Origin of the sequence: Pseudomonas sp. BJa3 (genome assembly GCF_026343815.1) — a bacterium.
Classification (GTDB): Bacteria; Pseudomonadota; Gammaproteobacteria; order Pseudomonadales; family Pseudomonadaceae; genus Aquipseudomonas; species Aquipseudomonas soli.
On record NZ_JAOXMC010000005.1, the window covers coordinates 1 to 54,390 of the forward strand.

57 protein-coding genes and 4 tRNA genes (1 of these 61 only partly in view) are annotated in these 54,390 nt (G+C 62.1%); 38 read left to right on the top strand and 23 right to left on the bottom strand.

Annotation, left to right across the window (positions count from 1 at the left end):
• Positions 1–221: 221 nt before the first annotated feature.
• Genes OH705_RS06800 through OH705_RS06810 form a run of 3 tightly spaced genes read left to right on the top strand, consistent with a single transcriptional unit; the run spans position 222 to position 3,784 of the window.
• Positions 222–881, top strand: a complete 660-nt coding sequence (locus tag OH705_RS06800) for a paraquat-inducible protein A (RefSeq protein ID WP_046854155.1) — start codon at positions 222–224, stop codon at positions 879–881.
• Positions 868–1,491 carry a paraquat-inducible protein A gene (locus OH705_RS06805; protein WP_023629756.1) on the top strand — a complete coding sequence of 208 codons (624 nt, stop codon included), beginning with the start codon at positions 868–870 and terminating at the stop codon, positions 1,489–1,491. Before OH705_RS06800 ends, OH705_RS06805 begins: the two co-directional genes overlap by 14 nt.
• Complete coding sequence (locus tag OH705_RS06810) at positions 1,484–3,784, top strand: PqiB family protein (protein WP_031314796.1); 2,301 nt, start codon at positions 1,484–1,486, stop codon at positions 3,782–3,784. Before OH705_RS06805 ends, OH705_RS06810 begins: the two co-directional genes overlap by 8 nt.
• A gap of 199 nt (positions 3,785–3,983) precedes the next feature.
• Here OH705_RS06810 and rpsT read toward each other — a convergent pair whose 3' ends face one another.
• Complete coding sequence (gene rpsT / locus OH705_RS06815) at positions 3,984–4,262, bottom strand: 30S ribosomal protein S20 (RefSeq protein ID WP_023533220.1); 279 nt, start codon at positions 4,260–4,262, stop codon at positions 3,984–3,986.
• A 249-nt stretch (positions 4,263–4,511) separates the two neighbouring features.
• On the opposite strand from rpsT, the gene murJ reads away from it, so the two are divergent.
• The 6 genes from murJ (at position 4,512) to ispH (ending at position 11,847) form a co-directional block, all read left to right on the top strand.
• Complete coding sequence (gene murJ, locus OH705_RS06820; protein ID WP_104444892.1) at positions 4,512–6,050, top strand: murein biosynthesis integral membrane protein MurJ; 1,539 nt, start codon at positions 4,512–4,514, stop codon at positions 6,048–6,050.
• Positions 6,051–6,168: 118 nt separating this feature from the next.
• On the top strand, positions 6,169–7,119 hold the full coding sequence (gene ribF / locus OH705_RS06825) for a bifunctional riboflavin kinase/FAD synthetase (RefSeq protein ID WP_094011774.1): 951 nt from the start codon (positions 6,169–6,171) through the stop codon (positions 7,117–7,119).
• Entirely contained in the window at positions 7,116–9,947 is a 2,832-nt protein-coding gene (ileS, locus tag OH705_RS06830; protein WP_267301546.1) for an isoleucine--tRNA ligase, read from the top strand. Before ribF ends, ileS begins: the two co-directional genes overlap by 4 nt.
• Positions 9,940–10,455 carry a signal peptidase II gene (lspA, locus tag OH705_RS06835; protein WP_023629752.1) on the top strand — a complete coding sequence of 172 codons (516 nt, stop codon included), beginning with the start codon at positions 9,940–9,942 and terminating at the stop codon, positions 10,453–10,455. Before ileS ends, lspA begins: the two co-directional genes overlap by 8 nt.
• Positions 10,448–10,885 carry an FKBP-type peptidyl-prolyl cis-trans isomerase gene (locus OH705_RS06840; protein WP_023629753.1) on the top strand — a complete coding sequence of 146 codons (438 nt, stop codon included), beginning with the start codon at positions 10,448–10,450 and terminating at the stop codon, positions 10,883–10,885. Before lspA ends, OH705_RS06840 begins: the two co-directional genes overlap by 8 nt.
• A 14-nt stretch (positions 10,886–10,899) precedes the next feature.
• On the top strand, positions 10,900–11,847 hold the full coding sequence (ispH, locus tag OH705_RS06845; RefSeq protein ID WP_038706818.1) for a 4-hydroxy-3-methylbut-2-enyl diphosphate reductase: 948 nt from the start codon (positions 10,900–10,902) through the stop codon (positions 11,845–11,847).
• Between the two features lies 1 nt (position 11,848).
• Here the strand turns inward: ispH and OH705_RS06850 are convergent, their stop codons facing one another.
• On the bottom strand, positions 11,849–12,295 hold the full coding sequence (locus OH705_RS06850) for a GspH/FimT family protein (RefSeq protein ID WP_236661048.1): 447 nt from the start codon (positions 12,293–12,295) through the stop codon (positions 11,849–11,851).
• Positions 12,296–12,436: 141 nt separating this feature from the next.
• On the opposite strand from OH705_RS06850, the gene pilV reads away from it, so the two are divergent.
• The 5 genes from pilV to thiO are packed head-to-tail and all read left to right on the top strand — an operon-like array spanning position 12,437 to position 15,446.
• Complete coding sequence (pilV, locus tag OH705_RS06855) at positions 12,437–12,796, top strand: type IV pilus modification protein PilV (RefSeq protein ID WP_158659579.1); 360 nt, start codon at positions 12,437–12,439, stop codon at positions 12,794–12,796.
• Entirely contained in the window at positions 12,793–13,428 is a 636-nt protein-coding gene (locus OH705_RS06860; RefSeq protein WP_104444894.1) for a PilW family protein, read from the top strand. Before pilV ends, OH705_RS06860 begins: the two co-directional genes overlap by 4 nt.
• A complete protein-coding gene (locus OH705_RS06865) occupies positions 13,425–13,895 on the top strand; it encodes a hypothetical protein (protein WP_267301550.1) in 471 nt (156 codons plus the stop codon). Before OH705_RS06860 ends, OH705_RS06865 begins: the two co-directional genes overlap by 4 nt.
• A gap of 1 nt (position 13,896) precedes the next feature.
• Positions 13,897–14,295 (top strand): type IV pilin protein, encoded by a 399-nt coding sequence (locus tag OH705_RS06870; protein WP_160290904.1) that lies wholly within the window; start codon positions 13,897–13,899, stop codon positions 14,293–14,295.
• Between the two features lie 53 nt (positions 14,296–14,348).
• A complete protein-coding gene (gene thiO, locus OH705_RS06875) occupies positions 14,349–15,446 on the top strand; it encodes a glycine oxidase ThiO (RefSeq protein WP_267301551.1) in 1,098 nt (365 codons plus the stop codon).
• Positions 15,447–15,506: 60 nt separating this feature from the next.
• Here thiO and OH705_RS06880 read toward each other — a convergent pair whose 3' ends face one another.
• A complete protein-coding gene (locus tag OH705_RS06880) occupies positions 15,507–15,737 on the bottom strand; it encodes a PP0621 family protein (protein WP_023632576.1) in 231 nt (76 codons plus the stop codon).
• Between the two features lie 94 nt (positions 15,738–15,831).
• Positions 15,832–16,851, bottom strand: coding sequence for an outer membrane protein assembly factor BamD (locus tag OH705_RS06885; protein ID WP_023632577.1), 1,020 nt, complete (start codon positions 16,849–16,851; stop codon positions 15,832–15,834).
• A gap of 148 nt (positions 16,852–16,999) precedes the next feature.
• Here OH705_RS06885 and rluD point away from each other — a divergent pair, with 148 nt between their 5' ends.
• The 7 genes from rluD (at position 17,000) to OH705_RS06920 (ending at position 22,777) form a co-directional block, all read left to right on the top strand.
• A complete protein-coding gene (gene rluD, locus OH705_RS06890) occupies positions 17,000–17,962 on the top strand; it encodes a 23S rRNA pseudouridine(1911/1915/1917) synthase RluD (RefSeq protein ID WP_038706814.1) in 963 nt (320 codons plus the stop codon).
• The gene (gene pgeF / locus OH705_RS06895) at positions 17,959–18,699 is read left to right on the top strand and encodes a peptidoglycan editing factor PgeF (protein WP_104444896.1); all 741 of its coding nucleotides are present in this window, start codon (positions 17,959–17,961) and stop codon (positions 18,697–18,699) included. The genes rluD and pgeF overlap by 4 nt, the downstream gene beginning before the upstream one ends.
• Before the next feature lie 267 nt (positions 18,700–18,966).
• Positions 18,967–21,531, top strand: coding sequence for an ATP-dependent chaperone ClpB (clpB, locus tag OH705_RS06900; RefSeq protein ID WP_023631670.1), 2,565 nt, complete (start codon positions 18,967–18,969; stop codon positions 21,529–21,531).
• Between the two features lie 368 nt (positions 21,532–21,899).
• A tRNA-Asn gene (locus OH705_RS06905) sits at positions 21,900–21,975 on the top strand.
• Positions 21,976–21,979: 4 nt separating this feature from the next.
• A tRNA-Pro gene (locus OH705_RS06910) sits at positions 21,980–22,056 on the top strand.
• Between the two features lie 6 nt (positions 22,057–22,062).
• Positions 22,063–22,138: transfer RNA gene (locus tag OH705_RS06915), tRNA-Lys, on the top strand.
• A 102-nt stretch (positions 22,139–22,240) separates the two neighbouring features.
• Positions 22,241–22,777 carry a dihydrofolate reductase family protein gene (locus OH705_RS06920; RefSeq protein WP_263160130.1) on the top strand — a complete coding sequence of 179 codons (537 nt, stop codon included), beginning with the start codon at positions 22,241–22,243 and terminating at the stop codon, positions 22,775–22,777.
• A 124-nt stretch (positions 22,778–22,901) separates the two neighbouring features.
• Here OH705_RS06920 and OH705_RS06925 read toward each other — a convergent pair whose 3' ends face one another.
• From OH705_RS06925 to OH705_RS06940, 4 genes are all read right to left on the bottom strand, one after another.
• Complete coding sequence (locus OH705_RS06925; RefSeq protein ID WP_038706812.1) at positions 22,902–24,197, bottom strand: NAD(P)/FAD-dependent oxidoreductase; 1,296 nt, start codon at positions 24,195–24,197, stop codon at positions 22,902–22,904.
• An 84-nt stretch (positions 24,198–24,281) separates the two neighbouring features.
• On the bottom strand, positions 24,282–24,455 hold the full coding sequence (locus OH705_RS06930; protein ID WP_023631877.1) for a DUF3094 family protein: 174 nt from the start codon (positions 24,453–24,455) through the stop codon (positions 24,282–24,284).
• Between the two features lie 132 nt (positions 24,456–24,587).
• Positions 24,588–25,217: a DUF1780 domain-containing protein gene (locus OH705_RS06935; RefSeq protein ID WP_038706811.1), complete on the bottom strand. Its 630-nt coding sequence runs from the start codon at positions 25,215–25,217 to the stop codon at positions 24,588–24,590.
• Between the two features lie 55 nt (positions 25,218–25,272).
• Entirely contained in the window at positions 25,273–25,704 is a 432-nt protein-coding gene (locus OH705_RS06940) for a hypothetical protein (protein WP_038706810.1), read from the bottom strand.
• A gap of 86 nt (positions 25,705–25,790) precedes the next feature.
• Here OH705_RS06940 and OH705_RS06945 point away from each other — a divergent pair, with 86 nt between their 5' ends.
• Entirely contained in the window at positions 25,791–26,498 is a 708-nt protein-coding gene (locus OH705_RS06945; protein ID WP_023632865.1) for an energy-coupling factor ABC transporter permease, read from the top strand.
• Between the two features lie 57 nt (positions 26,499–26,555).
• On the opposite strand, the gene yacG is transcribed toward OH705_RS06945, so the two are convergent.
• Genes yacG through OH705_RS06965 form a run of 4 tightly spaced genes read right to left on the bottom strand, consistent with a single transcriptional unit; the run spans position 26,556 to position 29,453 of the window.
• Positions 26,556–26,756 (bottom strand): DNA gyrase inhibitor YacG, encoded by a 201-nt coding sequence (gene yacG / locus OH705_RS06950; RefSeq protein ID WP_046854173.1) that lies wholly within the window; start codon positions 26,754–26,756, stop codon positions 26,556–26,558.
• A complete protein-coding gene (coaE, locus tag OH705_RS06955) occupies positions 26,753–27,376 on the bottom strand; it encodes a dephospho-CoA kinase (protein ID WP_038706809.1) in 624 nt (207 codons plus the stop codon). The genes yacG and coaE overlap by 4 nt, the downstream gene beginning before the upstream one ends.
• Positions 27,376–28,242, bottom strand: a complete 867-nt coding sequence (locus OH705_RS06960; RefSeq protein WP_094011762.1) for a prepilin peptidase — start codon at positions 28,240–28,242, stop codon at positions 27,376–27,378. Before OH705_RS06960 ends, coaE begins: the two co-directional genes overlap by 1 nt.
• A gap of 2 nt (positions 28,243–28,244) precedes the next feature.
• A complete protein-coding gene (locus OH705_RS06965) occupies positions 28,245–29,453 on the bottom strand; it encodes a type II secretion system F family protein (protein ID WP_267301558.1) in 1,209 nt (402 codons plus the stop codon).
• 226 nt (positions 29,454–29,679) lie between these two features.
• Here OH705_RS06965 and OH705_RS06970 point away from each other — a divergent pair, with 226 nt between their 5' ends.
• The 5 genes from OH705_RS06970 to OH705_RS06990 all read left to right on the top strand — a co-directional run bounded on the left by OH705_RS06970 (position 29,680) and on the right by OH705_RS06990 (position 33,858).
• Positions 29,680–30,090, top strand: a complete 411-nt coding sequence (locus OH705_RS06970) for a pilin (protein WP_102682141.1) — start codon at positions 29,680–29,682, stop codon at positions 30,088–30,090.
• Between the two features lie 58 nt (positions 30,091–30,148).
• Positions 30,149–30,224, top strand: a tRNA-Thr gene (locus tag OH705_RS06975).
• A gap of 161 nt (positions 30,225–30,385) precedes the next feature.
• A complete protein-coding gene (locus tag OH705_RS06980) occupies positions 30,386–31,708 on the top strand; it encodes a tyrosine-type recombinase/integrase (protein WP_267301563.1) in 1,323 nt (440 codons plus the stop codon).
• 897 nt (positions 31,709–32,605) lie between these two features.
• Positions 32,606–33,586 carry an integrase domain-containing protein gene (locus tag OH705_RS06985; protein ID WP_267301565.1) on the top strand — a complete coding sequence of 327 codons (981 nt, stop codon included), beginning with the start codon at positions 32,606–32,608 and terminating at the stop codon, positions 33,584–33,586.
• The gene (locus OH705_RS06990) at positions 33,583–33,858 is read left to right on the top strand and encodes a hypothetical protein (protein ID WP_027918241.1); all 276 of its coding nucleotides are present in this window, start codon (positions 33,583–33,585) and stop codon (positions 33,856–33,858) included. Before OH705_RS06985 ends, OH705_RS06990 begins: the two co-directional genes overlap by 4 nt.
• A gap of 214 nt (positions 33,859–34,072) precedes the next feature.
• Here OH705_RS06990 and OH705_RS06995 read toward each other — a convergent pair whose 3' ends face one another.
• Positions 34,073–34,696, bottom strand: coding sequence for a hypothetical protein (locus OH705_RS06995; protein ID WP_267301568.1), 624 nt, complete (start codon positions 34,694–34,696; stop codon positions 34,073–34,075).
• Positions 34,697–35,081: 385 nt separating this feature from the next.
• Positions 35,082–35,228, bottom strand: coding sequence for a hypothetical protein (locus OH705_RS07000; protein ID WP_177326693.1), 147 nt, complete (start codon positions 35,226–35,228; stop codon positions 35,082–35,084).
• 372 nt (positions 35,229–35,600) lie between these two features.
• Between OH705_RS07000 and OH705_RS07005 the strand changes: the two genes are divergently transcribed.
• Positions 35,601–36,512 (top strand): helix-turn-helix transcriptional regulator, encoded by a 912-nt coding sequence (locus OH705_RS07005; RefSeq protein ID WP_033696103.1) that lies wholly within the window; start codon positions 35,601–35,603, stop codon positions 36,510–36,512.
• Positions 36,513–36,621: 109 nt separating this feature from the next.
• Here OH705_RS07005 and OH705_RS07010 read toward each other — a convergent pair whose 3' ends face one another.
• Positions 36,622–37,752 (bottom strand): hypothetical protein, encoded by a 1,131-nt coding sequence (locus tag OH705_RS07010; protein ID WP_267301574.1) that lies wholly within the window; start codon positions 37,750–37,752, stop codon positions 36,622–36,624.
• Between the two features lie 540 nt (positions 37,753–38,292).
• Between OH705_RS07010 and OH705_RS07015 the strand changes: the two genes are divergently transcribed.
• Both OH705_RS07015 and OH705_RS07020 read left to right on the top strand, forming a co-directional pair.
• Positions 38,293–38,787, top strand: a complete 495-nt coding sequence (locus tag OH705_RS07015) for a DUF1543 domain-containing protein (RefSeq protein WP_081784269.1) — start codon at positions 38,293–38,295, stop codon at positions 38,785–38,787.
• Between the two features lie 1,059 nt (positions 38,788–39,846).
• Entirely contained in the window at positions 39,847–40,077 is a 231-nt protein-coding gene (locus OH705_RS07020) for a hypothetical protein (protein WP_267301577.1), read from the top strand.
• Between the two features lie 144 nt (positions 40,078–40,221).
• Here OH705_RS07020 and OH705_RS07025 read toward each other — a convergent pair whose 3' ends face one another.
• The gene (locus OH705_RS07025) at positions 40,222–40,818 is read right to left on the bottom strand and encodes a hypothetical protein (protein WP_323873486.1); all 597 of its coding nucleotides are present in this window, start codon (positions 40,816–40,818) and stop codon (positions 40,222–40,224) included.
• A 212-nt stretch (positions 40,819–41,030) separates the two neighbouring features.
• Here OH705_RS07025 and OH705_RS07030 point away from each other — a divergent pair, with 212 nt between their 5' ends.
• The 5 genes from OH705_RS07030 (at position 41,031) to OH705_RS07050 (ending at position 45,117) form a co-directional block, all read left to right on the top strand.
• Positions 41,031–42,098 carry a helix-turn-helix domain-containing protein gene (locus OH705_RS07030; RefSeq protein WP_267301579.1) on the top strand — a complete coding sequence of 356 codons (1,068 nt, stop codon included), beginning with the start codon at positions 41,031–41,033 and terminating at the stop codon, positions 42,096–42,098.
• Positions 42,079–42,564: a PIN domain-containing protein gene (locus OH705_RS07035; RefSeq protein ID WP_267301580.1), complete on the top strand. Its 486-nt coding sequence runs from the start codon at positions 42,079–42,081 to the stop codon at positions 42,562–42,564. Before OH705_RS07030 ends, OH705_RS07035 begins: the two co-directional genes overlap by 20 nt.
• A 332-nt stretch (positions 42,565–42,896) precedes the next feature.
• A complete protein-coding gene (locus OH705_RS07040) occupies positions 42,897–43,709 on the top strand; it encodes an alpha/beta fold hydrolase (protein ID WP_267301581.1) in 813 nt (270 codons plus the stop codon).
• Positions 43,702–44,910, top strand: a complete 1,209-nt coding sequence (locus tag OH705_RS07045) for a PAS domain-containing sensor histidine kinase (RefSeq protein ID WP_052062227.1) — start codon at positions 43,702–43,704, stop codon at positions 44,908–44,910. The genes OH705_RS07040 and OH705_RS07045 overlap by 8 nt, the downstream gene beginning before the upstream one ends.
• A gap of 54 nt (positions 44,911–44,964) precedes the next feature.
• Positions 44,965–45,117, top strand: a complete 153-nt coding sequence (locus tag OH705_RS07050) for a hypothetical protein (protein WP_158659585.1) — start codon at positions 44,965–44,967, stop codon at positions 45,115–45,117.
• A gap of 26 nt (positions 45,118–45,143) precedes the next feature.
• Here OH705_RS07050 and OH705_RS07055 read toward each other — a convergent pair whose 3' ends face one another.
• The 4 genes from OH705_RS07055 to OH705_RS07070 form a co-directional block, all read right to left on the bottom strand.
• Positions 45,144–45,425 (bottom strand): Phd-YefM, encoded by a 282-nt coding sequence (locus tag OH705_RS07055; RefSeq protein ID WP_023629497.1) that lies wholly within the window; start codon positions 45,423–45,425, stop codon positions 45,144–45,146.
• 235 nt (positions 45,426–45,660) lie between these two features.
• Positions 45,661–45,951 (bottom strand): type II toxin-antitoxin system RelE family toxin, encoded by a 291-nt coding sequence (locus OH705_RS07060; protein ID WP_023629498.1) that lies wholly within the window; start codon positions 45,949–45,951, stop codon positions 45,661–45,663.
• On the bottom strand, positions 45,941–46,180 hold the full coding sequence (locus tag OH705_RS07065) for a type II toxin-antitoxin system RelB/DinJ family antitoxin (RefSeq protein ID WP_023629499.1): 240 nt from the start codon (positions 46,178–46,180) through the stop codon (positions 45,941–45,943). The genes OH705_RS07060 and OH705_RS07065 overlap by 11 nt, the downstream gene beginning before the upstream one ends.
• Before the next feature lie 91 nt (positions 46,181–46,271).
• The gene (locus OH705_RS07070; RefSeq protein WP_267301585.1) at positions 46,272–47,759 is read right to left on the bottom strand and encodes a methylenetetrahydrofolate reductase C-terminal domain-containing protein; all 1,488 of its coding nucleotides are present in this window, start codon (positions 47,757–47,759) and stop codon (positions 46,272–46,274) included.
• 238 nt (positions 47,760–47,997) lie between these two features.
• Here OH705_RS07070 and metE point away from each other — a divergent pair, with 238 nt between their 5' ends.
• Together metE and OH705_RS07080 are read left to right on the top strand one after the other, a co-directional pair.
• The gene (metE, locus tag OH705_RS07075; RefSeq protein WP_267301587.1) at positions 47,998–50,301 is read left to right on the top strand and encodes a 5-methyltetrahydropteroyltriglutamate--homocysteine S-methyltransferase; all 2,304 of its coding nucleotides are present in this window, start codon (positions 47,998–48,000) and stop codon (positions 50,299–50,301) included.
• A gap of 64 nt (positions 50,302–50,365) precedes the next feature.
• Positions 50,366–50,884 (top strand): histidine phosphatase family protein, encoded by a 519-nt coding sequence (locus tag OH705_RS07080; protein WP_267301588.1) that lies wholly within the window; start codon positions 50,366–50,368, stop codon positions 50,882–50,884.
• On the opposite strand, the gene OH705_RS07085 is transcribed toward OH705_RS07080, so the two are convergent.
• Positions 50,881–51,837 carry an arsenic resistance protein gene (locus OH705_RS07085; protein ID WP_267301590.1) on the bottom strand — a complete coding sequence of 319 codons (957 nt, stop codon included), beginning with the start codon at positions 51,835–51,837 and terminating at the stop codon, positions 50,881–50,883. The genes OH705_RS07080 and OH705_RS07085 overlap by 4 nt on opposite strands.
• A gap of 76 nt (positions 51,838–51,913) precedes the next feature.
• Here OH705_RS07085 and OH705_RS07090 point away from each other — a divergent pair, with 76 nt between their 5' ends.
• Positions 51,914–52,621 carry an SDR family NAD(P)-dependent oxidoreductase gene (locus tag OH705_RS07090; RefSeq protein WP_094011748.1) on the top strand — a complete coding sequence of 236 codons (708 nt, stop codon included), beginning with the start codon at positions 51,914–51,916 and terminating at the stop codon, positions 52,619–52,621.
• Between the two features lie 67 nt (positions 52,622–52,688).
• Here OH705_RS07090 and OH705_RS07095 read toward each other — a convergent pair whose 3' ends face one another.
• Together OH705_RS07095 and OH705_RS07100 are read right to left on the bottom strand one after the other, a co-directional pair.
• Positions 52,689–53,576, bottom strand: coding sequence for a hypothetical protein (locus OH705_RS07095; RefSeq protein WP_267301592.1), 888 nt, complete (start codon positions 53,574–53,576; stop codon positions 52,689–52,691).
• A gap of 445 nt (positions 53,577–54,021) precedes the next feature.
• Positions 54,022–54,390: the 3' end of an acetyl-CoA C-acetyltransferase gene (locus OH705_RS07100; RefSeq protein ID WP_267301593.1), read on the bottom strand. 810 nt of this gene lie beyond the right edge of the window; the window shows 369 of its 1,179 coding nt (coding positions 811–1,179); its start codon lies beyond the right edge, outside the window; its stop codon occupies positions 54,022–54,024.

Consider the following 54,390-nt stretch of genomic DNA (forward strand, 5'->3'; position numbering starts at 1 on the left):
GGTCATCGTCAAGATTCATTTCGCAAAACCCCTATCTGCGCGAGCAGGTAGGGGTTTTGTCTTTGTGCCCGGAAAACGCTACGGGTGCCGACTTGCCGGCGATGCGCCCTGCTCACGGAAAATGTGACTCGAACACCGATACAGTTCCTCATACTGGCCACCTCCCACAATTCGAGTCGGAACACTAGAATAGAGCCGACGTCTCCATTCAGAACCCCTTTATGCCTAACCCTGTAGAACCCGAAGCGCTCGCGCAGCTGCCGCTGGATGAGCTGGTGGCCTGCCATGAGTGCGACCTGCTGATGCGCAAAGTCTCGTTGCAGACTGATGAAAAGGCGCAATGCCCACGTTGTGGCTACGAGCTGTACGCCCATCGCCACAACCTGGTCAACCGTAGCCTGGCCCTCGTCCTGACCGCCCTGTTGCTGTATGTGCCGGCCAACTTCCTGCCCATCATGCAATTGCACCTGCTCGGCCAGACCTCCGACGACACGGTCTGGAGTGGTGTGCTTGGGCTATACAATTCAGGGATGCGTGGCATCGCCGTGGTGGTGTTCCTGTGCAGCATGGCCATTCCCCTGCTCAAGCTGCTGTGCCAGCTGGCGGTGTTGCTGAGCATCCGTCTCGACTTCGGCCGCAGCTATGGCCTGCTGATCTATCGTATCTACCACCACCTGCGTGAGTGGGGGATGCTCGAGGTCTACTTCATGGGCGTGCTGGTGGCCATCGTCAAGCTGGTCGATCTGGCCGAGCTGAGCATTGGCCTGGGTCTGTTCTGCTTCATCAGCCTGCTGCTGGTGCAGGTCTGGCTCGAAGTGGTGATGTCACCGCACCAGATTTGGGTGGCCTTGTCGGGGGAGGACGTCCATGCGGGCGATTGATGCAGGCATCCTGGTATGCAATGAATGTCATGAGCTTAATCGTCAGGAGCCCGGCAGCACCTCGCAGAGCTGCACCCGCTGCGGGGCAGTGGTACATGCCCGGCGGCCCAACAGCATCGTGCGTACCTGGGCGCTGCTGATTACCTCGATGATCCTCTATATCCCGGCCAACGTGCTGCCGATCATGACCGTCAGCGCTCTTGGCCAAGGCAGCCCGGACACCATCATGTCCGGCGTGATCACCCTGATGAAGCACGGCATGTTGCCGATCGCCGCGGTGGTGTTCATTGCCAGCATCCTGGTGCCCACCTTCAAGCTGGTGGGGATCGCCCTGCTGCTCTATTCGGTACAGCGCCACCAGCCGCTGTCGGCGCGGCAGCGCATCCTGATGTATCGCTTCATTGAATTCATCGGCCGCTGGTCGATGCTGGACATCTTCGTCATTGCCATTCTCGTGGCCGTGGTGAATTTCGGCCGCATCGCCAGTGTCGAAGCCAACCTGGGCGCCGTCGCCTTCGCCTCCGTGGTGATCCTGACGATGCTCGCCGCTTTAACTTTCGATCCCCGACTGATCTGGGACAACACGGAGTCGGATGACGACCATGAGTGACTTGCCTACGGCTAAAACCCGCCCAGCTTCGAACTGGTCGGCCATCTGGATCCTGCCGCTGATTGCCTTGGCAATCGGAGGCTGGCTGGCATGGCAAGCCTATAAGGATGCTGGCATCGAGATCCAGGTGCGCTTCGAAAGTGGCGAGGGCATCGTCGCCAACAAGACCGAGGTTATCTATAAAGGCATGTCGGTGGGCAAGGTGGTTGCCCTGGTGCTGGATGACAAGGGGGACAACCGTGGTGTCATCGCCACCATCGAGATGCGCAAGGAGGCAGGCCCGCACCTGAACAAGGGCACGCGCTTCTGGCTGGTCAAGCCGAGCGTCAGCCTGGCAGGCATCTCGGGCCTGGAGACGCTGGTTTCGGGCAACTATATCGCCGTCGACCCTGGAGACGGAGAGCCGACCAAGCGCTTCACCGCGCTCAAGGAAGCGCCGCCACTGTCCGATGCCGAGCCTGGCTTGCACCTGACCCTCAAGGCCGAGCGGCTGGGCTCGCTCAACCGCGACAGCCCGATCTTCTACAAGCAGATCCAGGTCGGTCGGGTGAAGAGCTATCGCCTGTCCGAGGATCAGGGCACGGTGGAGATCAAGGTGTTCATCGCGCCAGCCTATGCCAGCCTGGTGCGCAAGCACACACGTTTCTGGAATGCCAGCGGGGTCAGCATCGATGCCGACCTGTCCGGGGTGAAGGTACGCACTGAATCGCTGTCGAGCATCGTGGCCGGGGGTATCGCCTTTGCAACGCCGGAGAACCGCAAGGACAGCCCGCCCACCGATCCAAGCCTGCCGTTCCGCTTGTACGAGGACTTCGACGCGGCTCAGGCCGGTATCCGCGTCAAGGTCAAGCTCAGTGATTTCGAAGGCTTGCAGAAGGGGCGCACGCCAGTGTTGTACAAGGGCATCCAGGTGGGCACGCTCAAGGATCTCAAGGTCGAAAGTGACCTGGCCAGCGCAACGGCCGAGCTGACCCTGGACCCGCTGGCCGAGGACTATCTGGTTGAAGGCACACAGTTCTGGGTAGTCAAGCCGTCGATCTCGCTTGCCGGTATCACTGGCCTCGAGGCGTTGGTGAAGGGTAACTACATCGCGGTCCGCCCGGGCGAGCCAGGCGCCAAGCCCCTGCGCGAGTTCGAAGCGCGTCCCAAGGCGCCGCCACTGGACCTGAAGGCGCCCGGCCTGCACATGGTGCTGTTCGCCGATACCCTGGGCTCGCTGGAAGTGGGTAGCCCGGTGATGTACCGCCAGGTGCGCGTGGGCAGCGTGCAGAGCTACCAGTTCGCTCGCAACAGCAAGCGCATCCTGATCGGTGTGCACATCGAGAAGGAATACGCCAACCTGGTCAACGGTTCCACGCGCTTCTGGAATGCCAGCGGCATCACCTTGACCGGGGGGCTGTCGGGGATCCAGGTCAAGAGTGAGTCGCTGCAGACGCTCATGGCCGGGGGCATCGCTTTCGATACGCCGAAGCCGGATGTACCGCTCAAGCGTCGCATCCCGCGTTTCCGCCTGCATGAAAGCCAGGACGCGGCCAACCGGGCCGGGACCCTGATTACCATTCGCGTGGACCGCGCCGATGGCCTGAAGCCGGGCACGCCGATCCGTTTCCGCGGCCTGGATGTGGGCAGTGTCGAGAGCGTCGACCTGACCGGCGACCTGCAGGCGGTCCTGCTCCGTGCGCGGATTACCCAGGCGGCCGAGCGTATCGCCCGCACCGGTACGCAGTTCTGGGTGGTCAAGCCTGCATTGGGCCTGGTGCGTACCGAGAATCTCGACACGCTGATTGGCGGTCAGTACCTGGAGGTGCTGCCGGCGCTCAAGGATAAAGGGCCGCAGCGTGACTTCATCGCCCTGAGCGATGCCCCCGAGGTGAAGGGTGAGGAGGTCGGCCTGCCGTTGACCTTGAGCGCGGCGCGCCGTGGTTCGATCAAGCCAGGCGTGCCGGTCACCTACCGGGAGATTGCAGTGGGCAAGGTCACCGGCTTCGAGCTGGGCCAGACCGCCGACCGGGTGCTTATCCACATCCTTATCGAGCCTCGCTATGCCGGGCTGGTGCGTGGCGGCAGCCGTTTCTGGAACAGCAGTGGGTTTGGTTTCGACTGGGGCTTGTTCAAGGGGGCCACGGTGCGCACCGAGTCGTTGGAAACCTTGATCGACGGTGGGATTGCCTTTGCCACGCCCGATGGCGAACAGATGGGTAATCCTGCGCGACCGCAGCAGACCTTCGCGCTGTTCGACAAGCCGGAGGATGAATGGATGCAGTGGGCGCCGAAGATCCAGATCGGCAAGTAATGATGGGGGGCCGCTATGCGGCCCTTTCGCCGGCGAGCCGGCTCTCACGCCGACCGCGTTGGCCTCAGGATATTCTGTGGCAGCCGGCTTGCCGGTTGACTCGAAGACACCGGTGCTAATGCAGCCTTGGCGAGTAACGAGAAAATCACAGGCATAAAAAAACCGACCCTAGGGTCGGTTTTTTCGACAAGAACGTCGCTTAGGCAGCTGCAGCTTCTTTCAGTGCCTTGATGTGGCCATTCAGACGGCCTTTGTGGCGAGCAGCTTTGTTCTTGTGGATGATACCCTTGTCGGCCATACGGTCGATTACAGGTACAGCCAGAACGTAAGCGGCTTGCGCTTTTTCGGCGTCTTTTGCGTCGATGGCCTTGACTACATTCTTGATGTAGGTACGGACCATGGAACGCAGGCTGGCGTTGTGGCTGCGACGCTTCTCAGCCTGTTTTGCACGTTTCTTGGCGGAAGGTGAGTTGGCCACCGTCGAGCTCCTCGAAAGACTTTAGGTAAATAGCAAACAAAATAGGCCGCGAATCATGCCGATGAGTCGATCGGATGTCAAGGCCACCTGCAAGGTTCCGCCGAGTGGTGAGCCAACAGGAGGGAAATATTCCTTTCTGTCGCACGACCTGTAAACTCGGGAATTTTTGGCTCCCCTGCGAAGGCGCGGGAGTATCGCACATTCGGACGCTGTCTGCAGCGTCCTCTGCCCCTGGCGTGAAACTTTTCGATGAACCTGCTCAAATCCCTGGCTGCGGTCAGCTCCATCACCATGATTTCCCGGGTGCTCGGCTTCGTGCGCGATACCATCCTGGCGAGGGTGTTCGGCGCCGGCATCGCCACCGACGCCTTCTTCATCGCCTTCAAGCTGCCCAACCTGCTGCGGCGGATATTCGCCGAAGGCGCGTTCTCCCAGGCCTTCGTGCCGATCCTCGCCGAGTACAAGACCCAGCAGGGCGAGGAGGCCACCCGCACCTTTGTCGCCTATGTCAGTGGCCTGCTTACCCTGATCCTGGCATTGGTCACCACCATCGGCATCCTCGCCGCGCCCTGGGTGGTCTGGGCGACGGCACCGGGTTTCGTCGACAGCGCAGAGAAGTACGAGCTGACCACTTCGCTGCTGCGGGTGACCTTTCCTTATATATTGTTGATCTCGCTGTCGTCGCTGGTCGGCGCGATCCTCAACACCTGGAATCGCTTCAGCGTGCCGGCGTTCACCCCCACGCTGCTCAACGTGGCGATGATCGCCTTCGCCGTGCTGCTCACGCCCTACTTCGACCCGCCGATCATGGCCCTGGCCTGGGGCGTGCTGGCCGGTGGCCTGGCGCAACTGCTTTACCAGCTGCCGGCGCTGAAGAAGATCGGCATGCTCGTGCTGCCGCGCCTGAGCTTGCGCGATACCGGTGTGTGGCGCGTGCTCAAGCAGATGCTGCCGGCCATCCTCGGGGTGTCGGTGAGCCAGATCTCGTTGATCATCAACACTATCTTCGCTTCCTTCCTGGTGGCCGGCTCGGTGTCCTGGATGTACTACGCCGACCGCCTCATGGAACTGCCCTCCGGCGTGCTCGGCGTGGCCCTGGGCACCATCCTGCTGCCGACCTTGGCCAAGACCTACGCCAACCAGGACCGTGAGGAGTATTCGCGGATCCTCGACTGGGGCCTGCGCCTGTGCTTCCTGCTGGTGCTGCCCTGCACCCTGGCCCTGGGCATCCTCGCCGAACCGCTGACCGTAGCGCTGTTCCAGTACGGCAAGTTCAGTGCCTTTGACGCGGCGATGACCCAGCGCGCGCTGGTCGCGTATTCGGTGGGTTTGATGGCGATCATCCTGGTCAAGGTGCTGGCACCTGGCTTCTATGCGCAGCAGAATATCCGCACACCGGTGAAGATCGCGGTGTTCACCCTGGTCTGCACCCAGTTGCTCAACCTGGCCCTGGTCGGCCCGCTGGCCCATGCCGGGCTGGCCCTGGCGATCAGCCTGGGCGCTTGCCTGAACGCCGGGCTGCTGTACTGGAAGCTGCGCAGCCAGCAACTGTTCCAGCCGCAACCGGGCTGGACGATGTTCCTGCTCAAGCTGGTGCTGGCGGTGGCGTTGATGTCGGGCGTGCTGTTGCTGGGCATGCACTACATGCCGGCCTGGGAGCAGGGCAACATGCTCGAGCGCTTCGTGCGCCTGGGCGCCCTGATCGTCGCCGGCGTGGTGACCTATTTTGGCTGCCTGTACCTGTGTGGTTTCCGCCCACGGCACTTCGCCCGCAAGGCGTTGCACTGAGGCGCGAAAAGGGTCAGGCGTCGGTTTTTCGCATTCCACACTCCAGGGTGGCGCTGCTGCCTGTCACCAGCGCCCGGGTGTGGTTATAATCGGCCACTTTATGAGCAAGAAGCGCGTTATGCAGCTGGTTCGAGGTCTTCACAACCTGCGCCCCGAGCACCGGGGCTGTGTCGCCACCATTGGCAACTTCGACGGGGTCCACCGCGGCCACCAGGCGATCCTCGCACGCCTGCGCGAACGTGGCCAGGCACTCGGCCTGCCCACCTGCGTGGTGATCTTCGAGCCACAGCCTCGCGAATATTTCGCCCCGGATACCGCGCCGGCCCGCCTGGCGCGCCTGCGTGACAAGGTCGAGTTGCTGGCCGCAGAGGGCATCGATCGGGTGCTGTGCCTGTCGTTCAATCAGCGCCTGAGCCAGCTCAGCGCCGAGCAGTTCGTCAAGGCAGTGCTGGTCGATGGCCTGGGTGTGCGCCACCTCGAAGTGGGCGATGACTTCCGTTTCGGCTGCGACCGCGCCGGTGATTTCGCTTTCCTCACCGAAGCCGGCAAACGCCATGGCTTCAGCGTCGAGGCGGCCAACACCGTCATCCAGGATGGCCTGCGGGTCAGCAGCACCGAAGTGCGCAAGGCCCTGGCCGAGGGCAACTTCGAGCTGGCCGAACACCTGCTGGGCCGTCCGTACCGCATTACCGGCCGCGTGCTGCATGGCCAGAAGCTGGCCCGCCAGCTCGGCACACCTACCGCCAACATCCAGCTCAAGCGCCGTCGCGTGCCGCTGTCCGGGGTCTACCTGGCCAGCATCGAGATCGACGGCCAGCAGTGGCCGGGTGTCGGCAATATCGGAGTACGCCCCACCGTCGCCGGTGACGGGCGTCCTCACCTGGAGATTCATCTCCTGGACTACGCCGGTGACCTCTATGGCCGGCGCCTGACGGTGGAATTCCACCACAAGCTGCGTGAAGAGCAGCGTTTCGCCTCCCTGGAGGCGCTGAAGTCGGCGATCGACGCGGACATCGCCGCCGCACGTGCCCACTGGCACGCTCAACCGCTAACGAAGAGCCTGAAATGACCGACTACAAAGCCACGCTTAACCTTCCGGACACCGCCTTCCCCATGAAGGCCGGCCTGCCTCAGCGCGAACCGCAGATCCTGCAGCGCTGGGACAGCATTGGCCTGTACCAGAAGCTGCGCGAAATTGGCAAGGATCGTCCGAAGTTCGTCCTGCACGACGGCCCGCCCTATGCCAACGGCAAGATCCATATCGGTCATGCGCTGAACAAGATTCTCAAGGACATGATTGTCCGTTCGAAGACCCTGTCGGGTTTCGACGCCCCGTATGTACCGGGCTGGGACTGCCACGGCCTGCCGATCGAGCACAAGGTCGAAGTCACCCACGGCAAGCACCTGACCGCCGACCGCACCCGTGAGCTGTGCCGCGAGTACGCCGCCGATCAGATCGAGGGGCAGAAGACCGAGTTCATCCGCCTGGGCGTGCTGGGTGATTGGGACAACCCGTACAAGACCATGAACTTCGCCAACGAGGCCGGCGAGATCCGCGCCCTGGCCGAGATGGTCAAGCAAGGCTTCGTGTTCAAGGGCCTGAAGCCGGTGAACTGGTGCTTCGATTGCGGTTCGGCCCTGGCCGAAGCCGAAGTCGAGTACGCCGACAAGAAATCCCAGACCATCGACGTCGCCTTCCCGGTCGCCGACGAGGCCAAGCTGGCCGCTGCCTTCGGCCTGGCCGCGCTGGCCAAGCCCGCCGCCATCGTGATCTGGACCACCACCCCGTGGACCATCCCGGCCAACCAGGCGCTGAACATCCACCCGGACTTCACCTACACCCTGGTCGATACCGGCGAGCGCCTGCTGGTACTGGCCGAGGAGCTGGTCGAGTCGTGCCTGAAGCGCTATGCGCTGGAAGGTTCGGTCATCGCCACCGCCCCGGGTTCGGCCCTCGAGCTGATCAACTTCCGTCACCCGTTCTACGATCGCCTGTCGCCGATCTACCTGGCCGAATACGTCGAGCTGGGCGCCGGTACAGGCGTGGTGCATTCCTCGCCCGCCTACGGTGAAGACGACTTCGTTACCTGCAAGCGCTACGGCATGGTCAACGACGACATTCTCACCCCGGTGCAGAGCAACGGTGTGTACGTCGAGTCGCTGCCGTTCTTCGGCGGCCAGTTCATCTGGAAGGCCAACCCGGCCATCGTCGACAAACTCAGCGAAGTCGGCGCGCTGATGCACACCGAAACCATCAGCCACAGCTACATGCACTGCTGGCGCCACAAGACCCCGCTGATCTATCGCGCCACCGCGCAGTGGTTCGTCGGCATGGACAAGCAGCCCACCAGCGGCGACAACCTGCGCGAGCGCTCGCTCAAGGCCATCGAAGAGACCAAGTTCGTTCCGGCCTGGGGCCAGGCGCGCCTGCACTCGATGATCGCCAACCGCCCGGACTGGTGCATCTCGCGTCAGCGCAACTGGGGCGTGCCGATCCCGTTTTTCCTGGACAAGCAGACCGGCGAATTGCACCCACGTACCGTCGAGCTGATGGAGGAAGTGGCCAAGCGCGTCGAACAGCAGGGCATCGAAGCCTGGTTCAAGCTGGATGCCGCTGAGCTGCTGGGCGATGAAGCCGGCCAGTACGACAAGATTTCCGATACCCTCGACGTCTGGTTCGACTCGGGTACCACCCATTGGCACGTGCTGCGTGGTTCCCACGATATCGGCCACGCCACCGGCCCGCGCGCCGACCTGTACCTGGAAGGTTCCGACCAGCACCGCGGCTGGTTCCACTCTTCCTTGCTGACCGGCTGCGCCATCGACGGCCACGCGCCTTACCGCGAGCTGCTGACCCACGGCTTCACCGTGGACGAGAACGGCCGCAAGATGTCCAAGTCGCTGGGCAACACCATCGAGCCGGAAAAGGTCAACAACACCCTGGGTGCCGACATCCTGCGCCTGTGGGTGTCCGCCACCGACTACTCGGGCGAGATGGCCGTCTCCGAGCAGATCCTGCAGCGCAGCGCCGATGCCTACCGCCGCATCCGCAACACCGCGCGCTTCCTGCTTTCCAACCTGTCCGGCTTCGATCCGGCCCGCGACCTGTTGCCGGCCGAGGACATGCTGGCCCTGGACCGTTGGGCGGTCGACCGCACCCTGCTGCTGCAGCGCGAGCTGGAAGAGCACTACGGCGAGTACCGTTTCTGGAACGTCTACTCGAAGATCCACAACTTCTGCGTGCAGGAGCTCGGTGGCTTCTACCTTGACATCATCAAGGATCGCCAGTACACCACCGGCGTGAACAGTGTCGCCCGCCGCTCCTGCCAGACCGCGCTGTACCACATCAGCGAGGCGCTGGTGCGCTGGATCGCGCCGATCCTGGCGTTCACCGCCGACGAGATCTGGCAGTACCTGCCGGGCGAGCGCAACGAGTCGGTGATGCTCAACACCTGGTACCAGGGCCTGACGGAGCTGCCGGCCGACGCCGAGCTGGACCGTGCCTACTGGGACCGTGTGATGGCGGTCAAGGCCGCAGTCAACAAGGAGCTGGAGAACCAGCGTACCGCCAAGGTCATCGGCGGCAACCTGCAGGCCGAGGTCACCCTGTTCGCCGAAGAGGGCCTGACCGCCGACCTGAACAAGCTCGGCGATGAGCTGCGCTTCGTGCTGATCACCTCTGCCGCCAGCGTGGTGCCGTTCGTCCAGGCTCCGGCCGATGCCGTGACAACCGAGGTCGAAGGGCTCAAGCTGAAGGTCGTCAAGTCTGGCCATGTCAAGTGCGGCCGTTGCTGGCACTTCCGCGCCGATGTGGGCAGCCATCCGGAGCATCCGGAAATCTGTGGCCGTTGCGTCGATAACCTGAGCGGTTCCGGTGAGGTGCGCCACTATGCCTAACGCTTCCGCGGGGCGCTTTGGGCGCCTTGCCTGGCTCTGGCTGAGCCTGGTGGTGCTGGTCCTCGACCAGGCCACCAAGGTCTACTTCGAGGGCGCGCTGAGCCTGTACCAGCAGATCGTGGTCATCCCCGACTACTTCAGCTGGACCCTGGCCTACAACACCGGCGCGGCGTTCAGCTTCCTGGCCGACAGCTCCGGCTGGCAGCGCTGGCTGTTCGCGCTGATCGCCGTGGTGGTCAGCGCCGTGCTGGTGGTCTGGCTCAAGCGCCTGGGGCGCAACGAGACCTGGCTGGCCGTGGCCCTGGCGCTGGTGCTGGGCGGTGCATTGGGCAACCTGTACGACCGCGTGGTGCTTGGCCATGTGGTCGATTTCATCCTGGTGCACTGGCAGAACCGCCACTACTTCCCGGCCTTCAACCTGGCCGACAGCGCCATTACCGTGGGCGCGGTGATGCTGGCGCTGGATATGTTCAAGAGCAAGAAGTCCGAGGAAGCCGTCCATGACTGAGACCCGTATCGGCCAGAACACCGAAGTCACCCTGCACTTCGCGCTGCACCTGGAAAACGGCGACACCGTCGACAGCACTTTCGACAAGGCCCCGGCCACGTTCAAGGTGGGTGACGGCAACCTGCTGCCGGGCTTCGAAAACGCTCTGTTCGGCTTCAAGGCCGGTGACCAGCGCAAGCTGAGCATCGCCCCGGAGAACGCCTTCGGCCAGCACAACCCGCAGAACGTACAGGTGATGCCGCGCTCGCAGTTCGAAGGCATGGAGCTGTCCGAAGGGCTGCTGGTGATCTTCAACGATGCCGCCAACACCGAGCTGCCGGGTGTGGTCAAAGCGTTCGACGACAACCAGGTGACCATCGATTTCAACCATCCACTGGCTGGCAAGACCCTGAACTTCGAGGTGCAGATCCTCGACGTGAAGGCCGTGTGAGCCTGGAGCCGAGCATGCAAATCAAACTCGCCAACCCGCGCGGCTTCTGCGCCGGGGTCGACCGTGCGATCGAGATCGTCAACCGCGCTCTGGAAGTCTTCGGCCCGCCGATCTACGTGCGCCACGAAGTGGTGCACAACAAGTTCGTGGTCGAAGACTTGCGTAACCGTGGCGCGGTGTTCGTCGAAGAGCTGGACCAGGTGCCGGACGACGTCATCGTCATCTTCAGCGCCCATGGCGTTTCCCAGGCCGTGCGCCAGGAAGCCGCCGGCCGTGGCCTGAAAGTGTTCGACGCCACCTGCCCGCTGGTGACCAAGGTGCATATCGAGGTGGCCAAGTACAGCCGTGATGGCCGTGAGACCATTCTCATCGGCCACGAAGGGCACCCGGAAGTCGAAGGCACCATGGGTCAGTACGACGCCAGCAACGGCGGCGCCATCTACCTCGTCGAGGACGAGGACGATGTTGCCCAGCTGCAGGTGAATGACCCTGACCACCTGGCCTTCGTCACCCAGACCACCCTGTCGATGGACGACACCAGCCGGGTGATCGACGCCCTGCGCGCGCGCTTCCCGAACATTGGCGGCCCGCGCAAGGACGACATCTGCTACGCCACGCAAAACCGCCAGGACGCCGTCAAGCAACTGGCCGACGAGTGTGACGTGGTACTGGTGGTCGGCAGCCCCAACAGCTCCAACTCCAACCGCCTGCGCGAGTTGGCCGAGCGCATGAGCACGCCGGCCTACCTGATCGACGGTGCCGAGGACCTGCAACGCAGCTGGTTCGATGGTGCCGAGCGTATCGGTATCACCGCCGGTGCCTCGGCGCCCGAGGTGCTGGTGCGTGGCGTGATCGAGCAGCTCAAGGCCTGGGGCGCCACCGGCGCCGAAGAGCTCGACGGCCGCGAAGAGAACATCACCTTCTCGATGCCCAAGGAACTGCGGGTTCGCTCGCTGATCTGACTCAGTCACCTGCACAGCGGCGGCCCTCGTCGCTGCGCAGGCTGACCCGGCCACTGGGGCTCAGCACCACCTGATGCTGGCTGCCAGGCCCGCTGCGCTGGCAGATGTCCAGCGTGATACCGACAAAGCCTTCCCCTATCGGTGCGCCACGCTTGCTGAAGCGCACCTCCCGCGCAGAACTGGCCACTACCTTTACGGGCTTGGCCAGGCGATGTTCGCGCAACACCTGGCCGTCGTGTTCCTGCGACACACGCCAACCCTTGCCCCAGTCACCTTGCAGTGGATGAACCGTCAGCGCCAGCTGTTGCAGCGCGGCCTGGTTGCGCGCAGCGCGCAGTGCCTGCGCCAGTTCCCGGGCTGCGGCGGCCAGTTGCAGGGTTTCGCCGAGCCTGGCGTAGGCCGTTATCCCCAGGTGTGTCAGCAGGCTGCCAATTGTCAGTGCGCACATCATTTGTAGCAGTGTTACGCCTTGTTGCCTCACCGTGCATTCCTCCCTGGAAGTGCTTCGCTGTAGCTTCCGGCCTGGCCGCGCGAGGCGCCAGTCAGGCGGTTCGGGCAGACGGCGAGGAAAGATCCCAGGAGGGTGGCGATGTGGGCGAAGGAAGGTGGGATGACGCTGCTGGAGGTGCTGCTGGCGATGACGGTGCTGGCGCTTGGGGTGTTCGCCGCGGCGGCCTTGCAGGTGCGTGGCATGCAGGCGGCCGAGAGCGCCCTGCGTGACGGTCAGGCGTTGCAGCTGGCCCAGGGCATGTTCGAGCGGGTGAGGGCCAGCGGCACGCTCGAAGCGGGGGAGGAGAGTGCCTGGCGCTCGCGGGTCACCCAGGTGCTTGGCACCTCGGCGCAGGGGCTGATCAGGCGCCACGCCGGCATGCTGGAGCTGCAGGTGAGCTGGCCGGCCCAGGCTGAAGGGCGCCCGCCCTTGCAGTTGCAGGGCAGGGTGCTGCCATGAAACGCGGGCAAGCAGGCGCCGGGCTGGTCGAGGTGTTGCTGGCCGTGGCCCTGGGGGCGTTGTTGCTGGTGACGGCGAGCCAGTTGTTCGGCCAGGCCTATCAGGCCTGGCGGCTACAAGGCGCGGCGGCGAGGCTGCAGGATGATGCGCGCCTGGTCCTGCAGCGCCTGGCCGAGGACATCCGCATGGCGGGCATGTTTGGCTGCCTGCGCCTGGAAGCGGCGGACTTCACCGATCCGCAGGCTGCGCTAGCGTTCGCCAGGCCGATCGAGGCCAACGCTGACAGCCTCACGCTGGTAGGCGCCGAGCTGCCGGGATTGCTCGGCGCGCCGGACTGGACCGTGCTCACCGACTGTCGCAGTTGGGCGCAGGTCCTGCGTGGCCAGCATGTGCCTGGCGATGCCCTGCTGGCCTTGCCGGTGCGCCGGGTTACCTACCGCGTACGCAATGGCAGCCTGATGTTCACCAGCAACGCCCAGCATGCCAGCCTGGTCGACAATGTCCGGGCCCTGCGGGTGCGTCATGGCGACGGTCGCGTCGATATCGAGTTGCTCATGCAGGACCGCGAGCATCGGCTGGAGCAGCGCCATGCCGTGAGCGTGGCCGTGCGCAATCCAGGGGATGACGCATGAGCCGCCAGCGTGGCGTGGTGCTGTTGCTGGCCCTGAGCCTCAGCCTGCTGCTTGGCCTGCTGACCGCGCTGGGCATGCGCGAAGCCTTGCTGCAGGCGCGGCAGGTCGGCGAACAATGGCGCAGGGCGCAGGCTTTCGAACAGGCCGAAGCCAGCCTGGTGGAAGGCGCCGAGTTGCTGCCAGGTGGCTTGCCTGCGCTGTGCCTTGACTGCCTGCCACCCGCACTGCCGACAGCCTCACCTGCCGCGCCGTGGCGAACCACCGACAGTGGCTATGTCCTGCTCCAGCATCTGGGGCAGACACGCCGTGCCGTCGGCCTGCCGCCGGAGCAGCGGGTCAACCTCGTGCGGATCACGGCGCTGAGCCGCCAGGTGCGCGGCCGGCAGTTCCTGGAAGCGGTGTATGCCGTGGACGGGCAGGGCAATATCGGACGCATCAGCTGGCGCCAACGCCTGGAGGAGAGCTGACATGCAGCGGGGTCTTGGTCTGATCGAATTATTGATTGTCGTGGCGCTGATCGGCATGCTGGCAGCCATTGCCTACCCCAGTTACAGCGACCAGCTACGCCGTGCCGCGCGCAGCGAGGTGGTCGGGCTGCTGCAGGACGCGGCGTTGCGCCTGGAACAGCATCGCGCGCATGTCGGCGGCTATGCCGACAGCGAGCAACTTGTCACGGTATTGCCGGCTGGCAGCCGCTACTACCGCCTGCAGGCGCAGCGCGACGAAGACGCTTTCACACTGCTTGCGCGCCGTGTGACGGAGACGTTCATGGCCGACGACCGCTGTGGCGACTTCCGCCTCGATCACGCTGGCGTGCGTGACAATCCGGGCGGCAGCGCAGACGAGCAGGCGTGCTGGGGAAGCTGAAGATCAAAAGGTGCCCGCGCACCGTGGAATTACTTCAGGTGTTGGATCGAACGATGAGCAAGCAAGTAGTGATTGTCGGCGGTGGCGTCATCGGCCTGCTGACGGCGTTGAACCTGGCGGCGGATGTCGACCGGGTGGTGGTGTGCGACCAGGGCGAGGTAGGGCGTGAGTCGTCCTGGGCCGGTGGCGGCATCGTCTCGCCGTTGTACCCCTGGCGCTATAGCCCGGCGGTAACGGCGCTGGCGCATTGGTCGCAGGATTTCTATCCACAGCTGGGCGAGCGTCTGTTCGCCAGCACCGGCATCGACCCGCAGGTGCACACCACCGGGCTGTACTGGCTGGACCTGGACGACGAAGCCGAGGCCCTGGCCTGGGCGGCCCGTGAGCAGCGGCCGCTCAGCGCCGTGGATATCTCGGCTGCCTACGACGCGGTGCCAGTGCTCGGGCCAGGCTACCGCCATGCCATCTACATGGCGGGCGTGGCCAACGTACGCAACCCGCGCCTGGTGAAGTCGCTCAAGGCCGCGCTGCTGGCGCTGCCCAACGTCACCCTGCGCGAGCATTGCCAGATCAGCGGTTTCGTCCATGAAGGCGGGCGTGTCGCCGGGGTGCACACCGAGCAGGGCGTGCTGGCTGCCGACGAGGTGGTGCTCAGTGCCGGTGCCTGGAGCGGCGATCTGCTGCAGACATTGGGCCTGAGGCTGCCGGTGGAGCCGGTGAAAGGGCAGATGATCCTGTTCAAGTGCGCCGAGGACTTCCTGCCGAGCATGGTCCTGGCCAAGGGACGCTACGCGATCCCGCGCCGCGACGGGCATATCCTGGTCGGCAGCACCCTGGAGCATGCCGGCTACGACAAGACCCCGACCGGTGATGCGCTCGAGAGTCTGAAGGCTTCGGCGGTGGAACTGCTGCCGGCGCTGGCGGATGCCGAGGTTGTAGGGCACTGGGCTGGCCTGCGCCCTGGGTCGCCGGAAGGCATCCCTTACATTGGTGCAGTGCCGGGGCATGCGGGGTTGTGGCTGAACTGCGGCCATTACCGCAACGGGCTGGTGCTGGCGCCGGCGTCTTGCCAGCTGTTCAGCGACCTTCTGCTGGGGCGTGCGCCGATCATCGATCCGGCGCCGTATGCGCCTGAGGGGCGTCTGGGCTGAGACACAACAGTGATGACGAGCGGGCGTGGGAGTGGGGCAAGCCCGCTCCCACAACGCAACTCAGCGCTGTTGCCCCGGCCCTTGCTCCAGATGCTGCTGGCTGCAATACCACTCCTTGCCCAGCTGCAACGCCCGGTCATTGGGCAGGTGCACGCCGCAATGGGCACAGCGCACCATCTGCAGCGGGTCCTGCAGGCGCGGTTCGGCAGGTGATTGCTGACTGGTCTTGAACTTGCGCCACAGCCAGAACGCGGCGGCGATCAGGGCGATCCAGAAAAGTAGGCGAACCATGGTGTCCAGCTTGTCGAATTAAGAAGGCGACAGTCTAGGACGCGGCCAATAAAAAAGGGAGGCCTCGGGCCTCCCTTTCTGCGCATGCGACGTATCAGTCGAACAGACCGAAAGTCATGTAGCTGAACCAGCTGCGGTCCTTGTCGGCTTCCTTCGGACCTTCCGGCAGGATCGGGTCGCCGTTCTCGTCCTTGGGGAGCAGCTCTTCGGGCATCTCGGAGCGGGCGTCCTGGAACTGCTTGACCACGTCCTGGTTGGCGCGGGTTTCGCCCGGCGGCAGTGGGGCCTTGGTTTCGATCAGGCCCAGAGTGGCCTTGGACAGCCACGAGCGGTTGCCGTTTTCGTCGACTTTGGTGACGAACTGGCCATCGACCAGGCTCGGGTGGTCCGGGTAGTTGAGCTTGAGGGTCTCGAGGCTGGTGGCGGCCAGCTCGTCCAGGTGCATGCGCTGGTACGACTCGACCATCACCGCCAGGCCGTCACCCACCGATGGGGTTTCCTGGAAGTTCTCCACCACGTAGCGGCCACGGTTGGCGGCGGCTACATAGGCCTCGCGGCTCAGGTAGTAGTTGGCCACGTGGATTTCGTAGGAGGCCAGCAGGTTGCGCAGGTAGATCATGCGCTGCTTGGCGTCCGGGGCGTAGCGGCTGTTGGGGAAGCGGCTGGTCAGCTGGGCGAACTCGTTGTACGAGTCGCGGGCGGCGCCCGGGTCACGCTTGGTCATGTCCAGCGGCAGGAAGCGCGCCAGCAGGCCGCGGTCCTGGTCGAACGAGGTCAGGCCCTTGAGGTAATAGGCGTAGTCGACGTTCGGGTGCTGCGGGTGCAGGCGGATGAAACGCTCGGCAGCCGACTTGGCGGCCTCGGGCTCGGAGTTCTTGTAGTTGGCGTAGATCAGCTCGAGCTGGGCCTGGTCGGCGTAGCGGCCGAACGGGTAGCGCGACTCCAGGGCCTTGAGCTTGTTCACGGCGCTGGTATAGCTGGAGTTGTCCAGGTCGGCCTGCGCCTGCTGGTACAGTTCGGCCTCGCTGAGGTTCTCGTCAATGACTTCCTTGTTCGAGGAACAGGCAGCGGTGAGCCCGAGGATGGCGATCAGCAGCAGGTGTTTCACTTGCATGGCGGCTTGCGTCCCTTTGACGGCCGCTGTCTTGGGCGGTGCCGTCCTGTTATGATGAGCGCCCCCGGCAAACCCCGGGGCAAAAGAAGCCGTATTTAACCACAAGCGCGCAGCCGAAACCAAAGGCTGAACGCCCGTCGATTCGAGCATGTCCGAGATCATTCAACTTAGCGCAGAGGTCCCGTCCGAACTGGGCGGCCAACGCCTCGACCAGGTCGCCGCCCAATTGTTCGCCGAGTACTCGCGTTCGCGCCTGTCCTCGTGGATCAAAGATGGCCGCCTGACCGTCGATGGCGCGGTGCTGCGGCCGCGCGACACCGTCCACACCGGCTCCATCCTGGCTCTCGAGGCCGAGCAGGAGGCCCAGGGCGAATGGGTGGCTCAGGACATCGAGCTGGACATCGTCTATGAAGATGACCAGATCCTGGTGATCAACAAGCCGGCCGGGCTGGTGGTCCACCCGGCGGCGGGCCACCCCGACGGCACCCTGCTCAATGCCCTGCTGCACCATGTGCCAGACATCATCAACGTACCGCGCGCCGGTATCGTGCACCGTCTGGACAAGGACACCACGGGCCTGATGGTGGTGGCCAAGACCCTGCAGGCGCAGACCAACCTGGTCGACCAACTGCAGAAGCGCTCGGTCAGCCGCATCTACGAGTGCATCGTGGTCGGCGTGGTGATCGCCGGCGGCAAGATCGACGCCCCGATCGGCCGCCACGGCGGCGAGCGCCAGCGCATGGCGGTCACCGACGGCGGCAAGCCGGCGGTCAGCCACTACCGCGTGCTCAAGCGCTTCCGCTCGCACACCCATGTGCGGGTCAAGCTGGAAACCGGCCGCACCCACCAGATCCGCGTGCACATGGCGCATGTCGGTTATCCGCTGGTCGGCGACCAGACCTACGGCGTGCGCTTCCGCATTCCGCCGGCTGCCAGCGTGGCCATGGTCGAGGCGGTGAAGAACTTCCCGCGCCAGGCCCTGCACGCCCGCTTCCTGGCCCTGGATCACCCGACCACCGGTGAGCGCATGGAATGGGCCTCGCCGCTGCCGGACGACTTCCTCTGGCTGCTGTCGCTGCTCAACGACGACCGCGAGAGTTTTATCGGATGAGTGGCCTGACGCAGGCGCTGATCATTCCCGACTGGCCGGCCCCGGCCTCGGTCCGCGCCTGTGTCACCACCCGCCAGGGCGGCGTCAGCCTGCCGCCCTATGAATCCTTCAATCTTGGCGACCATGTGGGCGATGACCCCGCTGCGGTTGCCGAGAACCGTCGTCGCCTCAGCGAAGAATTCGCCATCCAGCCCGCCTGGCTCAAGCAGGTGCACGGCCTGGTGGTGGCCGATGCCGACCCCGCCGTGGTCGCCGAGGCCGATGCCAGCTGGACCGACCAGCCGGGCATCGCCTGCACCGTGATGACCGCCGATTGCCTGCCCGCCCTGTTCTGCGACCGCGCCGGTACCCGCGTGGCCGCCGCCCATGCCGGCTGGCGCGGGCTGGCCGGTGGCGTGCTGGAAGCCACCCTTGATCGCCTGGCCCTGCCACCCGAAGAAGTGCTGGTATGGCTGGGCCCGGCCATCGGGCCGCAGGCGTTCGAGGTGGGCATGGAAGTGCGCGATGCCTTTACCGCCGTGCATCCCGAGGCGGCCGCGGCGTTCGTCGACGGCGAGCGGCCGGGCAAGCTGATGGCCGATATCTACCAGCTGGCGCGGATTCGCCTGGCGGCGCGTGGAGTGACTGCTGTTTATGGTGGTGGCTTCTGCACGGTCAGCGACCCGCGGTTCTTCTCCTATCGCCGCACCCCGCAGGGTGGGCGCTTCGCTTCGCTGGTGTGGCTCAGCCCTCGCTAAGCCTGGGGCCGCTTCGCGGCCCTATCGCTGGCAAGCCAGCTCCCACATGCCAAAGTCTGTACTGCCCCTGTGGGAGCCGGCTTGCCGGCGATTGGGCTGCGCAGCAGCCCCGGCAATATCAATCCCATCACCACCCTGCTGACTTCCGTCAACCCCGCTACGCTTGAATCTTCCAGAATCACCCTTATCTATTGGTCATCTCAGGCAGGTTCATCATTACAGGTGCTGTCCATCGCTCCGCCTGCCCTTTAAAGGAAGGTATCCCCCATGCGAATAGACCGACTGACCAGCAAGCTGCAACTCGCGTTATCCGACTCCCAATCCCTGGCCGTGGGCATGGACCACCCGGCCATCGAGCCCCTGCACCTGCTGCAGGCGCTGATCGACCAGCAGGGCGGCTCGATCAAGCCGCTGCTGATGCAGGTCGGCTTCGACGTCAACAGCCTGCGCAAGGCGCTGACCAAAGAGCTCGACCAGCTGCCGAAAATCCAGAACCCCACCGGCGACGTGAACATGTCCCAGGACCTGGCGCGCCTGCTCAACCAGGCCGACCGCCTGGCCCAGCAGAAGGGCGACCAGTTCATCTCCAGCGAGCTGGTGCTGCTTGCCGCCATGGACGAGAACAGCAAGGTCGGCAAGCTGCTGCTCGGCCAGGGCGTGAGCAAGAAGGCCCTGGAAAACGCAATCAACAACCTGCGCGGCGGCGCGGCGGTGAACGACGCCAACGCCGAGGAATCGCGCCAGGCCCTGGACAAGTACACCGTCGACCTCACCAAGCGTGCCGAGGAAGGCAAGCTCGACCCGGTGATCGGCCGTGACGACGAGATCCGCCGCACCATTCAGGTGCTGCAACGCCGCACCAAGAACAACCCGGTGCTGATCGGCGAGCCCGGCGTCGGCAAGACCGCCATCGCCGAAGGCCTGGCCCAGCGCATCATCAACGGTGAAGTGCCCGACGGCCTCAAGGGCAAGCGCCTGCTGGCGCTGGACATGGGCGCGCTGATTGCCGGCGCCAAGTACCGCGGCGAGTTCGAAGAGCGCCTCAAAGGCCTGCTCAACGAACTGAGCAAGCAGGAAGGCCAGATCATCCTGTTCATCGATGAGCTGCATACCATGGTCGGCGCCGGTAAAGGCGAGGGCGCCATGGACGCCGGCAACATGCTCAAGCCGGCCCTGGCCCGTGGCGAACTGCACTGCGTCGGCGCCACCACGCTCAACGAGTACCGCCAGTTCATCGAGAAGGATGCCGCGCTGGAGCGCCGCTTCCAGAAGGTGTTGGTCGAGGAGCCGAGCGAGGAAGACACCATCGCCATCCTGCGCGGCCTGAAAGAGCGCTATGAAGTGCACCACAAGGTGGCCATCACCGACGGCGCGATCATTGCCGCGGCCAAGCTCAGCCACCGCTACATCACCGACCGCCAGCTGCCGGACAAGGCCATCGACCTGATCGACGAAGCCGCGAGCCGCATCCGCATGGAGATCGACTCCAAGCCGGAGGTGCTCGACCGCCTCGACCGTCGTCTGATCCAGCTGAAGGTGGAATCCCAGGCGCTGAAGAAGGAAGAAGACGAAGCGGCGAAGAAGCGCCTGGAGAAACTGACCGAAGAAATCGAGCGCCTGGAGCGCGAGTACTCCGACCTCGAAGAGATCTGGGCCTCGGAAAAGGCCGAGGTGCAAGGTTCGGCGCAGATCCAGCAAAAGATCGAGCAGGCCCGCCAGGAGCTGGAAGCCGCGCGCCGCAAGGGCGACCTCAGCCGCATGGCCGAGCTGCAGTACGGGGTGATCCCGGACCTGGAGCGCAGCCTGCAGATGGTCGACCAGCACGGCAAGACCGACAACCAGCTGCTGCGCAACAAGGTCACCGAGGAAGAGATTGCCGAAGTGGTGTCCAAGTGGACCGGCATCCCGGTGGCGAAGATGCTCGAAGGCGAGCGTGAGAAGCTGCTGAAGATGGAAAGCCTGCTGCACGAACGGGTGATCGGCCAGGACGAGGCGGTGACCGCCGTGGCCAACGCCGTGCGCCGTTCCCGCGCTGGGCTGTCCGACCCGAACCGCCCAAGTGGCTCGTTCCTGTTCCTCGGGCCCACCGGGGTGGGCAAGACCGAACTGTGCAAGGCGCTGGCCGAGTTCCTCTTCGACACCGAAGAGGCCATGGTGCGCATCGATATGTCCGAGTTCATGGAGAAACATTCCGTGGCGCGTCTGATCGGTGCCCCGCCAGGGTATGTGGGCTATGAAGAGGGCGGTTACCTGACCGAGGCCGTGCGTCGCAAGCCGTACTCGGTGGTGCTGCTCGACGAGGTGGAGAAAGCCCACCCTGATGTGTTCAACGTGCTGCTGCAGGTGCTGGAAGATGGCCGCCTGACCGACAGCCACGGCCGCACCGTGGACTTCCGCAACACCGTGATCGTGATGACCTCCAACCTGGGCTCGGCGCAGATCCAGGAACTGGCCGGTGACCGCGAGGCACAGCGTGCGGCGGTGATGGACGCGGTGGGCGCGCACTTCCGTCCGGAGTTCATCAACCGCATCGACGAAGTAGTGGTATTCGAACCCCTGGGCCGCGAGCAGATCGCCGGTATCACCGAGATTCAGCTTGGCCGCCTGCGTGGTCGCCTGGCCGAGCGCGAGCTGTCGCTGAGCCTGAGCCCGGAGGCCTTGGACAAGCTGATCGCCGTCGGTTACGACCCGGTGTACGGCGCACGGCCATTGAAGCGTGCGATCCAGCGCTGGATCGAGAACCCGCTGGCGCAGTTGATCCTGGCGGGCGAGTTCCTGCCGGGTGCGGCGATCACCGCGAAGGTCGAGGGCGACGAGATCGTCTTTGGCTGACCTGCAGTAAACGAAGAGCCCCGCGTAAGCGGGGCTTTTTTATGTGTGCTGTCCGGCTTTATCGCGGGGCAAACCCCTGATTTTCCGGCTTCCTAGCTAACTTGCTGAAAATTTTGAAAAAAGTGCTTGCACAAAAATCAGAGTGCCCCTAATATTCGCCCCGCTGTCAGGCACTGAGCAGATCGCCAGCAACACCGACGATCTGAAAATAACTTACAAATCAGTAAGTTGAACGAAAAAAAGTGGTTGACAAGCAAAACGAAGAATGTAGAATAGCCGGCCTCAGCAGCGACAACGCGAAAGCGGATAGCCAAAGAGATCGAAGCTAACACAGGCTTCGAAGCAGTAAAGATGTACCGAAGTTCAGTTCCGCGATAGCTCAGTCGGTAGAGCAAATGACTGTTAATCATTGGGTCCCTGGTTCGAGTCCAGGTCGCGGAGCCAATCTCGGGGTGTAGCGCAGTCCGGTAGCGCGCCTGCTTTGGGAGCAGGATGTCAGGAGTTCGAATCCCCTCACCCCGACCATTTTCAGGGTCGTTAGCTCAGTTGGTAGAGCAGTTGGCTTTTAACCAATTGGTCGTAGGTTCGAATCCTACACGACCCACCATGTAAAGAGGGCATCTCGAAAGAGATGCCCTTTTTCTTTGTCCGAGATTTATATCCCCGCCCTTTGCTACCCTGTGGCCTTTGCCCGCAGGAGTGCCCGCGCATGCCACTCAAAGCCAGTGTTTTCATCGCCACCAGCTTGGATGGCTACATCGCCCGTGAAGATGGCGGCCTCGATTGGTTGTTAGGGGCCACCCAGTCTGCTGACGACCATGGCTACGCCGGTTTCATGGCCGGCGTCGATACCTTGGTAATGGGGCGTGGCACCTTCGACAAGGTCATGACCTTTGGCGAGTGGCCGTATCCGGATGCGCGAGTGGTGGTGGTCAGCAGCACCCTCAAAGCACTGCCCCAGGGCGTATCAGAGCGCGTCGAGTTGCACCCGGGGCCGATCCCGGCTTTGCTCGAACACCTTCAGGCCACGGGCGCAAAGAGCCTTTACCTGGATGGCGGCAAGCTGATTCAGGGGTTCTTGCGTGAGGGGTTGGTGGACGAGCTGACCATCACCCGCATCCCCGTGCTGCTGGGGCAGGGGATACCGTTGTTCGGCGAGTTGGCGAAGGATGTGCTGTTGCAGCACATGAGAACGACCAGTTACGAGAGTGGGTTCGTGCAGAGTACGTATCGCGTGGTCAGATAAATCGCGTCAAGGTCATCGCTGGCAAGCCAGCTCCCACAGGAGCGCGCATCCTTGTGGGAGCTGGCTTGTCGTGGCGACGAACCGCAGCGAAAGGGCTGCAAAGCAGCCCTAGGATCTTGAAGCCTCAGTGCAGCTTCAGGCGCGGCTCGGTGCCCCGGCCAATCTTGCTGCCCAGCATCAGCATCAAGGTGCGGAAGGTCCCGTACAGCGCCATCTGGTGCATCCGGTACAGCGACACATAGAACATCCGCGCCAGCCAGCCCTCCAGCTTGACGCTGCCCATCAGGTTGCCCATCAGGTTACCCACCGCCGAGAAGCGCGACAGCGATACCAGCGAGCCATAGTCCTTGTACTCGTAGGTCGGCAGCGCCTTGTTCTCCAGGCGCAGCTTGAGGCTCTTGGCCAGCAGCGAGGCCTGCTGGTGCGCGGCCTGGGCCCGTGGCGGCACGTTGCGGTCGGTGCCAGGCTGCGGGCAGGCGGCGCAGTCGCCGAATGCGAAGATGTTGTCGTCCAGGGTGGTCTGCAAGGTCGGGCGCACCACCAGCTGGTTGATGCGGTTAGTCTCCAGGCCGTCGATGTCCTTGAGGAAGCCCGGCGCGCGAATGCCCGCCGCCCAGACCTTGAGGCTGGCCTGGATCACTTCGCCCGAGGCAGTCTTCAGGCCATCGGCGGTCACTTCGCTGACCGCGGCGTTGGTCATCACCGTCACCCCGAGTTTTTCCAGGGTCTTGTGCACCGGCACGCTGATGCGCTCCGGCAGCGCCGGCAATACCCGTGGGCCGGCTTCGATGATGGTGATGTGCATGTCTTTGGGCTGGATCTTGTCCAGGCCATAGGCCGCCAGCTCATGGGCGGCGTTGTGCAGCTCGGCCGCCAGCTCCACGCCGGTGGCACCGGCGCCGACGATGGCCACGCTGATCTGCTCGCTGGCCACATCTCCGGCGTGCGCACGCAGATAGTGGTTGAGCAGTTGCTGGTGGAAGCGCTCGGCCTGCTTGCGGCTGTCGAGGAACAGGCAGTGCTGCGCCGCCCCTAGGGTGCCGAAGTCGTTGGTGTTGCTGCCCACGGCGATCACCAGGGTGTCGTAGCCGATGGTGCGCGCAGGCAGCAGCTCACGGCCCTCGTCGTCGAGGGTCGCGGCCAATTGAATCATCTTGTTTTCGCGGTCCAGGCCGCTCATGCGTCCCATCTGGAAGTTGAAGTGGTTCCACTTGGCCTGGGCCACGTAGTTCAGTTCGTCTTCCGAGGAGTTCAGCGAGCCGGCCGCCACTTCGTGCAGCAGTGGCTTCCAGATGTGCGTCAGGTTGGCATCAACCAGGGTGATCTCGGCCTGTTTGCGCTTGCCCAGGCTTTTACCCAGGCGGGTCGCCAGTTCCAGGCCGCCGGCGCCGCCGCCGACAATCACGATGCGATGAGTCATGGGGATATCTCACAAGTTTTACGGAATTCGTGGACACAAGGTCCGGCCGCATCCGGCATGAGGGGCGGGCGAGCGCAAGGCAGCTCATAGCACCAGTCCACTCAGCAGGCGGCTCAACAGGCCCAGACCGATGGTCACGGCCACCACCAGCAGCAGGAGCAGCCACGGCCGGAAGGGCCGGCGCTCGACTTGATGCTGGGGGGCGCTCAGATACTCATCGACGCGACGCTGATCTTCAGGATTCAGGCGGCTGGTCATGGTGGGCCTCGTCAGATAGACGTTCGTGACTGCGTGTACGCCACAGCGTTCACGCAAACGCATGGGTCGAATGATAATGCTTTCTATCCCTGGCGCCGAGTGTACGTGATCGCAAAGACACCCGGCACTGGATCAAAGACTGATGCCTACGTCGAACACGATGCTGCGCCCCAGGTTGCCGCGCAGGAAATCCGGCGCGTCCGGGTGGGCGAACAGCACCCGGGCGAAGGTCGGCCCCACCAGCGACAACGACCGCCAGCCCTGGCGCAGGTACTCGGTGGGCGGCGGGAAATGGCTGTTGAGGTCGAGCACCTCGCGCTTGAGGCTGGCGAAGGCGATGATGTCCAGCTCGCTCAGGTCCAGCCCGCGCTCGCGGTAATTGTGCGACTTCTTGCGCAGGGTCGGCGCCAGGCGCGCCAGCAGCTCCTGGGCACTGATGCGCCGGGGCCGTTGCTCGCGGCGCACCAGCTGGGCCAGAGAGAAGGCGCTGCGCCGCCGTTGCAGCTCCTCGCGCCATTCGTCGTTGAGCCGGCGGCCCTCGTCGAGCACGAAGAACACCTCGAACGCCGCGTCGCGGAACAGCACGTCCGGCGGCTCTTGCCCGGCCGGCGTGAAGTCCTCGCTGCGGTAGGGGATGTTCAGCCCTTGCAGCAGGCGCTGGCAGACCCAACGCTCGCGCTCCCATTTGCGGGCATTGGACAGGAACGCATTGGCTTGCTCGGCCTGGATGGTAAGCAGGCGGAGGTAGTCTGAGTCATCCATGGGGACAAGCTTAGTCGCTAATTGATGACGGTAAGATGCTGTTTGTGCGTAGGAATCAGCCCAGCACCAGCCATTGCTGCACCACCCCCAGCAGATGCAGCAGCCCGCCGCCCAGGCAAATGGCCGAACTGACCGCGATAAACCGCCGGCTGCGCCCGGTGCCGGCCAGCACCAGCGGCCCCAGCAGGCCGCGCGCCAGGTACACCAGGGTGATCAGGCAGATCACCGGCAACAACAAGGGCAATGGGCGCATCAACCCAGCCGCCGACAAGGCATAAGCCGACCAGACGAGCAGCACCGCCGCGATCGCCGCAGTAACCAAGGCGGGGTAGGCGCGCCCTTGCTCCGCCGCCCTGGCCATGCGCTCGCCGGCGCCGAACAAGCGGTACCAGCGCGGGCCAATGGCGATCACCGCCAGGTGCAGCACGCCGGCGATGGCGCTGAACGCCGCGCCGAGCAGCAGCGGCAGGTTAAGTCCTTCAGGCATGGCGGATGCGTCCTGCATCGAAAGGAGGTGCCAGCCTATAGCAACAGGCTGAAAGGGAGAATGGGTGTAGACTCAGGCTTGTCCACATGGCCGACAGGGATATTGTTCAGGTGATCAGTGCACAAGTCTTGTCCAGCACCAGCCTTACCCTTGGCTGGATAGGTTACGTGCCCCTGCTGATCTGGGCCGCCAGCCGCACCCGCTGGGTCGAGCTGTTCACCGACACCCGCCGCCAGCACCTGCTGTTCGGCACGGTGTTCTGCCTGTTCATACTCTGGCTGGTGCGCCGCGACTTCGATACCGGGGTGTCGTACCACTTCATCGGCATGACCGCCGTCACCTTGCTGCTGGACTGGCCATTGGCCGTGCTCGGCGGCTTTCTCGCCCAGCTCGGCCTGTTGCTGATGGGCCGGCAGGACCTTGCCGCCATCGGCGTCAACGGCCTGCTGATCGTCGGCCTGCCGGTGCTGGTCACCGAGGTGTGCGCGATCCTGGTCGAGCGCGCCCAGCCGCGTAACCTGTTCGTCTACATCTTCTGTTGCGGGTTCTTCCCGGCGGCGTTGACGGTGTTGCTGTGCCTGATGGCAGGGCTGGGGTTGCTGTGGATGGACGAGCGTTTCGCCATGCCGGAATGGCTCAGCGACTTCGTTGGCTACCTATGGCTGATGATGTTCCCCGAGGCATTTATCAACGGCACGGTGATCAGTGCGCTTGTGGTGTTCTGCCCGGAGTGGCTGGAGACCTTCAACCGCAGCCGCTATCTGCAGGCCCCGTGGAAGGATGAAGAGAAGTGATGTGAATGGCACCGGCTTTGCCGGTGATCGCGGGGCATCCACACCACCGAACCCTGCTTAGTGCCGCGGCTCCAGATCCCCCGAATACAATTCGTCCTCGGACTCCTCCGCCCCGGCGATCTTGTGCTCCTCGGCCGCCCAGGCGCCCAGGTCGATCAACTTGCAGCGGTCCGAGCAGAACGGCCGGAACGGGCTCTGCTCGCCCCATTCCACGGGCGCCCCGCAGGTCGGGCAATCAACGGTCATCGGCTGGCTCATGGCTGGCCTCCTCGTAAAGTCAGGTAAAAGTGGTGCAGGCGGTCGATCTCGTCGTGCAGCGATTGCAGGTCACGATCGTTGACCACCACGTCATCGGCATGGCGCAGGCGCTCTTCCCGGGCCAGCTGGGCCTTGAGAATCGCCTGCACCTGTTCCGCGCTGGTGTTGTCGCGGGCCAAGGTGCGTTGCACCTGCAACTCGGTCGGCGCGTCGATCACCAGGATGCGCTGGGTCTTCTGGTGCTGCCCCGACTCGATCAACAGCGGCGAAACGTACACCGCATAGGGCGTCTCGGCCTTGGCCAGGTAGCTGAAGATCTCCTGGCCGATCAGCGGGTGCAGCAGTTGTTCCAGCCATTGCCGTTGGCTCGGGTCGGCGAAGATCAGCTGGCGCAGGGCGCCACGGTCGAGCTGGCCGTCCGCCTGCAGCACGCCTGCGCCAAAGCGCTCGACGATGCTGGCCAGGGCAGGGCGCCCCGGCTCGACGACCCAGCGCGCAGCTTGGTCGGCATCGACCAGGTGCACGCCCAGTTCGACGAAACGCTCGGCGGCGGCGCTCTTGCCGCTGCCGATGCCGCCGGTGAGGCCAAGAATCCAGGGAGTGAAGGGCGCTGTGCTCATCAGGTTCCAAGCAGTTGCAGGTATGAGGCGACTATTTCATCACCCCAGAGCAATGCGATCCACCCCGCAATGGCCAGATAAGGCCCGAAAGGCAATGCCGCGCCCATTTGCGTGCGCTTGAAACGCACCAGCGTCAGCCCGATCAGCGCCCCTACCAAGGAGGCCAGCATCAAGGTCAGCGGCAGGATCTGCCAACCGCCCCAGGCACCGAGCATGGCCAGCAGCTTGAAGTCGCCGAAGCCCATGCCCTCCTTGCCGGTGATCAGCTTGAAGACCCAGTACACCGACCACAAACTCAAGTAACCCGCCACCGCGCCCCACAGCGCATCGCTCAGCGGCACCAGCAGCCCGAAGGCGTTGACGATCAACCCCAGCCACAACAGCGGCAGCACCAGCACATCCGGCAGCAACTGATGCTCGGCATCGATCAGGCTCAAGGCGATCAGCCCCCAGGTCAGCAGCATTACCCCCAGCGCCTCGACGCCCGGCCCGAAATGCCAGGCCACCAACAACGAGAGCAGGGCGCTGCCCAGCTCCACCAGGGGATAACGCACGCTGATCCGCGCCTTGCACCCGGCGCAACGCCCGCGCAGGGCCAGGTAACTCAGCAGCGGAATGTTTTCCCAGGCGCGGATCTGGCGCTGGCAGTGCGGGCAGCGCGAAGCCGGCAGGCACAGGTCGAAGCGCTCATGCTCGGCCTGCGGCAGCCCCAGCACCTCCTGCGCCTCCCGCTGCCACTGGCGCTCGAGCATGATCGGCAGCCGGTACGCCAGCACATTGAGAAAACTGCCCACCAGCAACCCCAGCACTGCGGCCAAGGTATGGAAGAACGGCGGATGATCGACGATTACGGTCCAGGCATTCATGTTCAGATCAGGCTACCCAACTGGAAGATCGGCAAATACATCGCCACGACGAGGCCCCCCACCAGCAGCCCGAGGATCAGCACGATGGCCGGCTCAAGCAGCGTGGTCAACTGCTCCAGCGCCTGGCTCACCTGTTCTTCGTAATGCAGCGCGGCCTTGTCCAGCATCCGGTCGAGGGCACCGCTGGCTTCGCCCACCGCCACTAGCTGGCGCAACAGCGGCGGGAACAGCGCATCCGCCTCCATCGCCTGCTGCAGGCCCATGCCACCAGCCACATCCTGGCGCAACTTGAGGATCGCCCGCTCGTGCAGGCTGTCGCCACTCACCGGCGCCACCGTGGCCAGCGCATCCAGCAACGCCACCCCGGCGGCATAAGAGGTCGCCAGGCTACGGGCAAAGCGCGCCAACGCCGCCTGTCCGAGCAAGGTGCCCACCACCGGCACCCGCAACATCCCGCGCAATATCCACAGGCGCGCCGGCAGATGCCGCCGGTACAACGCCTGCACCCCAAACCCCAGAGCAGTTATCAACAGCACCAACCACCCAAGGTGATTGCCCAGCCCTGTGGATAAATCGATCACCCACTGGGTGAACGCTGGCAGTGCCTTGTCGAAACTGGCGAACAACCCCTGGAACCGCGGTACCACCTCCAGCAGCAACAACGCCGCCACCCCCAACCCCGTCAGCAGCAACAGCGCCGGATACAGCATCGCCTTGCGCACCTTCTGCCGCAGCGCCTGGCGCTTCTCCAGCATGGTCGCCATCTGCTCCAGCTGCCGGTCCAGCGTGCCCGACTGCTCGCCCACACGCACCAGGTTGCAGTACAGCGCATCGAACCACCCCGGATGGCGCTGCAAGGCATCCGCCAAACCCAACCCCGCAGCCACATCCTGTTGCACCCGCGCCAGCAACGCCGCCATGGCGCTGTTCACCGTGCTGCGCGCCATCACTTCGAACGCCTGCAACAGCGGTACCCCCGCCGTGAGCAAGGTCGCCAGCTGGCGGCTGAAGCCAGGCGCATCCGCCTTGCCCGCCCGTTGCGGCCAGCGCCAGCGCAGCCCACCCGCCAGCCGCACCCGCGTCGCGCGAATCCCCTGCTGGCGCAACCACGCCTGCACGAACGCCGGGCTGCGCCCAGTGTGCTGGCCCTGTTGCGGCGCGCCGCTGGCATCGACGCCTTCCCAGACGTACAGACGGGTGGAAGCAGGCATGGCGAGAGTCCTTTTGCGCGGGGGCGAAAAGCCCGGTAACAGCTTGCCCGGCCTGCTGCCGGGCGCGTTTCCCTGTGGCTCACTAGAGTAGTCCAGCGACGATGACGCCCCGCCGCGCAGGGGTGACAAAAGGTGTCGGTTCAGGCCTACTGCGCGCCTGCCGGCCGGGGCGCGCCACGATGAAAGCGCCCGCCGCGCCTCCACGTATCACGAAGGAAGACCGTTCATGAAAGGGCAACGAGGTATCACCCTGATCGAACTGATGATCGTCGTCGCGATCATCGGCATCCTGGCGACCATCGCCATCCCCATGTACACCAACCACCAGGCCCGCGCAAAGGCTACCGCCGCGCTGCTGGAGATTTCCGCGCTGAAGACGCCGATGGACGTGCGCCTGAACGACGGCAAGGACGTGCCCGACGTCGCCAGCCTCGGCGGCCAGCCCGCCACCGCCCATTGCGCGATCACCGCCAGCGGCAAGGCCGCCGACGGCACCGCCAGCATCGCCTGCACCCTGGCCGACGCACCGGCCAATGTGCTGGGCAAGACCGTGACCCTGGCGCGTACCCAGGCAGGCTGGACCTGCGTGACCACGGTGGAGGAAGACCTCGCCCCCAACGGCTGCACGGTGCAATGAAAGTGAGGTGAAACAGGGGTTTGCGTAACCGACATGGCAATGGTACGTTGCGCAACACGCCGGTGTAGCTCAGTCGGTAGAGCAGCGCACTCGTAACGCGAAGGTCGCAGGTTCGATTCCTGTCTCCGGCACCAGTCCAGGTTCCAGTGAAGGCTACTAAAATCTCTGGAATCCCCGTAAAACCCGCCTTCTGGCGGGTTTTTTCGTTATGGCGTTCCGTCGGATTCCGACAGCTGCCAGCCGATTTAGGGGTAAGGTTTGGGATAAAGTCGATTCGATAAAGGGGTTTACCCTTATGGCTCGTACTACTGCTCCCCTCACTGACACCGCCTGCCGCTCGGCCAAGCCTACTGACCGCCCCTACAAGCTTTTCGACGGTGACGGTCTTTACCTCCTCGTTTACCCCAATGGCCGCAAAGGCTGGCGTTTCCGGTATGTGAAACCGGATGGGCGAGAGGGGCTGACCTCGTTTGGCAACTATCCCATCATCGGACTTGCAGATGCTCGGCAGAAGCGTCTGGAGACCAAGCGGATGCTGGCTGAGGGCATTGATCCGATTGCGTCCAAGCAGCAGGCCAAGGCCGAGGCAGTTGTCAGAGGCCACACATTCGAACGCGTTGCCTTGGACTGGCATAAGGAAATGTCCGTGAAGTGGGCGCCGGGCCATTCTAGGACTGTGTTGAGTCGCTTAAAGACTCACGTATTCCCGCTGCTCGGCGCACGCGCCATCGTTGATCTGGATACCTTCGACCTCATGCAGCCGCTGGAAGAGATCAAAAAACGCGGCACGATCGATGTGGCCTTGAGGGTGCAAAACTACCTACAGAGCATCATGCGTGAGGCTAAGCGGCAGCGGCTGATCACGGTGAACCCTGCAAATGATCTTGAGGGCTTCATCAGCGCGCCACGGGTTACGCACCGGCCTGCACTCCCGCTCTCTCGTCTGCCTGAGTTGATGGACCGCATCGAGAACTACAAGGGACGCACGCTCACTCGGCTGACCGTCATGCTGTCCCTGCATGTGTTCGTACGCTCCAGTGAATTGCGCTTCGCACGTTGGAGTGAGTTCGACCTGAAGCGCGGTATTTGGGAGATACCTGATACGCGGCCCGCGTTAGACGGCGTTCCGTACTCGACCAGAGGGACAAAGATGGCGGGCGACATCCACCTTGTCCCGCTTTCACCGCAAGCGGTGATGTTGCTCGAACAGATTCATGCGATCACGGGGTACTTCGACCTGGTGTTCACCAGTGACGCTCGCTCGTGGAAGCCTATGTCCGAGAACACGGTCAACAGCGCTCTGCGGAATATGGGTTATGACACCAAGACCGAAATCTGCGGGCATGGCTTCCGGTCCATGGCGTGCAGTGCCTTGGTCGAATCCGGGCTGTGGTCAGAGACCGCTATCGAGCGGCAGATGAGCCACAGGGAGCGCAACAATGTTCGGGCGGCGTATATCCACAAGGCTGAGTTCCTGGAGGAACGGCGAATGATCATGAGTTGGTGGAGCCGTTACCTCGAAGCGAACCGGCAGGAGCATATCTCGCCACATGAGTTCGCGAATCAGGCCGGGGCAAACGTTTCTAGCCTCAGAGCAAGGCGTGGCGCAGTCGAGTGAGTGCACGGCTTTGAAGTTTCGATGATCCGCTTTCCATGCGGGTCCATCCAAACAGGGCTGCAAAGCCGCCCTGTTTGGATGGACCTCACCTAAAAAATCAAAAGCACCCAATCGGCCACCGGAAACCACGGGATTCCGTACACGCCCAACGTCATTTTCAACTGCAAAATCCAGCGGGCGAGTCGCTTGACCCTCTCGAATTGCGGGCGTAGAAAAGACCGTGCAAAGGCTGTCGTTGACAGCACTCCAGGTGACCCGAGCCTTCAAGGTCACGCCGCTCTCGCGGTGGTTCTCCCCAAGGGCGATTCGCATCCGGCAGCTCGCCCGGTCACTACCCATGTGATGGATGCTCTTACACATATAGCGCTCGTGCGCCAGACAAACCGTACCTCGCTGCCCTGCAGCAACCTATCCGCTTGGCCAAATATTGCGCCAACCTGTGCCCGTCTATTTCTTCTGGAAAGAGACGGGCACTTCTACCACTGCTGCAGCCCTTATCGCACATGGCTTTGCGGCATTCCCCCTCGTGACAATCGGCGTGACAAACGCTGATGTCACCAGCAACAGCGCTGTAGATGATGGTGCCGCAGACCACGGAATGGAATGCACCTGACTGACAGTCAGGCATGCCCCGGTCATCGCATTGCTGCTTGCACATGGCTCAGGATCTTCAGGCGCTGGTCTCGTCAGCCAGTGCTGCCTCCACCCGCCCACCGGTAACGGTGTTCAGGAGGCCAGATCATGAGATACCCTTGCTCCCGGACGTAAGGAGCCGCCAGTCCCGCGTTAGAGGACATCCCCACAGGTCGCAGGGGCCTTGATCCCTGATAACACTCAACATTCTTGGCGGGATGACGTGGGGCGAGGATCGAAGACCAGGCGATGAGGTGATTCGACATGGCGTTGGTGGGTAGACGCGATGGCCGTAATTTCGGCTACGGCAGGCAACTGAGCTATGCAGGGCCGCAGGCGTTGAAAGACATGTTCGGCGGCGGCCACTACGGCACAGTCAAGGCGCACAGTGATCGGTGGCAGGCATTCGTGAAGTGGTGCCGCTCCGAACAGGGGCCGGGTATCAATGATGCGCGGCAGATTGATCGGAAGGTATTGGCGGACTATGCGGCGTATCTGCGCGATGTTATTAGGCGCGGTGACCTCGCCATCAGCACCGCGCAAAATCGGCTATCCAGCGTTAACAGAACCATGGCGGCGCTTCGCGGTGATCAGTACGTGAAATTGCCCAGCCCGAGCAAGGCGTTGGGTATGCAGCGCACCGGGGTTCGCCACTCGGTGCCACAAGGACAAGATCGCGAGCACGTGAAGCAGATCGTCAATGCACTTTGCAGCCAACATCATCAACGCGCCGCCGCGATTGTTCTGTTGGCGCGAGCCACCGGCATGCGCTTGCGTGAGGCCATCTTGGCTGACCTGCCACGGCTAAGTGGTGAGGCTGAAAAATTGGGCAAGATCAACATCCAGGATGGCACCAAAGGCGGCCGCTCCGGGGCCTCGGCGCCACGTTGGATTACGGTAGACAACAATGTTCGAGATGCACTTTGGTTTGCACGGCAGGTGTCGTCAGCGGGTAGCAGCAACCTGATAGCCCCGGGCGAAAGTTACCTGGACGTTCTGCAGAAAGTCGTCCGTCCGGCGCGCGACATCCTTCATGCCCACAACCTCAAAGGTTTTCATGAACTACGGGCGGCCTACGCGTGCGAACGCTATGAGCAGATCACCCGACTTCGCGCGCCTATCAACGGTGGTAAATGCTGCCAGATAGATCAGCGCCTTGATCGAGATGCCCAAAGGCAAATCAGCTACGACCTAGGGCACGGTCGTGTCGACGTGGTTGCTGCGTACATTGGGGGGCGGGCATGAGTAAGCCGTTCGATATGGAATTGTTCTTGGCTGGCGTGCTGAACGGTTCGCACGCGACCCGGCAACGCCATTTGCGACAAGCAAAGCTTATCCAAGTTGAAATCGCAGAGCGCTGGCAGCGAGAGACGCCTTGGGCTTGGCAGAGAAAGCATTTGGCTTGGTTTCTCGAGCATCGCCTAGGCCGGCGCAGTGAGGCGACGCGCTATTACTACGTGCTGACTATGCGGGTGCTTACTCGCCGGTTAGAAAAGGCATGGGTATTCGCCCGCTAAGCGAGGAGCCGTTATTGTATAGTCGCGGTCGGCAGCAATCGACCCAGCGGACATTCACAGATGGATGATTCGCCAGAAGCAGCATGGAGGAAAAAGAACGGGGCTTTCCTCTCCAGATAATCGATGATGAGCAAAGCTGCGTCGAAGAAAATTTTATGAGGTCTTCATGCGGACGCAGTTAATAACCGGATTGTAAGTTAGCGGTTATCTCGCTCTAGGCTTCTCCATTCGAAGTTACATGGACATGCGAATCCCTCGTCGAGGATTGTCTAAGAGCTGCATCCACGAAAACTTCACCATTTTGCATCCGTAGGACTGTGGTTAGTTCATATAATATTCCGTTATAAGTAAACTTAAGGTTTTTGGGGTTGTTGTATTTTCTTAAAGTAAATTGATATGGTTGAGAGTCGACAAAGCTAATTTGTATGTAGGCATATGGACCATTGTCCCCTTGTAGGAAGTCCATAAAACCTACGTAGAACTCAGGGTTCTTAGGGTGCCAGATCTGCTTCACCATAAGCTGTCTTGAGTCGCTTTTCAATGCGGAGTCAACAAGTTCGGCTTTCTCTGTTAATTCGCTTACGGTCGATTCCAGCTTCCTGAACTGTGCAATCGGAACGTAGCCTGCCTCGACCTCTTTCCTAGGCAGATAATCCTTCTCAACATCAACTTTTCTTAAATAATTCTGCTCTAGTTGGTCATTTGTGATGTAGGTGCCGTTCTGAAGGATTTTTGAATTGGTTTTTTCCAGCACCCAATCGGTTTGCTTTAAGCCCATCTGGTAAGCCCCCGCAATCGAGGTCAGTAGAAAAGCCAGGATTAAGCGTTCAGATTTCATAGCAAACATTGTTGAAAAGATCTCTGTATTATTTTCAGCAAAAGATAAGTGTTGTCACTCAGCGGGTGTGCGCAGGGCGTAGCTATATTCCTTGGTTTGCCAAGGTATATCTGGCGGCGACCATCGATCTTCGATAAAGATTGCGGATGTAAGCATTACTGGCTGAATAACAGGTTCGCTAACGCTCATCAAAACAGCACATCTTGGGAAGCAAGGTGCGATTAGGCGACCGGTCGGCCACTGAAGGTAAAAATGTGCTCGCCATCGTCGGTATACGCGACGGAAGTCCCGTTGCGGTCGTAAAAATCCAAGCTCATGCAGAATTTCCATCCGAAAGGGAGAGGGCAGGGCACTGCTGTGCCCTGAGCTCTGTTAAGCGGTCAACTTAATTGGCCGCTTTAGGGCGAATGACGATGCGGAACGGCTGGCCGTTTGCACGTCGAATCACCTTGCCCGATTTGGTGGTGATGGTCATACGATAGATGACCTCGCCTTCCCCCTCGGGTTTTTCGAACAGCTCAAGCTGGGACATAGAATGTCTCCTGTGAGGCGGCTCGAACACAGAACTCGCTCCCTTGCGAAAGGAGCCCATAGGGGCTACCATCCACAAGCTTTTTCCACAAAGCGCGAGAGACATCTGGAGCCAGTTCAGACGTCTTTTCCCGAAGGCCGGTCAAGTTCGTACCTTGACCGGCCTTTCTGTTTCTGGCGTTCTGAGATCCCATCCATGCCTCCTTTTTGAATCGCCTGAGGTGCTATGGATAGAGATGTATAACGACCATATCCAAAGGCTATCATCATCATTTTGATTACGTCAAGCGCTCGTGTGCTATGATTGACTATCAGATGTGCCCGACCGGATGTTGGGTCAGCAAGGCAGGTAAAACGGTAAGCCGGAGAGCAAATGATTGATTTGAGCGAATACAGCCAAGCGCAACGGGAGCGCCTGGTGTACATAGATTTCCGCCTGTACTTCACGGGAGCCGTTTCAAGAACTGATCTCATGGAGCGATTCGGGGTGGGGGCTGCAGCTGCCACCCGTGATTTCGCGCAGTATCGGGAGATTGCTCCTGAGAACACTGAGCTCGACACTGTGACCAAGCATTACGTGATACGCGAGACGTTCTCGCCTTTAATCGCGCACTCGCCTGAGCGAGTGCTCACGGCACTTTCCCAAGGGTATGGATACGGCCTGGATGGAGAGAAGCCGCTAATCTTGAACGAATCCGTTTCGCTGCTCAGCAAGCCGAAGGTGGAAGTTTTGGCGCCGATCTCGCGCGCGATCAGCCTCAACCAAGTGGTAAAAATTAGCTATACCTCGGGATCAGGCGAGTCTGAACGGGAAATCGTGCCGTTCGCGATCAGTTGTGATGGCTTGCGCTGGCATGTCCGAGCGTATGATCGGAAACGCCGGAAATTTGTGGACTTCGTTTTAGCTCGAATCGGCAATGCTCAGACTCAGTGGGGTGTTAAACCCAAGAGCGAAGAAAACCAAAAGCACGATGATCAATGGAATCGAATGCTGGATCTCCCCCTCGTGCCGCACCCTGATAAGAATTATGCGCAGATAGTGATGCTCGACTATGAGATGCCTGGCGGCGTTCTCAGGCTTCGAGTACGCGCTGCGATGGCAGGGTACGTCCTGCAGCAGTATCACGTGGACTGCTCACCTGACCACAGCATCGAAGATAAGGCGTACCGCCTATGGCTCAGTGATCCCTTGATTCTCTATGGAGTGGAAAGCTCAGTGTTTGCGCCAGGATACAAAAGCCCGAATGGCGGTCTGGGCGGGAGCGATAAAGTTGAAGCCAGTTAAAGAGCTGCGCCTGATGTAAAGTCACAATCAAGTATAGTAAGCGGCCTTTCCATCCAATGGCGTGAGACAAGCGGCCGCTATTCTAAATAATAGCCGATCAGTGGGCTGGTTAATATATTGTATTTTTTGCCATCTCCTGCCACAGGATCTTCCTGTCTAGCTCTTGTCCTTGGTATATGACTTTTCCAAAAGTATCATCTACCAATCGTCGCCCTTTCTCATAGATATGAACGTGAATACCCAGTTCCTGGGGTCTGTCAGCTGTCCATAGAACGGCTGGAGTAGAAGACCAAACCTCGAATCTAAGTCCGGTGTACTCGTCCATATTAAGCGTGCGTTCTGGGACTATATATTTGTTGCTGTTATTGAATTGATCATGCAGAGGTTTCAGTGGTGTTGATACAATTTTTCCTTCACTCCATACGCTGTCATTGCCACAGTTCCCACAGAAATGTTTTGCGTGTGGTGTATTGGCGAAACTGCCTAAATCCAAGTGAGGATATCCGCATTTCTTGCACGTCACGCATGCCATTTCTCGGTCATTTTCCAGTGATTTAACGAACTCAAACGCAGCAGGCGGCGTAATCTGGATTTGGGTAATTTCGCTACTCGAAAATAGCCCTAGGTTTTGATTGTACGAGCACACGATAGCGTCAAAATCTCTGTCTAATAGCTTTTTGTTGTCGCCAGAAAAACGCTTATGCACATGTATTTTTGGTGCTCTCGGGACTATCATGTCACTGGAGAGTGCTGGCGGTAATGAACACCAAACGCCAATTTCCTCAAAGTCGTTAAAGTCCACTACCAACGGGTCTACTACATAGCTCATCCCCATAAGGTGATTACTACAGGTTACCTCCCCGGTAGGAGGCACGGCAGCAATGTCCGCTTTTGTACCCCAATGGATTTGGTGGGTCTTGCAATACCATCTATCTGCGCCATTTCTGAATTTTCCACATGGAACAATATTACAAGGCAGTACTGCATTGTCGCCGGATTTTGCCGTGAAGCTACCGAAAACTCCTTCCGAATTTACAGCGATATTTCCGATTGTTCTTCCAGGCGCCCAACATATCGCTGAAGCAGTAGAATACTGTTCAGGGCTATCTTCCTGTTCGCCCTCATTACAGTATTTTCTAATGAAATTTTTTTTTGCCATCCCCGTGCCGGGGTCAGACCATTCGCACTCCCAAACCTCAACCTGCCCTGTTTCTTGGTTTAATTTTCGCGAATAAAACATTAAGTAATCCTTTGTCCTGATAGTCAGGTTTTTATAGTGTTGGAGTGCTAGTTTCGTGCTTCGTCTAGCCACCTCTAGGCTGTGCTGATTTCTGGGTTGACCACGAACCTATGCACACATACAAACATCCGGGGAGGGGATGGCTAAAGGGCACACGATTCGATTGAAGCAGGTCCACAATCGGAGTTCAAGGTAAACCCGTATCCTGCCCGTGCACCCCCTATAAATTAGGCGTCTGGACTGATTGGGGGCCTCGACAACTGGATGCATCGGCCGCCCACCTTGGCGCCTGTGGGCCCAGGCATTTTTACGGGTTCCTGACAGCTGTTAAATTTCCATTTATACTCCTACGTGCTCATCCTTTTCTATAGGGTCGTAGCGGGGCGTGCGTTGACTTGATGTTTGAAACAGATTATCGCGTTAATGCTTTATCAGCTTCGAAGGATAGGAGCAGGTTGCAGGTTGAAGTCCCACAAATCAGGCGACATATCTGGTTTGATTTTTTTGACTCATTAATTATTTATATCTGGTAGGCGGATAATGCTTTTTGTTGTAATGCTAGGAGGTAAACATCCTAGAGCGAAAATTGAAGTCCACGACGTGGCCTTTGTAGCCGCTGATAGCCTAGAGGATACGTATCCTCAGCTCAGACAGAACTGGTTTGGAGCTCCCGTAGGCCTTCATATTGATGCATGGATGGCGGTTGATGGGGTTGAAGGCTGGAAAGTAGAACTTAGCCCTCTAGCTCCTCGCCCCGGATCTCTCCGTTTGTACTTCATCAATCTTGGCGGTTATGAGGATAATTCCTTCGGCGAAGCACACCACTATTCGCTGATAGTCGCGAAAGATAAGCGTGACGCGATGAGCCGTGGTAAGCGCCAGATATTTAAGCATTGGGCCCAACCTCATACCGATAACTTATTTGATGTAGACGACTGTTTGCCGATTGATGCGATAGACGGACGTTACGTTCATTTGGTTCCGGAGCCACACGACGGCATAACTCAGCGCAATGACTACATTGTCCTGTCATAACGATCCGTTGAGTTTCCTTAGCATTAAGGTCCGCGAAAGTTAGCTGAGCAGAAACCACTGAGGGTCCAGGCCATCGCTTATCAGATCGCCAACCGCGATGAGTTGCAAGCCATGCTGAGCAGGGCCTTGGCTATATTGCCATGGCTCGTTGACGCATTTGTCTTATTGGACAAACGCAGGTTTAGCTAATTTATCACATGCAACCTTGATGTCTTACGGAGTAGGACCTACAGGTTCTGACATCGTCTTGGACTGACTCCGTCTAGCCTGTTTTCGGTCTTCACTGCGGGGCAAAAATGGGCCGTTTGCTGCTCTCCCCGTGGGCAGTCTGCTAATGACCCAGAGGTGGAATCACCTGTGTCACGCCAGCAATTCGTGTCCAAAATAGTCATTTACATCCTGCTATGGATTCTTTTCACAGGTGCGAGAAATCGGTGAGTGACTGGGGGTAGTTTTAGAGATAGCAAGCTGTATCCCCACACATAATATTCATCAAATTCAACCGCTTGTGTATTGATACGATTCCTGTCTCCGCACTATCCGTTTCAGCTTCATGTGATGAGGTTGGACCTGTCTCTGGATAGGTCTGCTACCCATTCTCTACGATGTAGGCAGTTTCCCGCAGCATCCATCGCCTTTTCCCTGCGCTCCTAAGCTTGCATTAGCAGCCCCCAAGGCATAAATTCCCTCCGTCGCCGAAGCATCGGCGACGCGACCTTGGCCGGTCGGAATCGAAAGGCGCAGCAGCGCCCAGTCTTCATCGCAGGCGCTTTTTTTGTGCCCGCGATGTCGCGTCATGGCGGTGGTGCGCGGGACACCTTCGGGTGTGCCGGGCCCCTTTCGTCCCGGTCGGCCAACCCGCGTACTGCTGCCACCTAAACTTGCTTGGCCGCGAGCGGTGGCAGTTCCACAACGAAAGGAACTCATGCATGACCACCAAGATACTGAGGATCCTCGCATCCGCTCTCCGCCGCCCCACCCGTGCGGCCACCCCATCCCCAACCTTCTACCCAATCGACAGCCAGTCCCTCGCCGACCGCGCCAATCGCGAGGTGCCCCATGACTGACCATGAACGCCTATCCACCCTCCAAAGCTACGTCTGGACCCTCGAACTGCTAGGCGAGGCGCTGGTCCAGCATGACGAGGTGCTCGAGTGCGAGCACAACCCGCAACTAAGCTTCCGCAACACGGCGGGCATTCACCAGGCGATCCGGATCATCAGCCGTTTGGCCAGCGAGCAGTTCGGCAAGCTGGAGGTGATGAAAGAAGAGGGTGTTTCTACAGGCTGATGCTGCACATCATCGGGGCCGCTTTGCGGCCCTATTGCGGTGTGTGCCCTGAGCGGACTCCACTTGAACCATCGCGTCTTGCAAGAGAGTGCCTGGTCGGCAACGCATCGTTCGCCCGGTGTTTCATCACCCCCGAATCAGCGCCTACCAGAACCACCCACCCCGAGCCAGCTCCTGCTCACAACTCCGATACTGCGCCCCAAACACCGCAGCCCGCGCCTGCACCTTCTGCGACACGTTCTTCAGCCACGGCTTGGCGTCGTAGCTGCGGTTGCGGTAGCCGCCCCAGCCTTCGTGGTAATTCAGGTACTGGCCATAGGCGTCCCACTTGGACACGCCATTCACCCGCTGGCTCTTCTGCATGTACCAGCCCATGAAGTCGAGGGCGTCGGCGAAGTCGTCGCGGGCGGCGCCCCAGCCGCCGGCTTCGCGCTTGTAGTCGGCCCAGGTCTCGTCCTTGGCCTGGGCGTAGCCGTAGGCGGTGCTGACCCGGCCCCAGGGGATGAAGCCGAGGAAGTAATAGCGCGGCGGCAGGGCGTCGTGCTTGAACGACGACTCCTGGTACATCATCGCCATCGGCACCTGCACCGGGGCGCCCCAGCGCGCCTGCATCTTCAACGCCGCCTCGTGCCACTTCGGCTTCTCGCGGAAGATCTCGCAAAGGTTCTCGGGGTTGGCGGGAGGCTTGGTGGCACAGCCGGCTACAGCCAGGAGCAGGGCCGGCATGGTGAGCCGAAGCATGGAGGAGTTTCCTTGTGCGGACGTCGGGGTCGCAGGGCGCTGACGCTTTATACATTCTTTTGAGACGCAGATGAATCAGCGGGCGAGTGTGACTGGCCCAGTCCTTGGCACGGCCTCGCTAGAACGGTCGTCGCCCAAGCCTCGACGGGTAGTGTTATCAGGTTTATATTTCTTTGTAATTTCTATTTTTCGTAAACCGAGGGAGGCCGCCGATGATCGGCGAGCGGCTCAAACGTGCCCGCGCTGCTGCTGGCCTGTCGATGCAGGCGCTAGGTGAGCAGGTGGGCGTGAGCGCCAACATGATCAAGAAGTACGAACATGATCAGAGCATGCCCAGTTCTGGCGTGCTCGTGCGTTTGTGCAAGGCGCTGTCGGTGCGCGCCGAGTATTTCTTCCGTCCGGCCAAGGTCGAGCTGGCGGGGGGCGAATATCGCAAGCGTTGCAGCACGCCCAAGGCGATCCTCAAGCGCATCGAGGCCGATGTGCTGGATCAGGCGGAGCGCTGGCAAGAGCTGATCAACCTATGGCCGGACTATCCCGTGCAGGCCTTCAGCGCGCCGGCGGGGCTGCCTGCGCAGTTGGACTCGTTACAGGCGGTCGACAACCTGGCAGACCAGGTGCGGCAGCTGTGGGGGCTGGGGTCTAGCCCGATTCCCGATTTGATCGACGTGCTGGAGACGCATGGGATTCTGGTGATCATCACCCAGGTCGATGCGCAGGCGAAATTCGATGGACTGCAGGCCAGCGTGGCGGGGCAGCCGGTCATCGTGGTGTCGGCCGACTGGCCGGGGGACCGGCAGCGTTTCACCCTGGCCCACGAGCTCGGCCACCTGCTGATGCACGGTCGGTTGGCCGAGGGGTTGGATGAGGAAAAGGCCTGTAACCGTTTTGCCTCGGCATTGCTGGTGCCGGCCAGCGCCATGCGGCAGCATCTGGGCAACAAGCGTCACATGCTGGAGGTGCGCGAGTTGTATCTGCTCAAGGCGGAATTTGGCCTCAGCATGCAGGGCTGCCTGTATCGCGCTGGCGACCTGGAGATCATCCCGCAGGCTGTGCGTGAGCGGTTGTTCATGGTGTTCGTCAAACAGGGCTGGCGCAAGCAGGAGCCAGGGCCGGCGTATCGGCAGGAAACCACGCGGTTGTTCCAGCAACTGGTCTATCGCGCCTTGGGGGAGGGGATCCTCAGTGAGTCCAAGGCGGCGGAGTTGCTGGGCATGACGGTCTATCAGTTCCACCAGGCGCGTAAATTGGAGTTACTGGATGCAGCTGCTCATCAGTGATGCCAACATCCTGATCGACCTTGAAGAGGGCGAGCTGCTGGCTCAACTCTTCACGCTGCCTTACCAGTTTACTGTGCCAGATATCCTCTACTTCGATGAGCTCGAAGCCCAGCATGGGCATCTGCTGGGCCTAGGGCTCAAGTTGGCTGAACTCAACGCTGCCACCATGCTTTACGCCGTGGAATTGGTTGGCCTGGTCAGGGGGCCTAGTCGTAATGATTGCTTCGCCCTGGCGCTGGCCAGGCAGGAGAAATGCCCGCTGCTGTCCGGTGATGAGGCGCTGCGCAAAGCGGCGTTGCTGGAAAACGTTGAGGTGAAGGGGACGCTCTGGGTGGTTGAGGAGCTTGTTCGAGAGGGGGTGATCACTGTTGATCAGGCCCATGATGCCTACATGCGGATGCAGGCAAATGCGCGGCGCCTGCCATGGGTAGTTGCTCATCAACGGCTGGATGATTTTTATCGATAGACTCGCGCGTGTTGGTTTTCGTCGACCCAATCGTGGGGCAAGTCCTCTTCCACGATCCTGCTCCCGAGCCGTTAATGCTGAACTCGCTGTTCGCCCGGCTATTTACCGCATAATCTGCCCCCTATCTCCCCATATCGCGTATGGTGTCCATCAGTTCAACCCCGATCCACCCGGTGCGCCCGTGACGTCGAGCCCCGCGCACTGCTGCTTCATTGGCCGCCCCAACCCGCCGGCTAATCCAAGCCACCCGCCCCACGCCTCGACTATTCTCACCAGCAGCATGGACCGCTCGGCACTGCTCAGCACAACGTTGCACGACATCGGGATAGGTAATGACCCTGCAAAAGCGTAACAACGTGCACGTCGCTGGGAACGGCAGTGCCACCTTGATCCTGTCTCACGGCTTCGGCTGCGATCAGTCGATGTGGCGCTGCCTGCTGCCTCATCTGGTCACGCGCTTTCGCGTGGTCAGCTACGACCTGGTTGGCGCCGGTCAGTCCGACCTTGCGGCCTACACGGCGGAAAAATATGCGTCGCTCTGGGGCTATGCCACGGACCTCAACGAGCTGATCGACGCTTATGCCGAGGGGCCGGTGATCGTGGTCGGGCACTCGGTGAGCGCGATGATCGGCGTGCTGGCCGAGCGTCAGCGGCCCGGGCGGCTTGCCGGGCTGGTGATGATCGGCGGCTCGCCCTGCTACATCGATTCGGCGGGGTACTCCGGTGGCTTTGCGCCGGATGAAATCCAGGCGCTGCTCACCACCCTCGATGACAACTACCTCGGCTGGTCCAGTTCCATGGCCCCGACGCTGATGGGCACGCCCGGGCAACCATTGCTGGAAGCGGAGCTGACCAGCAGTTTTTGCCGCACCGACGCGCAGATCGCCCGGCACTTTGCCCGGGTCATCTTCCTCTCCGATCACCGCCAGGAGGTCAGCGGCCTGCCGGTACCGACGCTGATCGTGCAATGCACGGGCGACCCGGTGGTGCCGGTGGGCGTAGGCGAGTACCTGCACAGCGTGCTCCCCGACAGCCAGCTGAGCCTTATCGACAACATGGGCCATTACCCGCAGTTGAGTGCCCCGGGTGCCTGCGCGGCGGCGATGGATGCGTTCTTCGCCGGGCATGGATTCGGCCATGAATGACGCCGCCTTGTTGTTCGATGAGTCGTTGTTCGAGCATGCGCCGTGCGGGCTGGTCGTCATGGCCGCGGATGGCACCGTGCTGCGCTGCAACCAGACCTTCAGCCAGTGGCTGGGACATGACCCGGCGGCGTTGCAGGCGCGCAGTTTCGATCAGTTGCTGACGGCTGCGGGGCGGGCGTTCCAGCTCACGCACTGGGGGCCGTTGATGAACCTGCAGGGCTCGGTGTCGGAGGTGAAGCTCGAACTGCGCCATCGCGATGGGCACCTGCTGGCCATGCTGCTCAACGGGGTGCGGCGTGAAACCGCCGAGGGGGTGCGCTACCACCTGGCGCTGCTCGGCACCGGCGAGCGGGACCGCAACGAACGGGCGGCGCTGGTGGCCATGCAGCGCGCCGAAGAGCTGCTGGCGCAGAAGGTCAGCGCCGAGGCCGCCCTGCAACGGGCACAGGCCGAACTTGCCGCTGCCTATGAAAACGCCGAGCGCCGCGCCATCCTCGCCGAGCAGATGGTCGCGGTCGCCAGCCATGACCTGAAGAACCCGATGACGGCCATCAAGATGGCGACCGAACTGCTCGAACGCGATGCCGACAGCGACCGGGCCCGGCGCTTGCTGGGCAGCATCGGCAGTGCCGCCGACCGGGCGCAGCGGATGATCGTCGACCTGCTGGACTTCGCCTCGATCAGGCTAGGGCAGGGCATCCGCGTGACGCGTCAGCAGGTCGATTTGCGCCAGGCGGTGGACCAGTGCGTGAGCGAGCTCAGGGTGGCCTTCGCCCAGGCCGGTATTCGCCATTATTCGCGCGGGCATGGCACCTTCGAAGTGGACCAGGACCGCTTGCAGCAGATGCTCGGCAACCTGGTCGCCAACAGCGTGGCCTATGGCGCCCCGGGCTTACCGATCACCGTGACCACCGACCTGACGGACGAAGGCGCGACCTTGAGCGTTCACAATCACGGGCCGGCCATTGCTGAAGCGGTGATCCCGACGCTGTTCGAGCCGATGACGCGAGGCAGCGAGCGCGAGGATCCGCTGCGTTCGGTGGGCCTGGGCTTGTTCATCGTCAAGCAGATTGTCGAGGCGCATGGCGGCAGGATCGGCATGCGTTCGGATGCGATCTATGGCACTACCTTCACCGTGTGGTTGCCGGCCAGGGGGGCTTTACCTGGCACTGTTGCTGCCGTTGATGGACGGGAACAGTAATCTGCCACGTTCTTCCTGCTCTTGCAGGGCTCATATACGGCGATTGGCAGCGGCATGCACCTCGTCATCGCGCCTGGCGCCAATACAGAGCACCAGCACACCGAGCTTATCGGGTTCACCTTGAGCGATGCGCTCGCGTACGACTTTAAGGACCCGCTGAGCTTCGGCGCGGCCAAGTTACAGAAGATTGTCTTCCTGTTGGGATGAAACCTGACAGTCCAGATCATGTGCTTCTACCTGAAGCGAGTCTCCATCTCCTCCAGGCTCACGGTGTGTTTATCATTGAGGCTGGGCAGGCGCTCGGTGGTGAGACGTTCGGCACGCAGGTCGGCGAGCTCGTCCAGCATGGCCTGGTAGGCTTGCACGCCCATCAGGACCGCAGCGGGTTCGTTGTCCTTGAATATGACCAGATGAGTGGCGTCTGTGCTGGTCACTTGTTTCAAGCGTGCGCCAAACTCCCGGGCCATGGTGGTGGTGGACACTGCCTGTTCAGCTCGGGTCAGTAGGCCGGTCATTTGGAGTTCCTCGGAGTCACATACGCTCAATTTGCATTTATCAATGCGCATATCTGTACGTATGACAAACAGCTGGTACGGATGGTGAAGACAGCTATGTGGACTTGCAGACTATTGTCCCGGTTTGGGCAGTGCTTGGCCTCATCGGGACGTTTGCGAGATGTATCTCGCGCCCTCATAGCACCTTCATAGTGTCCTTGAGAGCGCCAGCGCTTTCGCCTCTGGAAGGCTTGATTTACTCGGTCAATCGTTCGGCCGCCTTGCGGTAAACCTGATCTCGCTCACGTTTATCCACGGCGACCACAAACACCACGATTTGATGATCGATGACCTGATAGACCAATCGATATCCGCTGCTGCGCAGCTTGATCTTGTAGCAGTCCGGGAAACCGTGCAGACGGTTCGCTTCGACCCTCGGGTTGAGCAACACGGTTGCCAGCTTCTTCTTTAGCTGTTGGCGAATGGTGTCGCCGAGCTTCTGCCATTCCTTGAGTGCGCGCGCATCGAAATCGAGGTTATAGGTCATCCAGCGTTACCCTCACCCTCTGCGGCGAGGCCAGGCGTTCGCGTACCGTGGCGAGCAGTGCTTCGTCCTCTTCGGTCAGTAACACGGGTTTAAAAGGCAGTTGCCCGCGCTCAGCAACATATTGCAGCGCTTGGCGCATCAGCTCGGAGGGGGTTACACCCAGCTTTTCCAGCTCACGGTAGGCGCGCACCTTGAGGTCGTCGTCGATACGTACATTGATGGACGCCATGTTTGCAGCCTCTTTGTAATGACATTGGTCTGTACAATGAGGCAAAGCAGTTTGTTGGGCAAGGGTAGTAACGAGATTACCGACAAGCGTGTTACTCGTTGAACTCCGGAGCGACGTCAGGCTGCAGGGAGGGCGATCTCGAGGTGCCCCCTTCGAACCACCCCGGCCACGAACTACGCTGCCGGTTCTCCACCTGCACACAGGGAATCAGCCGCTCACGCAACACCTCGGTCCTGCCCACGCTCAACGCCAGCCGATACTTGGCGCTGTGCACGCATTCCCGATCGCCGAATTCGCAACGATCCAGGCTGGTGCCGCCGCACGGCCCGTTTGCCAGCCCCTTGGGGCAGGTCTCGGGGCAGATATACAGCGTGTCCTCCAGCCGGCAACTGCCACAGGTATCGCAGCCCACCATCGGCCGTTTGATACGCCGTTCCAGCTGGTGCAGCCACTGCGCTGCCGTGGGGCTGGCCCATAGCGGCCGGGTCACGGCCCAGCCGAAGGCCTTGCTCAAGACGGTGGTGCGGCTGAACAGCTGGTGGTGCATCGCCGACAGCAGGTGATAGCGAACCTTTTCCTTGTTGGAGGCGGTGATCTGCCGCTGCCCGAGGCGCCAGGCGTGCCCGGGTGGATGGAAGGTGACCGGCGTCAGGCCAGGTGCCTGCCAGGCCGCTTCCCAGGCCGGGGTCCAGTCCTGCAGTGAGCTGAACTGCGGTTGCAGCACCTCGATGGTCTGCTCAAGTGCCTCGAACTGCGCCACCTCGTGGATGCCGGACAGGTGCACGCCTGCATAGCCCATCAATTTCAGGCCGATCACCTGCAAGGCCAGGCGCTGGTTGGCGCGTTCCTTGGCGTAAGTCTTGGAAACCGCTGCCTCGGCGGCCAGCAGTGCGCGCATCGACGGCGTGACGGTCACCCCGGCGACATGCCCGAGCATCCCGGCACGGCCCTCGGTCAGCGCCATGATGCAGGCCATCAGCGGCTTGGGGCGGGGCTGGCGCTGCATCCAGTCGAAGGCTTCCTGATGCTTATCGATATCGAAACCGAGCTGCAGGATGAACAGGTCGGCTCCGGCGGCGAGTTTCTTTTCAGCCTTGCTGTACTGCGCGCCGCCTTCGGCCTCCTGGTACTTGAACGGGTTGAGCGCGGCGGCCAGCAGCCAGTGCGGGCGGGCCTGGCGGACGATTTGCAGGGCGGCGACGGATTCGAGGTAGCGCACCGGGCGCTCGCCCGGGACGTGGCCGGGCAGGCGGTCGCCGGTGAGCAGCAGCAGTTGGTCGAGGCCGGCGGCGTCCATGCGCTGCAGTTGCGCCAGCAGCTCGCGGCGTTCGCGGTCCTTGCCTGAGAAGTGCAGCAGGGCGGGGACGGGCTCGGCCAGGCTATTGAAGGCGTCCAGCGGCGACATGTCCAGGGCGCTGCCGACGCGGTCGCCGATGGCCACGGTCAGCGGCCAGCCGCACAGCTGGGTGCGGGCCATGAGGGTGTCGAGGGTGGCGAAACGCTCGGCGCTGGGCTTGGGCACGAACTCCAGGATGCAGGCGAAGGCGTGGGCGTCAAGGGTCGTTTTCAACAGGCTCATGGGGTGTGGGCTACCGGGTTGGGGCAGGATGGCAGTGTGCGACAGGTGGGCGGCTGGGGCATGTCTGATTGCGCGGGGGAGTATGTTGATTGAGACATTTGCGATGCCTGGGCCGACGGCATGGCTAAGGCACCATGAGAAAATTTTGAGTTCATCTCAAATTTAATGAGTTTGTCTCACATTAGACCGCAGCCCAGAATCTCCCTCATTCATTTTAAGAAGATCGAGGGACCACGACATGGCACTGGCACACAACCTGGGTTTCCCACGCATCGGCCGCGACCGTGAGTTGAAGAAAGCCCAGGAAGCGTTCTGGAAGGGCGAGCTGAACGAAGCTGGCCTGCGCGCTGTGGGCCGTGAGCTGCGTGCCGCCCACTGGCAGGTGCAGAAGGACGCCGGCATCGACCTGCTGCCGGTCGGCGACTTCGCCTGGTACGACCAGGTGCTGACCCACTCGCTGACCTTTGGCGTGATCCCCGAACGCTTCCGTGCCAAGGACGCTGCCAAGCCGACCCTGCAGACCCTGTTCGCCATGGCCCGAGGCGCCGTGGCGACGGACCGAAGCGACAGCTGCTGCGGTGGTGCCCACGCCCAGGAGATGACCAAGTGGTTCGACACCAACTACCACTACCTGGTCCCCGAGTTCAGCGCCGACCAGCAATTCGCCCTGAGCTGGGAGCAGCTGTTCGAGGAGGTCGAGGAGGCCAGGGCCCTGGGCCATGCGGTCAAGCCGGTGGTGATCGGCCCGTTGACCTATTTGTGGCTGGGCAAGGCCAAGGGCGCCGACTTCGACAAGCTCGACCTGCTCGACCGCCTGCTGCCGCTGTATGACCAGATCTTCAACCGCCTGGCGGTGCAGGGCGTGGAGTGGGTGCAGATCGACGAGCCGATCCTCGCCCTCGACCTGCCGCAGGACTGGAAGAACGCCTACGAGCGGGTCTACAACATCCTCCAGCGCGCCCCGCTGAAAAAACTGATCGCCACCTACTTCGGCGGTCTCGAAGACAACCTCGGCCTGGCCGCCAACCTGCCGGTCGATGGCCTGCACATCGACCTGGTGCGTGCCCCGGACCAGTACCCGACCATCCTCGACCGTCTGCCGGCCTACAAGGTGCTGTCGCTGGGCGTGGTCAACGGCCGCAACGTCTGGCGCTGCGACCTGGACAAGGCGCTGGAGGTGCTGCGCCATGCCCATGAGCGCCTGGGCGAGCGCCTGTGGGTGGCGCCGTCGTGCTCGCTGCTGCACAGCCCGGTGGACCTGGCCCGTGAAGACCAGCTCGATGACGAGCTGAAAAGCTGGCTGGCGTTCGCCGTGCAGAAGTGCCAGGAAGTGGCGGTGCTGGCCAAGGCACTGAACCAGCCCGAGGCCGACGAGGTGCTGGCGGCGCTGGCGCAGAGCCGCGCCGTGCAGCACAGCCGCGCCACCTCGCCACGGATTCACAAGCCGGCGGTGCAGGCCCGTGTCGCCGCGATCAAGCCAACCGACAGCCAGCGCGCCACCGCTTTCGAGCAGCGCATCGCCAAGCAGCGCGCCGGGCTGAACCTGCCGGCGTTTCCGACCACCACCATCGGTTCGTTCCCGCAGACCGCGGCCATCCGCCTGGCGCGCCAGGCGTTCAAGCAGGGCACGCTGACCGAGGCCGACTATATCGAGGCCATGCACAGCGAGATTCGCCATGCGGTTGAGATCCAGGAAAACCTCGGTCTGGATGTGCTGGTGCACGGCGAGGCCGAGCGCAACGACATGGTCGAGTACTTCGCTGAGCAACTGGACGGCTACATGTTCACCCGTTTCGGCTGGGTACAGAGCTACGGTTCGCGTTGCGTGAAGCCGGCGGTGATCTTCGGTGACCTGAGTCGCCCGAAGGCGATGACCGTGGCCTGGATCACCTACGCCCAGGGCCTTACCCGCAAGGTGATGAAGGGCATGCTGACCGGCCCGGTGACCATGCTGATGTGGTCGTTCCCTCGCGAGGACGTGAGCCGCGAGGTGCAGGCACAGCAGCTGGCGCTGGCGCTGCGTGACGAGGTGTTGGACCTGGAGGCCGCCGGCATCAAGATCGTGCAGATCGACGAAGCCGCTTTCCGCGAGGGCCTGCCGCTGCGCCGCAGCGCCTGGCCGCGCTACCTGGAGTGGGCCACCGAGGCGTTTCGCCTGTGTGCCTCGGGTGTGCGGGACGAGACGCAGATCCACACCCACATGTGCTACAGCGAGTTCAACGATGTGATCGAGTCGATCGCTGCCATGGATGCGGATGTGATCACCATCGAGACCTCGCGTTCGGACATGGAACTGCTGGAGGCGTTCGAGCAGTTCGCTTACCCGAACGAGATCGGCCCGGGCGTGTACGACATCCACTCACCGCGGGTGCCCGCCAGGGAAGAGATGGTCAAGCTACTGCGCAAGGCTGCCCAGCGGATTCCGGCCGAGCGGTTGTGGGTGAACCCGGATTGCGGCTTGAAGACCCGTGGTTGGCCGGAAACCGAGGCGGCGTTGGTGAACATGGTCGCCGCTGCCCGCGAGTTGCGCGCTTCGGCCTGACCTCATCGCGCATGTTCCCCGGACTTCGGCTAGAGTGCCCGGACATTCCTGCCGAAGCCCTGCCATGAAGCCCATCCACCTCACCCTGATCTGCCACGCCCGCACCGAGGCGCAAAGGGTGGGGCGCTTCGCCCAGGATGGCGAGCCTTTGCTGGAATTGCCCTCGCTTGTGCCTGAACCGGCGGTCCGCTACCTCAGCGCACCTGAGCTGCGTGCCCGGCAAACAGGCGAGGGCCTGAGGGCGACGGTTGATGAGGGGCTGCGCGATTGCGACCTGGGCACCTGGAAAGGTCAGCTGCTCAAGCATCTGGATGAAGCCGCGTTGCAGGCATGGCTGAGTGACCCCCATGCCACACCTCACGGCGGCGAATCGCTGGCCGCCCTGTGCGGGCGTGTTGCTCACTGGATGGACAGCGCCCTGGGCGAGGGCGAATGGATCGCCGTCACCCACCCCTTCGTCATCCGCGCCGCAATGCTGCATGCGCTGGGCGCGCCTGTGCAATCCTTCCACCGCATCGATGTGCAGCCCCTGGCCAATGTGCGGTTCAGCCATTACGGTCAGTGGCGGGTGCGACTGGCCTAGCGGCGCACCAACGCCGGCACGACGCGAACGTAGACCAGCTCGCTGACCAGCTCGACCAGCGTCTGGGTAATCACGGCCGCCGCTGCCAATGCCCGGATCGACTCAGGCAGCGCCAACGCCAACGGCAGCACCACCAGCGAGTTGCGCGTGGCGGCGCTGAAGGTCACCGCCCGGGCCTCGCCTGTGGACAACCTGAACAGGCGCGCCACAAACCACCCAAGCAGCGGCGCCAGCACAGCGAAGCCGGCATACACCGGCACCACCGGCAGCAGATCGTCCAGCCGGCTGGCGACCACGCCGATCTGCGAGCCGATCACCGCGATCAGCACCAGGGCCATGGCCGGCACCGGCAGCCAGGCCCAGGCATCGTTCCACTTCGAAACCACTGCAGAGCGCCGCGCCCCGGCGCTGGTGGCGACGGCCAGCAGCAGTGGCAGCGCGATCAGCAGCACGAAGGCCTCGACAAATGGCGCCACGGAAATCTCCACATGGCCGACGCCGCCGAGCATCAACGCCAGGTACAGCGGCAGCATCGCCAGTTGCACCAGCAACAGTACGGGCGTGGCGGCCAGGGTCAGGCGCGCGTCGCCCTTGCCGAGGTGGGTGAACACCACCACATAGTCGATGCACGGCGTCAGCAGCACCAGCAGGGCGCCGACCAGCACGGCGGGTTGCTCGACCAGCCCTCGGGTTCCAGCCCAGACCAGCAGCGGCACCAGCACGAAGTTGGCCAGCAGCAGCGCGCCCATGAAGCGCCGGTTGCCAAGCCCTGCGCGCAGGTCGAGGAAGGGGATCTGCAGGAACATCGCGTACATCAACACGGCGATGGCCGGAGTCACCAGCGCTTCGAGCGCCCCGGCGGCGCTGGGTACGAGCAGGCCGAGCACGGCGGCCAGCGCCACGGCGACGAAGTAAAGGGGGATCTGGTTTTGCTCGAGTTGCTCTCTGTTCACGGGCGGCCTGGCATTTCCGACTGGATTACTGGGGCAGGCAGGGTACTATCCGGCGCAGTCCATAGGGAGTGATTCGATGCGAATTCTAGTGGTCGGTGCAAGCAAGGGATTGGGCCAGGCGCTGGTGCAGGGCCTGGGTGGGCAAGGCGATACGCTGATAGGTGTGTCGCGCAGCAGGCCGGCAGCGTTGCCGGGCGCGGCGCAGTGGATCGAGGCCGACCTCGGCCAGCCGCGCCAGGCCGCAGCGATCATCCAGGAGGCGGTGTCCGACGCTGGACTGGACGTGCTGGTGTACAACGTCGGCATCTGGGAGGCGCGGGCCTTCGAGGAGAACTACAGCTTTCTTGAGGATGACGAAGGGCAGATCGAGCGCATGGTCGACACCAACATCACCGCGCCGCTGCTGCTGATCAAGCGCCTGCTGCCGCTGCTGCTGCAGAGTGCCCGACCACGAATCATCCTCACCGGCTCCACCTCCGGCCTGCCGGGTAGTGGTCGCCCGGAGGTGACCTTTGGTGCCAGCAAGTTCGGCTTGCGCGGCATCGCCGAAAGCCTGCGTGAAGGCTTTCGCGAGCAAGGCCTGGGGGTGAGTTGCCTGAACCTGGGCTACCTGAACACCGAGGATGGCCTGGACGTGCCGCTGGCCGAGGCCGAACAACGGGGCGAGGGCTCGCTGATACCGTTGCACGATGTGGTGCAGGTGTGCCGGATGATGCTCAGCCTGTCCTCGGCCAGCTATGTGCGCGACATCACCTTGCCGGCGCTGCGCGACGAGCGCTTTTGAGCTGCGAGGGCGCGCGCCGATGCTGAAAAGGCCCGACAGGAGAACCCGTCGGGCCCGGGCAAGGGCCTCAGCTGACCAGGCAGATCGCCCGCAGTTTGGAGCCTTCGCGCACTTGCGTGGTGGTATCGCCGAGCCATTGCTGGGTATCGGTCTTCTGCTGTTTGGAGAACACGTCCTTGACGTTGTTCCAGCTTTCCACCGACAGCTGGTAGATCGCCTGGGACAAGGTGTACGACGATTGGAAGGTAATGGTGCCCTTATGGCTGGATGCCTTGATGGTGAACTCGCTGGCGTACAGCATGAAGTTTACCGAGCCGCTGTCGCCGGTTTGCAGGATGTTCTGGTTGAAGTTCGACTGGCGCTCGGTCTGCTCGGAGTAGGACAGTGCCGCATTCACCAGGCTGCTCAGGGACTGTTTGATCTGCTCGACATCCTGGTTCTTCAGGCCGATGAAGCCTTTGACGAATGAGTCGACCAGCGCGTTGGCGTCATGGCTTTTTTGCTGGATCTGCGTGACTTGCGCTGCCAGCAGGGAAAGGAAGGGGATTTCCGCGATCTGCTGGGTGAAGGCGATGAAGTGCTCACGGTCACCGGCGGACTTTGGCTTTTGGTCGGTCGGCTGGTCCAGTGGGTTGTAGCCGGAGCGTCGGCGGGCAATGTCGATGGCCGTCTGCAGGCCTTCGTAGATGCTCACTGGTGCGCTGCCGGGGCTGACATTGGCGTCCGCATCCTTGGCATAGCTGCCGGTCGCCGTGCCCTTGGCCGGGCTGAAGAAGGGGTTGATGGCATCCGCGCCGCTGCGCATGGATTGGCCAGTCGCCGTGAGCAGTTGGCGGTTATAGTCCTGCGCGAAAATGTTGCCGCGCAGCGCCGTGGATTTTGCATTCGCCTTGGTTTCCGTCAGCCAGGCGTGGGCGCTTTCTTTTTCCGATGGAAATGCTCCTGGAGCGTGCATGTCAAATCCCTTTAGCAGATTTAATTATAGGTTCGATTGCACTTGAACTTAAGCAGTTCATGGAGTGCCTGACATAGGCTAGAGGGCACCTTGAAAGTGTCAAAGTGTCGTTTTGGTAACAGTCGGAAAGTAGTGTGCGCTGGTGAGCGTATTCGAATTAATGGCGCAGCTGCTTATCGTGAGCCGTTAAGTTGATGAGACTTTAAGTGCTCATTTGAAGATATTTTTTTATTTTATGAGTTCTTTCGAGCTGCACTATTAATTGCAACTAGTGCTTCTGGATGGCGATTGTTCATGGTGGGCAACAGATCTTCGGGGCCGCTTCTGCGGTCCATCGCCAGCGGGTCGGCTCCCACCGCAGCAGCGCACGACTATCGGGCAGTGTGGCCGGGGTGGGAGTAGGCTTGCCGACGATGGGCTGCAAGGCAGCCCCAAGAGCCGTCGGTCAGCGCTCGATTGCCAGGGCCACACCTTGGCCGCCGCCGATGCATAGCGTCGCCAACCCTTTCTTGGCATCGCGCTTGATCATCTCGTGCAGCAGGGTCACCAGCACCCGGCAGCCCGACGCGCCGATCGGGTGGCCCAGGGCAATGGCGCCGCCATTGACGTTGACCTTCGCCGCATCCCATTCCAGCTGCTTGCCCACCGCCAGCGCCTGGGCGGCGAAGGCTTCGTTGGCTTCGATCAGGTCCAGGTCGGCGAGCTGCCAGCCGGCCTTGTCCAGGCAGCGCCGGGTTGCCGACACCGGGCCGATGCCCATGATCGCCGGGTCCACCCCGGCGCTGGCGTAGGCGGCGACCTTGGCCAGAACCGG

What these genes read in the sequence shown, in the direction of transcription:
- OH705_RS07040 (WP_267301581.1), top strand. Translation starts at nt 42,897, where the DNA reads ATGACCCTGCAAAAGCGTAACAACGTGCACGTCGCTGGGAACGGCAGT.
- OH705_RS06805 (WP_023629756.1), top strand. Translation starts at nt 868, where the DNA reads ATGCGGGCGATTGATGCAGGCATCCTGGTATGCAATGAATGTCATGAG.
- OH705_RS07080 (WP_267301588.1), top strand. Translation starts at nt 50,366, where the DNA reads ATGAAGCCCATCCACCTCACCCTGATCTGCCACGCCCGCACCGAGGCG.
- OH705_RS06970 (WP_102682141.1), top strand. Translation starts at nt 29,680, where the DNA reads ATGAAAGGGCAACGAGGTATCACCCTGATCGAACTGATGATCGTCGTC.
- OH705_RS06865 (WP_267301550.1), top strand. Translation starts at nt 13,425, where the DNA reads ATGAGCCGCCAGCGTGGCGTGGTGCTGTTGCTGGCCCTGAGCCTCAGC.
- OH705_RS06940 (WP_038706810.1), bottom strand. Translation starts at nt 25,704, where the DNA reads ATGCCTGAAGGACTTAACCTGCCGCTGCTGCTCGGCGCGGCGTTCAGC.
- rluD (WP_038706814.1), top strand. Translation starts at nt 17,000, where the DNA reads ATGTCCGAGATCATTCAACTTAGCGCAGAGGTCCCGTCCGAACTGGGC.
- OH705_RS07060 (WP_023629498.1), bottom strand. Translation starts at nt 45,951, where the DNA reads ATGACCTATAACCTCGATTTCGATGCGCGCGCACTCAAGGAATGGCAG.
- OH705_RS07050 (WP_158659585.1), top strand. Translation starts at nt 44,965, where the DNA reads ATGCACCTCGTCATCGCGCCTGGCGCCAATACAGAGCACCAGCACACC.
- ribF (WP_094011774.1), top strand. Translation starts at nt 6,169, where the DNA reads ATGCAGCTGGTTCGAGGTCTTCACAACCTGCGCCCCGAGCACCGGGGC.
- OH705_RS06985 (WP_267301565.1), top strand. Translation starts at nt 32,606, where the DNA reads ATGGCGTTGGTGGGTAGACGCGATGGCCGTAATTTCGGCTACGGCAGG.
- pilV (WP_158659579.1), top strand. Translation starts at nt 12,437, where the DNA reads ATGTGGGCGAAGGAAGGTGGGATGACGCTGCTGGAGGTGCTGCTGGCG.
- OH705_RS07090 (WP_094011748.1), top strand. Translation starts at nt 51,914, where the DNA reads ATGCGAATTCTAGTGGTCGGTGCAAGCAAGGGATTGGGCCAGGCGCTG.
- OH705_RS07055 (WP_023629497.1), bottom strand. Translation starts at nt 45,425, where the DNA reads ATGACCGGCCTACTGACCCGAGCTGAACAGGCAGTGTCCACCACCACC.
- OH705_RS07015 (WP_081784269.1), top strand. Translation starts at nt 38,293, where the DNA reads ATGCTTTTTGTTGTAATGCTAGGAGGTAAACATCCTAGAGCGAAAATT.
- OH705_RS07065 (WP_023629499.1), bottom strand. Translation starts at nt 46,180, where the DNA reads ATGGCGTCCATCAATGTACGTATCGACGACGACCTCAAGGTGCGCGCC.
- yacG (WP_046854173.1), bottom strand. Translation starts at nt 26,756, where the DNA reads ATGAGCCAGCCGATGACCGTTGATTGCCCGACCTGCGGGGCGCCCGTG.
- OH705_RS07070 (WP_267301585.1), bottom strand. Translation starts at nt 47,759, where the DNA reads ATGAGCCTGTTGAAAACGACCCTTGACGCCCACGCCTTCGCCTGCATC.
- OH705_RS07045 (WP_052062227.1), top strand. Translation starts at nt 43,702, where the DNA reads ATGAATGACGCCGCCTTGTTGTTCGATGAGTCGTTGTTCGAGCATGCG.
- OH705_RS06965 (WP_267301558.1), bottom strand. Translation starts at nt 29,453, where the DNA reads ATGCCTGCTTCCACCCGTCTGTACGTCTGGGAAGGCGTCGATGCCAGC.
- OH705_RS06840 (WP_023629753.1), top strand. Translation starts at nt 10,448, where the DNA reads ATGACTGAGACCCGTATCGGCCAGAACACCGAAGTCACCCTGCACTTC.
- OH705_RS06925 (WP_038706812.1), bottom strand. Translation starts at nt 24,197, where the DNA reads ATGACTCATCGCATCGTGATTGTCGGCGGCGGCGCCGGCGGCCTGGAA.
- OH705_RS06880 (WP_023632576.1), bottom strand. Translation starts at nt 15,737, where the DNA reads ATGGTTCGCCTACTTTTCTGGATCGCCCTGATCGCCGCCGCGTTCTGG.
- OH705_RS07035 (WP_267301580.1), top strand. Translation starts at nt 42,079, where the DNA reads ATGCAGCTGCTCATCAGTGATGCCAACATCCTGATCGACCTTGAAGAG.
- OH705_RS07010 (WP_267301574.1), bottom strand. Translation starts at nt 37,752, where the DNA reads ATGTTTTATTCGCGAAAATTAAACCAAGAAACAGGGCAGGTTGAGGTT.
- OH705_RS06945 (WP_023632865.1), top strand. Translation starts at nt 25,791, where the DNA reads ATGGCCGACAGGGATATTGTTCAGGTGATCAGTGCACAAGTCTTGTCC.
- OH705_RS06980 (WP_267301563.1), top strand. Translation starts at nt 30,386, where the DNA reads ATGGCTCGTACTACTGCTCCCCTCACTGACACCGCCTGCCGCTCGGCC.
- coaE (WP_038706809.1), bottom strand. Translation starts at nt 27,376, where the DNA reads ATGAGCACAGCGCCCTTCACTCCCTGGATTCTTGGCCTCACCGGCGGC.
- OH705_RS06995 (WP_267301568.1), bottom strand. Translation starts at nt 34,696, where the DNA reads ATGAAATCTGAACGCTTAATCCTGGCTTTTCTACTGACCTCGATTGCG.
- clpB (WP_023631670.1), top strand. Translation starts at nt 18,967, where the DNA reads ATGCGAATAGACCGACTGACCAGCAAGCTGCAACTCGCGTTATCCGAC.
- OH705_RS06860 (WP_104444894.1), top strand. Translation starts at nt 12,793, where the DNA reads ATGAAACGCGGGCAAGCAGGCGCCGGGCTGGTCGAGGTGTTGCTGGCC.
- OH705_RS06920 (WP_263160130.1), top strand. Translation starts at nt 22,241, where the DNA reads ATGCCACTCAAAGCCAGTGTTTTCATCGCCACCAGCTTGGATGGCTAC.
- murJ (WP_104444892.1), top strand. Translation starts at nt 4,512, where the DNA reads ATGAACCTGCTCAAATCCCTGGCTGCGGTCAGCTCCATCACCATGATT.
- OH705_RS06990 (WP_027918241.1), top strand. Translation starts at nt 33,583, where the DNA reads ATGAGTAAGCCGTTCGATATGGAATTGTTCTTGGCTGGCGTGCTGAAC.
- pgeF (WP_104444896.1), top strand. Translation starts at nt 17,959, where the DNA reads ATGAGTGGCCTGACGCAGGCGCTGATCATTCCCGACTGGCCGGCCCCG.
- OH705_RS06810 (WP_031314796.1), top strand. Translation starts at nt 1,484, where the DNA reads ATGAGTGACTTGCCTACGGCTAAAACCCGCCCAGCTTCGAACTGGTCG.
- ispH (WP_038706818.1), top strand. Translation starts at nt 10,900, where the DNA reads ATGCAAATCAAACTCGCCAACCCGCGCGGCTTCTGCGCCGGGGTCGAC.
- metE (WP_267301587.1), top strand. Translation starts at nt 47,998, where the DNA reads ATGGCACTGGCACACAACCTGGGTTTCCCACGCATCGGCCGCGACCGT.
- OH705_RS06870 (WP_160290904.1), top strand. Translation starts at nt 13,897, where the DNA reads ATGCAGCGGGGTCTTGGTCTGATCGAATTATTGATTGTCGTGGCGCTG.
- OH705_RS07005 (WP_033696103.1), top strand. Translation starts at nt 35,601, where the DNA reads ATGATTGATTTGAGCGAATACAGCCAAGCGCAACGGGAGCGCCTGGTG.
- lspA (WP_023629752.1), top strand. Translation starts at nt 9,940, where the DNA reads ATGCCTAACGCTTCCGCGGGGCGCTTTGGGCGCCTTGCCTGGCTCTGG.
- OH705_RS07025 (WP_323873486.1), bottom strand. Translation starts at nt 40,818, where the DNA reads ATGCTTCGGCTCACCATGCCGGCCCTGCTCCTGGCTGTAGCCGGCTGT.
- OH705_RS07030 (WP_267301579.1), top strand. Translation starts at nt 41,031, where the DNA reads ATGATCGGCGAGCGGCTCAAACGTGCCCGCGCTGCTGCTGGCCTGTCG.
- OH705_RS07020 (WP_267301577.1), top strand. Translation starts at nt 39,847, where the DNA reads ATGACTGACCATGAACGCCTATCCACCCTCCAAAGCTACGTCTGGACC.
- thiO (WP_267301551.1), top strand. Translation starts at nt 14,349, where the DNA reads ATGAGCAAGCAAGTAGTGATTGTCGGCGGTGGCGTCATCGGCCTGCTG.
- OH705_RS07000 (WP_177326693.1), bottom strand. Translation starts at nt 35,228, where the DNA reads ATGTCCCAGCTTGAGCTGTTCGAAAAACCCGAGGGGGAAGGCGAGGTC.
- OH705_RS06850 (WP_236661048.1), bottom strand. Translation starts at nt 12,295, where the DNA reads ATGTGCGCACTGACAATTGGCAGCCTGCTGACACACCTGGGGATAACG.
- ileS (WP_267301546.1), top strand. Translation starts at nt 7,116, where the DNA reads ATGACCGACTACAAAGCCACGCTTAACCTTCCGGACACCGCCTTCCCC.
- OH705_RS06800 (WP_046854155.1), top strand. Translation starts at nt 222, where the DNA reads ATGCCTAACCCTGTAGAACCCGAAGCGCTCGCGCAGCTGCCGCTGGAT.
- OH705_RS07095 (WP_267301592.1), bottom strand. Translation starts at nt 53,576, where the DNA reads ATGCACGCTCCAGGAGCATTTCCATCGGAAAAAGAAAGCGCCCACGCC.
- OH705_RS06935 (WP_038706811.1), bottom strand. Translation starts at nt 25,217, where the DNA reads ATGGATGACTCAGACTACCTCCGCCTGCTTACCATCCAGGCCGAGCAA.
- OH705_RS06930 (WP_023631877.1), bottom strand. Translation starts at nt 24,455, where the DNA reads ATGACCAGCCGCCTGAATCCTGAAGATCAGCGTCGCGTCGATGAGTAT.
- OH705_RS06960 (WP_094011762.1), bottom strand. Translation starts at nt 28,242, where the DNA reads ATGAATGCCTGGACCGTAATCGTCGATCATCCGCCGTTCTTCCATACC.
- OH705_RS06885 (WP_023632577.1), bottom strand. Translation starts at nt 16,851, where the DNA reads ATGCAAGTGAAACACCTGCTGCTGATCGCCATCCTCGGGCTCACCGCT.